63 protein-coding genes (2 of these 63 only partly in view) are annotated in these 52,986 nt (G+C 72.6%); 35 read left to right on the top strand and 28 right to left on the bottom strand.

Annotated features, from left to right (window positions below; genetic code table 11):
• Positions 1–275 carry the 5' portion of an acyl-CoA dehydrogenase family protein gene (locus AC3WRM_RS08710; protein WP_492247883.1) on the bottom strand. 868 nt of this gene lie to the left of the window's left edge, so only the first 275 of its 1,143 coding nucleotides appear in the window; its start codon is at positions 273–275; the stop codon falls past the left edge of the window.
• 11 nt (positions 276–286) lie between these two features.
• On the bottom strand, positions 287–1,432 hold the full coding sequence (locus AC3WRM_RS08705) for a CaiB/BaiF CoA transferase family protein (RefSeq protein ID WP_492247884.1): 1,146 nt from the start codon (positions 1,430–1,432) through the stop codon (positions 287–289).
• A gap of 97 nt (positions 1,433–1,529) precedes the next feature.
• Here AC3WRM_RS08705 and AC3WRM_RS08700 point away from each other — a divergent pair, with 97 nt between their 5' ends.
• Positions 1,530–2,318: an alpha/beta fold hydrolase gene (locus tag AC3WRM_RS08700; RefSeq protein ID WP_492247885.1), complete on the top strand. Its 789-nt coding sequence runs from the start codon at positions 1,530–1,532 to the stop codon at positions 2,316–2,318.
• Positions 2,319–2,396: 78 nt separating this feature from the next.
• On the opposite strand, the gene AC3WRM_RS08695 is transcribed toward AC3WRM_RS08700, so the two are convergent.
• Complete coding sequence (locus AC3WRM_RS08695; RefSeq protein WP_492270919.1) at positions 2,397–4,001, bottom strand: GMC oxidoreductase; 1,605 nt, start codon at positions 3,999–4,001, stop codon at positions 2,397–2,399.
• 78 nt (positions 4,002–4,079) lie between these two features.
• Here AC3WRM_RS08695 and AC3WRM_RS08690 point away from each other — a divergent pair, with 78 nt between their 5' ends.
• On the top strand, positions 4,080–4,625 hold the full coding sequence (locus AC3WRM_RS08690) for a TetR/AcrR family transcriptional regulator (RefSeq protein WP_492247887.1): 546 nt from the start codon (positions 4,080–4,082) through the stop codon (positions 4,623–4,625).
• 1 nt (position 4,626) lies between these two features.
• Here AC3WRM_RS08690 and AC3WRM_RS08685 read toward each other — a convergent pair whose 3' ends face one another.
• Positions 4,627–5,403, bottom strand: coding sequence for an AraC family transcriptional regulator (locus AC3WRM_RS08685; protein ID WP_492247888.1), 777 nt, complete (start codon positions 5,401–5,403; stop codon positions 4,627–4,629).
• Positions 5,404–5,453: 50 nt separating this feature from the next.
• Between AC3WRM_RS08685 and AC3WRM_RS08680 the strand changes: the two genes are divergently transcribed.
• Complete coding sequence (locus tag AC3WRM_RS08680; protein ID WP_492247889.1) at positions 5,454–5,870, top strand: DUF2000 family protein; 417 nt, start codon at positions 5,454–5,456, stop codon at positions 5,868–5,870.
• Positions 5,871–5,907: 37 nt separating this feature from the next.
• On the top strand, positions 5,908–6,966 hold the full coding sequence (locus AC3WRM_RS08675; RefSeq protein ID WP_492247890.1) for an FAD-dependent oxidoreductase: 1,059 nt from the start codon (positions 5,908–5,910) through the stop codon (positions 6,964–6,966).
• On the opposite strand, the gene AC3WRM_RS08670 is transcribed toward AC3WRM_RS08675, so the two are convergent.
• The gene (locus AC3WRM_RS08670) at positions 6,944–7,420 is read right to left on the bottom strand and encodes a MarR family winged helix-turn-helix transcriptional regulator (RefSeq protein WP_492247891.1); all 477 of its coding nucleotides are present in this window, start codon (positions 7,418–7,420) and stop codon (positions 6,944–6,946) included. The genes AC3WRM_RS08675 and AC3WRM_RS08670 overlap by 23 nt on opposite strands.
• 73 nt (positions 7,421–7,493) lie before the next feature.
• Here AC3WRM_RS08670 and AC3WRM_RS08665 point away from each other — a divergent pair, with 73 nt between their 5' ends.
• Positions 7,494–7,937, top strand: a complete 444-nt coding sequence (locus tag AC3WRM_RS08665) for a Rid family hydrolase (RefSeq protein WP_492247892.1) — start codon at positions 7,494–7,496, stop codon at positions 7,935–7,937.
• Here AC3WRM_RS08665 and AC3WRM_RS08660 read toward each other — a convergent pair.
• On the bottom strand, positions 7,915–8,904 hold the full coding sequence (locus tag AC3WRM_RS08660) for an adenylate/guanylate cyclase domain-containing protein (RefSeq protein WP_492247893.1): 990 nt from the start codon (positions 8,902–8,904) through the stop codon (positions 7,915–7,917). The genes AC3WRM_RS08665 and AC3WRM_RS08660 overlap by 23 nt on opposite strands.
• Positions 8,901–9,908: an alpha-hydroxy acid oxidase gene (locus tag AC3WRM_RS08655; RefSeq protein ID WP_492247894.1), complete on the bottom strand. Its 1,008-nt coding sequence runs from the start codon at positions 9,906–9,908 to the stop codon at positions 8,901–8,903. Before AC3WRM_RS08655 ends, AC3WRM_RS08660 begins: the two co-directional genes overlap by 4 nt.
• A 65-nt stretch (positions 9,909–9,973) precedes the next feature.
• Here AC3WRM_RS08655 and AC3WRM_RS08650 point away from each other — a divergent pair, with 65 nt between their 5' ends.
• Positions 9,974–10,216, top strand: coding sequence for a hypothetical protein (locus AC3WRM_RS08650; RefSeq protein ID WP_492247895.1), 243 nt, complete (start codon positions 9,974–9,976; stop codon positions 10,214–10,216).
• A 1-nt stretch (position 10,217) separates the two neighbouring features.
• Positions 10,218–10,637, top strand: a complete 420-nt coding sequence (locus AC3WRM_RS08645; protein WP_492247896.1) for a TA system VapC family ribonuclease toxin — start codon at positions 10,218–10,220, stop codon at positions 10,635–10,637.
• Position 10,638: 1 nt separating this feature from the next.
• Here AC3WRM_RS08645 and AC3WRM_RS08640 read toward each other — a convergent pair whose 3' ends face one another.
• Genes AC3WRM_RS08640 through AC3WRM_RS08625 form a run of 4 tightly spaced genes read right to left on the bottom strand, consistent with a single transcriptional unit; the run spans position 10,639 to position 13,399 of the window.
• Positions 10,639–11,379 carry an amino acid ABC transporter ATP-binding protein gene (locus AC3WRM_RS08640; RefSeq protein WP_492247897.1) on the bottom strand — a complete coding sequence of 247 codons (741 nt, stop codon included), beginning with the start codon at positions 11,377–11,379 and terminating at the stop codon, positions 10,639–10,641.
• Positions 11,379–12,266 carry an amino acid ABC transporter permease gene (locus AC3WRM_RS08635; protein WP_492247898.1) on the bottom strand — a complete coding sequence of 296 codons (888 nt, stop codon included), beginning with the start codon at positions 12,264–12,266 and terminating at the stop codon, positions 11,379–11,381. Before AC3WRM_RS08635 ends, AC3WRM_RS08640 begins: the two co-directional genes overlap by 1 nt.
• Positions 12,221–13,087 carry an ABC transporter substrate-binding protein gene (locus AC3WRM_RS08630; RefSeq protein WP_492247899.1) on the bottom strand — a complete coding sequence of 289 codons (867 nt, stop codon included), beginning with the start codon at positions 13,085–13,087 and terminating at the stop codon, positions 12,221–12,223. Before AC3WRM_RS08630 ends, AC3WRM_RS08635 begins: the two co-directional genes overlap by 46 nt.
• A gap of 27 nt (positions 13,088–13,114) precedes the next feature.
• On the bottom strand, positions 13,115–13,399 hold the full coding sequence (locus AC3WRM_RS08625; protein WP_492247900.1) for a YciI family protein: 285 nt from the start codon (positions 13,397–13,399) through the stop codon (positions 13,115–13,117).
• 59 nt (positions 13,400–13,458) lie between these two features.
• Between AC3WRM_RS08625 and AC3WRM_RS08620 the strand changes: the two genes are divergently transcribed.
• Positions 13,459–14,004 (top strand): PadR family transcriptional regulator, encoded by a 546-nt coding sequence (locus AC3WRM_RS08620; RefSeq protein ID WP_492247901.1) that lies wholly within the window; start codon positions 13,459–13,461, stop codon positions 14,002–14,004.
• Here AC3WRM_RS08620 and AC3WRM_RS08615 read toward each other — a convergent pair.
• Positions 13,952–14,203 carry an SCO4848 family membrane protein gene (locus AC3WRM_RS08615; protein ID WP_492247902.1) on the bottom strand — a complete coding sequence of 84 codons (252 nt, stop codon included), beginning with the start codon at positions 14,201–14,203 and terminating at the stop codon, positions 13,952–13,954. The genes AC3WRM_RS08620 and AC3WRM_RS08615 overlap by 53 nt on opposite strands.
• 9 nt (positions 14,204–14,212) lie before the next feature.
• Between AC3WRM_RS08615 and AC3WRM_RS08610 the strand changes: the two genes are divergently transcribed.
• Both AC3WRM_RS08610 and curA read left to right on the top strand, forming a co-directional pair.
• Positions 14,213–16,288, top strand: a complete 2,076-nt coding sequence (locus AC3WRM_RS08610) for an FAD-dependent oxidoreductase (protein WP_492247903.1) — start codon at positions 14,213–14,215, stop codon at positions 16,286–16,288.
• A gap of 29 nt (positions 16,289–16,317) precedes the next feature.
• Positions 16,318–17,370: an NADPH-dependent curcumin/dihydrocurcumin reductase gene (curA, locus tag AC3WRM_RS08605; protein WP_492247904.1), complete on the top strand. Its 1,053-nt coding sequence runs from the start codon at positions 16,318–16,320 to the stop codon at positions 17,368–17,370.
• A gap of 85 nt (positions 17,371–17,455) precedes the next feature.
• Here the strand turns inward: curA and AC3WRM_RS08600 are convergent, their stop codons facing one another.
• Positions 17,456–18,400: a lipid kinase gene (locus AC3WRM_RS08600; protein ID WP_492247905.1), complete on the bottom strand. Its 945-nt coding sequence runs from the start codon at positions 18,398–18,400 to the stop codon at positions 17,456–17,458.
• Positions 18,401–18,550: 150 nt separating this feature from the next.
• Here AC3WRM_RS08600 and AC3WRM_RS08595 point away from each other — a divergent pair, with 150 nt between their 5' ends.
• From AC3WRM_RS08595 to AC3WRM_RS08575, 5 genes are all read left to right on the top strand, one after another.
• Positions 18,551–18,805 carry a GlsB/YeaQ/YmgE family stress response membrane protein gene (locus AC3WRM_RS08595; RefSeq protein WP_067860972.1) on the top strand — a complete coding sequence of 85 codons (255 nt, stop codon included), beginning with the start codon at positions 18,551–18,553 and terminating at the stop codon, positions 18,803–18,805.
• Positions 18,806–18,893: 88 nt separating this feature from the next.
• Complete coding sequence (locus AC3WRM_RS08590; RefSeq protein ID WP_492247906.1) at positions 18,894–19,409, top strand: DUF1697 domain-containing protein; 516 nt, start codon at positions 18,894–18,896, stop codon at positions 19,407–19,409.
• 9 nt (positions 19,410–19,418) lie between these two features.
• Positions 19,419–20,264, top strand: a complete 846-nt coding sequence (locus tag AC3WRM_RS08585; RefSeq protein WP_492247907.1) for a PhzF family phenazine biosynthesis protein — start codon at positions 19,419–19,421, stop codon at positions 20,262–20,264.
• A 47-nt stretch (positions 20,265–20,311) separates the two neighbouring features.
• Positions 20,312–21,172 (top strand): nuclease-related domain-containing protein, encoded by an 861-nt coding sequence (locus tag AC3WRM_RS08580; RefSeq protein WP_492247908.1) that lies wholly within the window; start codon positions 20,312–20,314, stop codon positions 21,170–21,172.
• Between the two features lie 24 nt (positions 21,173–21,196).
• Entirely contained in the window at positions 21,197–21,808 is a 612-nt protein-coding gene (locus AC3WRM_RS08575; RefSeq protein WP_492247909.1) for a Pr6Pr family membrane protein, read from the top strand.
• 3 nt (positions 21,809–21,811) lie between these two features.
• Here AC3WRM_RS08575 and AC3WRM_RS08570 read toward each other — a convergent pair whose 3' ends face one another.
• Positions 21,812–22,408: a TetR/AcrR family transcriptional regulator gene (locus AC3WRM_RS08570; protein ID WP_492247910.1), complete on the bottom strand. Its 597-nt coding sequence runs from the start codon at positions 22,406–22,408 to the stop codon at positions 21,812–21,814.
• 107 nt (positions 22,409–22,515) lie between these two features.
• Between AC3WRM_RS08570 and AC3WRM_RS08565 the strand changes: the two genes are divergently transcribed.
• Positions 22,516–23,349 carry an NAD-dependent protein deacetylase gene (locus AC3WRM_RS08565; RefSeq protein WP_492247911.1) on the top strand — a complete coding sequence of 278 codons (834 nt, stop codon included), beginning with the start codon at positions 22,516–22,518 and terminating at the stop codon, positions 23,347–23,349.
• 20 nt (positions 23,350–23,369) lie between these two features.
• Positions 23,370–24,002, top strand: a complete 633-nt coding sequence (locus AC3WRM_RS08560; RefSeq protein ID WP_492247912.1) for a DUF4389 domain-containing protein — start codon at positions 23,370–23,372, stop codon at positions 24,000–24,002.
• Here the strand turns inward: AC3WRM_RS08560 and AC3WRM_RS08555 are convergent.
• The 8 genes from AC3WRM_RS08555 to AC3WRM_RS08520 all read right to left on the bottom strand — a co-directional run bounded on the left by AC3WRM_RS08555 (position 23,989) and on the right by AC3WRM_RS08520 (position 31,146).
• Positions 23,989–24,999: a class I mannose-6-phosphate isomerase gene (locus AC3WRM_RS08555; RefSeq protein ID WP_492247913.1), complete on the bottom strand. Its 1,011-nt coding sequence runs from the start codon at positions 24,997–24,999 to the stop codon at positions 23,989–23,991. The two genes, AC3WRM_RS08560 and AC3WRM_RS08555, sit on opposite strands and share 14 nt — an antisense overlap.
• A gap of 4 nt (positions 25,000–25,003) precedes the next feature.
• Positions 25,004–26,260 (bottom strand): phosphoglycerate dehydrogenase, encoded by a 1,257-nt coding sequence (gene serA / locus AC3WRM_RS08550; RefSeq protein ID WP_492247914.1) that lies wholly within the window; start codon positions 26,258–26,260, stop codon positions 25,004–25,006.
• Between the two features lie 140 nt (positions 26,261–26,400).
• Positions 26,401–26,829: a PaaI family thioesterase gene (locus AC3WRM_RS08545; RefSeq protein WP_492247915.1), complete on the bottom strand. Its 429-nt coding sequence runs from the start codon at positions 26,827–26,829 to the stop codon at positions 26,401–26,403.
• A 22-nt stretch (positions 26,830–26,851) separates the two neighbouring features.
• Entirely contained in the window at positions 26,852–27,700 is an 849-nt protein-coding gene (locus AC3WRM_RS08540) for a tetratricopeptide repeat protein (RefSeq protein WP_492247916.1), read from the bottom strand.
• Between the two features lies 1 nt (position 27,701).
• Complete coding sequence (locus AC3WRM_RS08535) at positions 27,702–28,940, bottom strand: AAA family ATPase (protein ID WP_492247917.1); 1,239 nt, start codon at positions 28,938–28,940, stop codon at positions 27,702–27,704.
• Positions 28,937–29,803, bottom strand: coding sequence for a tetratricopeptide repeat protein (locus AC3WRM_RS08530; protein ID WP_492247918.1), 867 nt, complete (start codon positions 29,801–29,803; stop codon positions 28,937–28,939). The genes AC3WRM_RS08535 and AC3WRM_RS08530 overlap by 4 nt, the downstream gene beginning before the upstream one ends.
• A complete protein-coding gene (locus AC3WRM_RS08525; RefSeq protein ID WP_492247919.1) occupies positions 29,803–30,249 on the bottom strand; it encodes a hypothetical protein in 447 nt (148 codons plus the stop codon). The genes AC3WRM_RS08530 and AC3WRM_RS08525 overlap by 1 nt, the downstream gene beginning before the upstream one ends.
• 90 nt (positions 30,250–30,339) lie before the next feature.
• On the bottom strand, positions 30,340–31,146 hold the full coding sequence (locus AC3WRM_RS08520) for an isocitrate lyase/PEP mutase family protein (protein WP_492247920.1): 807 nt from the start codon (positions 31,144–31,146) through the stop codon (positions 30,340–30,342).
• 123 nt (positions 31,147–31,269) lie between these two features.
• Between AC3WRM_RS08520 and AC3WRM_RS08515 the strand changes: the two genes are divergently transcribed.
• From AC3WRM_RS08515 to AC3WRM_RS08460, 12 genes are all read left to right on the top strand, one after another.
• A complete protein-coding gene (locus tag AC3WRM_RS08515; protein ID WP_492247921.1) occupies positions 31,270–31,830 on the top strand; it encodes a DUF305 domain-containing protein in 561 nt (186 codons plus the stop codon).
• Positions 31,827–32,135 (top strand): metal-sensitive transcriptional regulator, encoded by a 309-nt coding sequence (locus tag AC3WRM_RS08510; protein WP_067861021.1) that lies wholly within the window; start codon positions 31,827–31,829, stop codon positions 32,133–32,135. Before AC3WRM_RS08515 ends, AC3WRM_RS08510 begins: the two co-directional genes overlap by 4 nt.
• A 43-nt stretch (positions 32,136–32,178) precedes the next feature.
• On the top strand, positions 32,179–32,382 hold the full coding sequence (locus AC3WRM_RS08505) for a heavy-metal-associated domain-containing protein (RefSeq protein WP_492247922.1): 204 nt from the start codon (positions 32,179–32,181) through the stop codon (positions 32,380–32,382).
• A gap of 12 nt (positions 32,383–32,394) precedes the next feature.
• The gene (locus AC3WRM_RS08500; protein ID WP_492247923.1) at positions 32,395–34,584 is read left to right on the top strand and encodes a heavy metal translocating P-type ATPase; all 2,190 of its coding nucleotides are present in this window, start codon (positions 32,395–32,397) and stop codon (positions 34,582–34,584) included.
• Between the two features lie 145 nt (positions 34,585–34,729).
• Positions 34,730–35,413, top strand: a complete 684-nt coding sequence (locus tag AC3WRM_RS08495; protein WP_492247993.1) for a hypothetical protein — start codon at positions 34,730–34,732, stop codon at positions 35,411–35,413.
• A gap of 100 nt (positions 35,414–35,513) precedes the next feature.
• A complete protein-coding gene (locus tag AC3WRM_RS08490; RefSeq protein WP_492247924.1) occupies positions 35,514–36,032 on the top strand; it encodes a hypothetical protein in 519 nt (172 codons plus the stop codon).
• Positions 36,033–36,066: 34 nt separating this feature from the next.
• The gene (locus AC3WRM_RS08485) at positions 36,067–36,621 is read left to right on the top strand and encodes a copper resistance CopC family protein (RefSeq protein WP_492247925.1); all 555 of its coding nucleotides are present in this window, start codon (positions 36,067–36,069) and stop codon (positions 36,619–36,621) included.
• A complete protein-coding gene (locus tag AC3WRM_RS08480; RefSeq protein ID WP_492247926.1) occupies positions 36,618–37,160 on the top strand; it encodes a copper chaperone PCu(A)C in 543 nt (180 codons plus the stop codon). The genes AC3WRM_RS08485 and AC3WRM_RS08480 overlap by 4 nt, the downstream gene beginning before the upstream one ends.
• Complete coding sequence (locus AC3WRM_RS08475; RefSeq protein WP_492247927.1) at positions 37,153–38,349, top strand: Dyp-type peroxidase; 1,197 nt, start codon at positions 37,153–37,155, stop codon at positions 38,347–38,349. Before AC3WRM_RS08480 ends, AC3WRM_RS08475 begins: the two co-directional genes overlap by 8 nt.
• 24 nt (positions 38,350–38,373) lie before the next feature.
• Positions 38,374–39,807, top strand: coding sequence for a PepSY-associated TM helix domain-containing protein (locus AC3WRM_RS08470; RefSeq protein WP_492247928.1), 1,434 nt, complete (start codon positions 38,374–38,376; stop codon positions 39,805–39,807).
• 156 nt (positions 39,808–39,963) lie between these two features.
• Positions 39,964–40,458 carry a Dps family protein gene (locus AC3WRM_RS08465; protein WP_492247929.1) on the top strand — a complete coding sequence of 165 codons (495 nt, stop codon included), beginning with the start codon at positions 39,964–39,966 and terminating at the stop codon, positions 40,456–40,458.
• Positions 40,459–40,655: 197 nt separating this feature from the next.
• Positions 40,656–41,003, top strand: a complete 348-nt coding sequence (locus tag AC3WRM_RS08460) for a ferredoxin reductase domain-containing protein (RefSeq protein WP_492247930.1) — start codon at positions 40,656–40,658, stop codon at positions 41,001–41,003.
• Between the two features lie 23 nt (positions 41,004–41,026).
• On the opposite strand, the gene AC3WRM_RS08455 is transcribed toward AC3WRM_RS08460, so the two are convergent.
• A complete protein-coding gene (locus AC3WRM_RS08455) occupies positions 41,027–41,509 on the bottom strand; it encodes a GNAT family N-acetyltransferase (protein ID WP_492247931.1) in 483 nt (160 codons plus the stop codon).
• Between the two features lie 77 nt (positions 41,510–41,586).
• On the opposite strand from AC3WRM_RS08455, the gene AC3WRM_RS08450 reads away from it, so the two are divergent.
• The gene (locus AC3WRM_RS08450; RefSeq protein ID WP_492247932.1) at positions 41,587–42,273 is read left to right on the top strand and encodes a 4'-phosphopantetheinyl transferase family protein; all 687 of its coding nucleotides are present in this window, start codon (positions 41,587–41,589) and stop codon (positions 42,271–42,273) included.
• 64 nt (positions 42,274–42,337) lie between these two features.
• Positions 42,338–43,174 carry an SDR family oxidoreductase gene (locus AC3WRM_RS08445; protein WP_492247933.1) on the top strand — a complete coding sequence of 279 codons (837 nt, stop codon included), beginning with the start codon at positions 42,338–42,340 and terminating at the stop codon, positions 43,172–43,174.
• Positions 43,175–43,178: 4 nt separating this feature from the next.
• On the opposite strand, the gene AC3WRM_RS08440 is transcribed toward AC3WRM_RS08445, so the two are convergent.
• Positions 43,179–44,156 carry an NAD-dependent epimerase/dehydratase family protein gene (locus AC3WRM_RS08440; RefSeq protein WP_492247934.1) on the bottom strand — a complete coding sequence of 326 codons (978 nt, stop codon included), beginning with the start codon at positions 44,154–44,156 and terminating at the stop codon, positions 43,179–43,181.
• 73 nt (positions 44,157–44,229) lie between these two features.
• Between AC3WRM_RS08440 and AC3WRM_RS08435 the strand changes: the two genes are divergently transcribed.
• Complete coding sequence (locus AC3WRM_RS08435) at positions 44,230–44,532, top strand: YbaY family lipoprotein (protein ID WP_492247935.1); 303 nt, start codon at positions 44,230–44,232, stop codon at positions 44,530–44,532.
• Entirely contained in the window at positions 44,532–46,493 is a 1,962-nt protein-coding gene (locus tag AC3WRM_RS08430; protein WP_492247936.1) for an ABC transporter ATP-binding protein, read from the top strand. The genes AC3WRM_RS08435 and AC3WRM_RS08430 overlap by 1 nt, the downstream gene beginning before the upstream one ends.
• On the opposite strand, the gene AC3WRM_RS08425 is transcribed toward AC3WRM_RS08430, so the two are convergent.
• A complete protein-coding gene (locus AC3WRM_RS08425) occupies positions 46,490–47,323 on the bottom strand; it encodes an RCC1 domain-containing protein (RefSeq protein ID WP_492247937.1) in 834 nt (277 codons plus the stop codon). The two genes, AC3WRM_RS08430 and AC3WRM_RS08425, sit on opposite strands and share 4 nt — an antisense overlap.
• Before the next feature lie 5 nt (positions 47,324–47,328).
• Positions 47,329–48,783: an NAD-dependent succinate-semialdehyde dehydrogenase gene (locus tag AC3WRM_RS08420; protein WP_492247938.1), complete on the bottom strand. Its 1,455-nt coding sequence runs from the start codon at positions 48,781–48,783 to the stop codon at positions 47,329–47,331.
• Positions 48,784–48,893: 110 nt separating this feature from the next.
• Between AC3WRM_RS08420 and AC3WRM_RS08415 the strand changes: the two genes are divergently transcribed.
• Positions 48,894–49,988, top strand: a complete 1,095-nt coding sequence (locus tag AC3WRM_RS08415; RefSeq protein ID WP_492247939.1) for a DUF222 domain-containing protein — start codon at positions 48,894–48,896, stop codon at positions 49,986–49,988.
• 126 nt (positions 49,989–50,114) lie between these two features.
• On the opposite strand, the gene AC3WRM_RS08410 is transcribed toward AC3WRM_RS08415, so the two are convergent.
• Together AC3WRM_RS08410 and AC3WRM_RS08405 are read right to left on the bottom strand one after the other, a co-directional pair.
• The gene (locus AC3WRM_RS08410; RefSeq protein WP_492247940.1) at positions 50,115–51,002 is read right to left on the bottom strand and encodes an ABC transporter substrate-binding protein; all 888 of its coding nucleotides are present in this window, start codon (positions 51,000–51,002) and stop codon (positions 50,115–50,117) included.
• Positions 51,003–51,043: 41 nt separating this feature from the next.
• On the bottom strand, positions 51,044–51,736 hold the full coding sequence (locus AC3WRM_RS08405; protein WP_492247941.1) for a DedA family protein: 693 nt from the start codon (positions 51,734–51,736) through the stop codon (positions 51,044–51,046).
• A 64-nt stretch (positions 51,737–51,800) separates the two neighbouring features.
• Here AC3WRM_RS08405 and AC3WRM_RS08400 point away from each other — a divergent pair, with 64 nt between their 5' ends.
• Positions 51,801–52,986, top strand: the 5' portion of a protein-coding gene (locus tag AC3WRM_RS08400; RefSeq protein WP_492247942.1) for a hypothetical protein. 290 nt of this gene lie beyond the right edge of the window; only the first 1,186 of its 1,476 coding nucleotides appear in the window; the start codon lies at positions 51,801–51,803; its stop codon lies beyond the right edge, outside the window.

Genomic DNA, 52,986 nt, shown 5'->3' with positions numbered 1-52,986 from the left:
GTCTGGATGACGAAGCCGATGCCGCTCGCGCCGATCCGGGTGATCTCCTCGGACAGGATCGCGTTGTAGCGGAAGTCGGCGATGCCGCCTCCACCGTGCTCCTCGGGCATCATGAACCCGAGCAGACCGAGCTCGCCGGCCTTCTCCCACACCTCGCGGGGGACGATGCCGTCCTTCTCCCACTGGTCGTGGTGCGGCGCGATCTCCTTCTCGCAGAACGTGCGGACGGTGTCGCGGAACGCCTCGTGGTCGGCGTCGAAGATGGTGCGCTTCATGGTGTTCCTTCCTAGGCCTGGACGGCGACGCCGTCGGCGATGAGGGTCTCGGCGTCGTCGATGCCCCAGGCGGTCAGTGCCTCACGGGTGTTGGCGCCCGGCCCGACGGGCGGGGTCGTGAGCTGCGGTGCGGTGCGCGAGAAGCGCGGGGCCGGCGCGGGCTGCGTGGTGCCGTGGTGCTCCACGTAGGTGCCGCGGGCGACGTTGTGGGGGTGCTCGTACGCCTCGGTCAGCGGGAGCACGGGGTGCACGCAGGCGTCGGTGCCGTCGAAGACCTGGGTCCACTCGGCCTGCGTGCGCGACGCGAACCGGCGCTCCAGCTCGGCGCGTAGGGTGTCCCAGTCCTGCAGGTCGTACTGGCCGGGCAGCTCGCCACCGATCAGCTCGACGAACGCGCTGAAGAACTGCGGCTCGAGCGGGCCGACGGACATCCAGCGACCGTCCGACGTCGCGAAGACGTCGTAGAACGGGGCCGCGCCGCCGAGCAGGTTCGTGCCGCGGCGGCCGTCCCAGACGCCGGCCTGCTGCATGGTCACGGCCATGGTCAGGAGGTGGGCCGTGCCGTCGGTGATGGCGGCGTCGACGACCTGGCCCTCGCCCGACGTGCGGGCGTGCAGGAGCGCGGCGAGCACGCCGGCGACGAGGTACAGCGAGCCACCGCCGAAGTCGCCCAGCAGGTTCATCGGGAAGGCGGGGGCGTCGTCGGGTCGACGGCCGAGCGGGTCGAGCGCACCGGCGACGGCGATGTAGTTCATGTCGTGCCCGGCGGTCTGGCTCAGCGGTCCGTCCTGTCCCCAGCCGGTCATCCGTCCGTAGACGAGGACGGGGTTGCGGGCGAGGCAGTCGTCCGGCCCGATGCCGAGGCGCTCGGTGACGCCCGGGCGGAAGCCCTCGAGCAGCACGTCGGCCCGCTCGACCAGCCGCAGCACGGTCTCGACGCCGCGCGGGTCCTTCAGGTCGAGGGCGACCGACGGCCGTCCGCGGCCGAGCAGGTCCTGCTCGGGGCGCGTGACCTGCAGGCCGCCCCCGCCGGGCCGGTGGACGCGCACCACGTCGGCGCCGAGGTCGGCGAGCATCATGGCCGCGAACGGCCCGGGCCCGATGCCGACCATCTCGACGACGCGCACGCCGTTCAGGGGTCCAGGGTTGATCGTCACACCATCATTGTGACAGTCCTACTGTCACGATGTCGAGGGGGGACCGTGGGCGCGGTCACCCTGTTCGGATACCGCCGGTATGTGGCAGCATCTCCCCGTGCACCCCGATCTCGCCTACACCCGACGGGGCACCCCCGGTGCCCCTCCGCTCGTCCTCCTGCACGGCATCGGCCACCGACGCCAGGCCTGGGACCCCGTGATCGACGACCTCGCGCAGGACTACGACGTCATCGCACCCGACCTGTCCGGGTTCGGCGAGTCGCCCGCCTTCGCCGGCGGCGTCCGGTACTCGATGGACAACGCGTGCGACCACCTGCTGACCCAGTTCGAGCGCTGGGGCGTCACGAAGCCGCACGTCGCGGGCAACTCCCTCGGCGGGGCCATCGCGCTCGAGCTCGGCGCGCGCGGGCTGGTGTCCTCGGCCACCGCCCTCAGCCCGGCCGGCTTCTTCGGACCGGTCAACCGCTTCCAGGCGCTGCTGCCGCTGTTCCTCATGCGCCTCTCGGCGATGGTTACGCCGAAGCGTCTCCTGCAGCGCCTCGCCGCCGACCTGCGCGGACGACGCGCCATCGGCTGGATCCTCTACGCCCACCCCGAGCGTCATGACGCCGAGCACACCTACGGCGACTCCCTCGCGCTCAAGCACGCCACCGCCTTCGAGCGGACGGCGAAGGAGGGCGTGATCTACCGCTTCGACAGCCAGGTGCCGGTCCCCGCGACCATCGCCTGGGGCACGCGCGACCGCATCCTCCCCTACGCGCAGTCGAAGGTGGCGCGGCAGCGCCTCCCGCAGGCCCGCCACGAGCCCCTGCCCGGCAGCGGCCACGTGCCGATGGCCGACGACCCCGAGCGCGTCCTGCGGCTCATCCGCGAGACCGCCGTCTGACTCCCCGCGATTCGGAACACCATCGCCCGTTCCTCGCCCAGAAAGGGGCGATGACGTTCCGAATCGGGGGGACGTTCCTCAGATGATGCTGCCGACGTCGTCCCGGACGATGCGCGTCAGGGCGCGCTCGGCCACGGCCGCGATCGTCATCGAGGGGTTGCACGCCGCGGCCGAGCCGGGGAGCAGCGCGCCGTCGAGCACGTAGAGACCCTTCTGCCCCTTCACGCGCCCCTCGTGGTCGCAGGCGTCGCCCATGTTCATGCCGCCCATCGGGTGCCAGGTGGACGGGACGAGCGCGTTCGTGTCGACCAGCAGGGTGTCCAGGCCGGCGATCGCCGCCACCCTCGGGGCGATCGCCTTCGTCTGCAGGTCGCGGTCGCCCTCGTAGCGCCACGACAGCGCCACGTCGTCCGTGAGCGGGTTGTAGACGAAGCGGCCGCGCTCCCGGCTGACGCCGTAGGCGACCATCATCGTGCTGCGCAGGTCGAGGTCGAGGCCGGCGATGCCGACCGGCGGGATCGACGCCTGGATCACCGTGTTCGCGGTGGCCGGGTCCGACCAGTCCTTGCTGCCGAACACGACCGGGCCGCCCTGCGGCGTCGGGAAGCCGCCGAGGAGGCTGCTCCACACGTAGATGCGGTCGGCGTTCGTGCCGAAGCCCCGACCCGTCGCGTCGGGCAGGTCGGGGATGCGTCCGGTGGCTCCGGCGCGCACCAGCATGCGGCTGGTGCCGCCACTGCCCGCACCCATGACGAGCGTCGGGGTGGTGATGACCTGCTGCTCGAGAGGCGTGCCGCGCTCGTCGGTGCGGGTCAGCTCCACCTGCCAGGCACCGGTCGACGTGCGCGCCACGGCGTCGACGCGGTGCAGCAGCCGCACCTCCAGCAGACCCGTCGCCTCCGCGGCCCGGAGATAGGTGACGTCGAGCGACTGCTTGCCGCCGTTGTTGACGCCGAACCCGAGGTCGCCGTTCGTGTACGACGGCTTCATCTCCCCCTTCAGCTCGCGCAGCGCGAAGCTCCAGTCGATCGGCATCGGGATGCGCTCGACGTCGAAGCCGGCTGCCTCCGCCCGACGCTTGAACTCGCGCGCCGTCGCGTAGCTCGGGCTGTCGACGAGGGCGTCGGGAGCGGTCGCCAGGCTGAGCATGCGCGCGACGGTGTGGTAGTGCCCCGCCATCTCGTCGTAGTCGAGCGCGGCCGGGAACTCGTGCTCGAACACCGCTCGGGACGGCTGGAGCGACATGCCCTGGTAGGTGAGCGAGCCGCCGCCGTACCCGACGCCGCTCATGATCGACATGGTCGGGCCGAGGAGGGTGTTGAACAGCCCGGCGTAGGGGGCGAGGGTCACGGGGCGTCCGAACAGCCGTGGCGCGGACCCGTAGAACAGCGCGCGCTGGTCGATCGTCTTGACGGTCGGGAACGTGTCGCTGTTCGGGCCGGTCGGCCAGCGACGGCCCTGCTCCAGCAACGTGACGGGGACGCCGGCCTGCGTGAGCCGCAGGGCGGTGACGGCTCCACCGAAGCCGGAGCCGATGATCACGACCCGGCGCTGCTCGCGGGTCAGGCGGACCCGGGCCGACGCGGGGCGTGCGCTGGCCCCGATGGTCGCGGCGACGGCCGCGACCCCTCCTGCGGCGAGGACGGTGCGTCGGGAGGCGGCGGGCGACGTGCTCTGGCTCACAGAAGACATGCAACGAAGGTTTACACCTGTCTCGTTTGTGCGGTCAACCCCCGCCCCACGCCCGTCTAGCATGGTGGGATGACGCCCGGGACCGCGCAGCGCGCCGACGCCGTGCGCAACCGCCGGGCCATCCTGGACGCCGCCGGCCGCCTGCTCCTCGAGCACGGAGACCTGTCCATGAGCGAGCTCGCCCGTGCCGCGGGGGTCACGCGTCCCACGCTGTACCGGCACTTCCCCGACCGTGAGCACGTGCTCGACGCCCTGGCCCGCGATCTGGGGCCGCTCGTGGTGGCCCGCCTGCTGGAGACCTTCGAGGGGCTGCCGCTCGCCGAGGCGCTCGACCGGCTCGCGGCCGACGTCGTCGACGTCGCCCGGGAGCACCGGGAGCTGCTCGACGCCGGCCACCGCCACCTGCACGAGCTGGCCCGGCTCATCGTCCCGGGCGAGCCGATCGCGCGACTGCTCGAGGAACGGCGCGCGTCGGGCGAGCTGCCCTCCACGCTCGACGTCGACTGGGTCGCGCGCTGCGTCCGGGCGCTGTGCCTCACGGCCATCGACGACACCCGCGACGCGGACGTGGTGCGGGCCGACCTCGCCCGGTCCCTCCGAGCGCTGACGGCGTAGCTCAGGCCCGGGTGCCCGACGCGAACCGGGCCGGGGTGGTGCCCACCGTGCGCCGGAAGTGGCGGGTCAGGTGGGCCTGGTCCCAGAACCCCGCCTCGACGGCCGCCTGCGCCACGGGGGTCCCCCGCAGCAGGAGCCGCCGGGCCTCGTCGACCCGCCGACCGACGAGGTAGCGGTGCGGGGCGATGCCGTACGCCTGCGCGAAGGTCCGGGCGAGGTGGGCCGGCGAACGACCGAGCGCGAGCCCGGCCTGCTCGAGGCTCAGGCCGTCGGTGACGTGGGCGTCGAGCAGGTCCCGCAGCGCCCTCGCCGCCGGCACGTCGGTCGCGTCGGCACTCGCCTCGTGACGCAGGACGACGTCGCGCAGCCCCAGCAGCAGCGACTCGGACTGCCACGCGTCAGCCGGTCCGTCCAGCACCGCGTGCAGCTCCTCCACGAGCCCGCGCGCCCGCGGCACCACGGGCTCGTCCACGGCTCGGCCGGTCATGGCCGCGGGCAACCAGTCGGCCTCCAGGTAGAGCACCCGTTTGCGGAACCCCAGGCCCGCCCGCGCCGACCTGCCGTCGTGGGCGACGTGCGGCGGGAGCAGGCTGACCCGTCGCTGCGGCGACGTGCGGGGGTGACGGTCCAGGTCGTAGGTCACGCAGCCCTCGTCGACCAGCAGCACCGTCCACGTGTCGTGGGTGTGCGCCGGGTACGCATGCCCGGTCATGGTCGCGTGGAAGACCTCGCGCACGAGCGGCACGTCCGGTGCCCACGCCCGTACCCGCTCGACCATGCTCGGAACGTACAAGACGGACGGTCACCGCGGGGCGCATCGTTGCAGGCATGGAAGAGATCCGCTTCGACACCAAGATCGCCGTGGTCCTGCGGGACGACCTCCTGCCCTGGCAGGAGCTCAACGTGACCGCGTTCCTCATGAGCGGCATCGCCGCGAATCCCGAGCTCCTCGGCGAGCCGTACGAGGACGCCGACGGCCAGCGCTACCTCCCGCTGCTGCGCCAGCCGGTCGTCGTGCTCACCGCGGACGCCGCGACCCTGGCTCGCGTCCACGGGAAGATCGTGTCGCGCGGCATGCCCCTGGCCGTCTACACCCACGACATGTTCTCGACCGGTCACGACGCCGCCAACCGCGCGACGGTGGCTGCCGTCCCGACCGCCGAGCTCGACCTCGTCGGCATCGCGGTGCACGGTCCGAAGAACCCGGTCGACAAGTCGCTGAAGGGCACGCGGCTGCACGACTGACGGGCATAGTCGCGAGGCCCCCGACGTTGGCGACGACGTGGACGTCCTGCAGAGCGTGGTCATCGGTGCCGGGCAGGCGGGGCTGTCCGCCTCGTACCACCTCGCGCGACGAGGGGTCGAGCACGTCGTCCTCGACGCGGACGACGCGCCGGGCGGGGCCTGGCAGCACCGGTGGGACGCGCTCACCATGGCCGACGTGCACGGGGTGGCCGACCTGCCCGAGGCGCCGCGTCCGCCTGCCGAGGGACACGAGCGGGCCAACGTGTTCGTCCCCGCGTACTTCGCGGACTACGAGCGTGCGCACGACCTGCCCGTCGAGCGGCCGGTCGCCGTCGACCAGGTCACGTCCGACGGCGACCTGCTCGTCGTGACCGCCGGACAGCGGGAGTGGCGCAGCCGGACCCTGGTGAACGCGACCGGCACGTGGCGCCGGCCCTTCGTCCCCCGCTACCCCGGCCAGGAGCTGTTCCGCGGTGAGCAGCTGCACACCGTCGACTACCCCGGGCCCGAGCACTTCCGCGGGAAGCGGGTGCTGGTGGTCGGCGGCGGCGCGTCGGCCGTGCAGTTCCTGGGTGCGCTGCGTCCGGTCACGGACACCCTGTGGGCGACCCGACGCGAGCCGGTCTGGCGCACCGAGCCCTTCGACCCGGAGGCCGGACGCGAGGCGGTCGCCCTCGTCGAGGAGCGGGTGCGGGCCGGGCTCCCGCCGCGCAGCGTCGTGAGCGTCACGGGCCTGATGCTGCGCGAGCAGGAGCGCGAGGCCGAGCGGCTCGGCGCCTACGAGCGGCTGCCGATGTTCGACCGGCTCTCCGCCGAGGGTGCCTGGTGGGGCGACCACCTGGAACGGGTCGACGTCGTGCTGTGGGCGACCGGCTTCCGCCCCGACGTCGACCACCTCGCTCCGCTGCACCTGCGCTCCCCACGCGGCGGGATCCAGCTCGGCGCGACGCTCGCGACGTCGACGACCGCCGTCGCCGACCCGCGCGTGCAGTTGGTCGGCTACGGGCCGTCGGCGTCGACCATCGGCGCGAACCGTGCGGGGCGGGTCGCCGCGAACGCCGTGGTGCGGACGCTCAGGAGTGGTCCTCCGGCCTGACCCGCAGGCGCTCCGCGATCCGCGCCAACGTCGCCTGCTCATCCGCCGTCAACTGGTCCAGGGCCTCGCGGCGCACCGCGTCGACGTGCGTGGGCGCGGCCGACTCCACCACCTCGCGCCCCTCGTCGGTGAGCGCCACCAGCGTGTAGCGCCCGTCGTCGGGGTCGGGCGTGCGCTCGACCCAGCCGCGCGCCTCGAAGCGCTTGACGACGTTCGACAGCCGGGAGAGCGACCCGTGGGCGAGGTAGGCGAGCTCGCTCATCCGCAGCCGTCCGTCGTCGACCTCGGAGAGGTGGCTGAGGGTGAGGTAGTCGAACAGGCTGAGTCCGTGCTCGCGCTGCAGCGGCGCCTCCAGGCGGCCGGGCAGCAGCAGCACCAAGGAGGCGAGACCGGTCCAGCCCTCCTTCTCCGCCGGGCTGAGCCAGCGCACCGGGTCGTAGGGGTGGCGGGCCATGGGCGTCAGCGTAGTCGGCGGCGTCCTCGAGCTATGACTTCATGCATGAAGTGAACAGTGGTATGTTGACTTCATGCATGAAGTCAACTCGCCCGAGTCCCGCTTCTTCCTCACCCCCGGGGACAACCCCGTGTCCCGCTTCCAGGAGCAGCTGGGCTACAGCCAGGCCGTGCGGGTCGGCGACCGCGTCGAGATCTCCGGGCAGGGTGGATGGAACCTCGACCTGACGTTCCCCGACGACCTGGAGGCCGAGATCGTGCAGGCCTTCGACAACGTCGCGATGGTCCTCGGCGAGGCGGGCGTCGGCTGGGCCGACGTCGTGTCGGTGGACTCCTTCCACCTCCCCGACGCGGACGACCAGATCGGGGAACGGCCGACGCGGGTCATGGTCGAGCAGATGCGTGCGCGGACGGGCGGACACCGACCGATCTGGACGCAGGTCGGTGTCGCCGCCCTCGGCGCGCCGGGCATGCGCGTGGAGATCCGGGTGACGGCTACCGTTCCCGCTGACGCTTGAGCGACCACGGCTCGAGGTGCTCGTAGCCCTTGACCGACACCCGGCGCGTGCGACGCAGACGGAACTCCTCGTGGTCGAGCAGCTCGGCCAGCTCCGCGTCCACCAGCACGCGCGCAGGTCGCGCCACGGACGTCAGGCGGGCCGCGATGTTGACCGTCGAGCCGAACACGTCGCCCAGACGCGCGAGCACCGGACCGTACGCGAGCCCCACGCGGACGTCGGGGAACTGCTCGTCCGCCTCGACCCGCTCCACCAGCTCGAGCGCGAGGAGGGCAGCCTCCGTCGGGTCGTCGACGGTGAACAGCGCCTCGTCGCCGATCGTCTTGATCACCTGCCCGCCGTGCTGGACCACGAGCTCCGTGACGACCCGTTCGAACCACTCGACCATGGCGCCCAGCGCGCGCGGGCTCATCTGCCGGCTGCGCGACGTGTAGCCGACGATGTCGACGAACCCGACCACCAGCTGACGCTCCGTCTCCGAGCGCACGTCGCGCAGCGCGATCCGCGACGCGGTCGCGAGCAGGTGCCGACGCCAGACGTAGCCCTGCACCTCCTCGACCATCGGGATCACCTCGGCGAGCACGTCGAGCGGGGGCTGCTCCCCGTCCTCGGCGGTCTGCAGCACGCCGAGCAGCAGCCTCGTCTGCCAGTCGGCGAGCCGGGCGAACGTGCGGCCGAGGGATCGGACGAACTGCGGGAGCCGGTCCTCCTCGAGCACGCCGAGGTCGATCAGCCGCTTCGTCACCCGTAGTGCCTCGACGTCGGCCTCGGTGAACGCGACCCGGTCGTCCTCGACCTCGGGGAAGCCGAGGTAGCGCCACAGGCTGTTGGCGAGGTCGAGGTCCATGCCGGCCCGGTCGGCGACCTCGCGCTGGGTCAGCGTCGGGGCGCTGTCGAAGAGGTACTCGCCGGCGACGTCGATGAGCAGGCTCGGGTCGAACGCGGACTGTTCCGCGTGCTCGTTCATGCCAGGAAGGATAGGTCCAGATCGGCGGCCCTGGGGCAGCCGAGGAGGGCCAGGGTGGAGTCGAGCTCCGCGACCAGCTGCTCGAGCACCTCCTGCGCGCCCGCTCGACCGTCGCGCGCGAGACCCCAGAGGACGGGACGTCCGACGAGCGCGGCGTCGGCGCCGAGGCACAGGGCCTTCGCGACGTCCCACCCGCGCCGGATGCCGCCGTCCACAAGCACCGCGGCCCGTCCCGCCACCGCGTCGACGACCGGCGGCAGCGCCTCGGCCCCGGTGAGCACGGTGTCGAGTTGGCGGCCGCCGTGGTTCGACACGACGACGCCCGCCGCACCGACGTCGACGGCCCGCTCCGCGTCGTCGGCGCGCAGGATGCCCTTGAGCAGCAACGGCATGCCCGCCGCGTCGGCGAAGGCGTGCACGTCGTCCCAGGTGAGCGTCGGGTCGTGCATGGCGAAGATCTGCTCGGTCGTCAGCGGCGTCCCGCCCGGGTTGAGCGCGATCGGGTGGGTGACGCTGAACCCGGTCCGCTTGTCGCGCTCGCGCCAGCCGGCCACCGGGAAGTCGACCGTGAGCACGAGCGCCTCGTAGCCGGACTCCCGCGCCTCGGCGACGAGGTCGAGCGAGACCTGACGGTCCTTGAACACGTAGAGCTGGAACCAGCGGTCGGGACCGGCCACCTCGGCCACGTCACGCGGCGACGTCGTGGTCTGCGACGACAGCACGAACGTCGACCCCGTCGCGGCGGCGGCCTGCGCCGTGCCCCGCTCGGCGTCCTCGTGGGCGTGCCGCTGGTAGGCCATCGGGGCGACCACGAGCGGGTGGGCGCGACGTCGGCCGAGCAGCTCGACCGACAGGTCACGCTCGCCGACGTCGACCAGCACCCTCGGCGCGAGCCGCACCTCGCTCCAGCTGGTCTCGTTGGCCCGCAGCGTCAGCTCGTCACCCGCGCCGCCCGCGAAGTAGCCGTGCGCGCCGGCGCCGAGCAGGTCCTCGAGGTCGTTCATGGGGTGAGACTACGGCGTGGGGAGCGATGCTTGATGCGTGATGTGTCTTCGGGCATGCTGGAGGTATGCGCACCACTCTCAGCGTCGATCCCCGCGTGTTGGCCGTCGCGCGCGCTCGTGTCGCTGCGGGTCTGGACGCGAGCATCGGCGAGGCCGTCTCCACCCTCGCCCTGGCGGGGATCGAGTCCACCCAGGTCCGCTCCGATCCCGAGCCGGCGACGAGGAACGGCATCGTCCTGCTCCCCTCCGACCCCGGCGCCCCGGTCGTGACCGACGAGATGGTCGCCGACCTGCTCGACGAGGAGTGAGTTGGACCTCCCCGACGTCAACGTCCTGCTGGCCCTGACCCTGCGGGAGCACGTGCACCACGAGTCCGCCCAGGGCTGGCTCGAGACGGTCCAGACCTTCGCGACGACGCCCGTCACCGAGGCCGGACTCGTCCGGCTCTCGATGAACCGAGCAGTCACGGGTGCTGCGGCATCGATCGACCTGAGCCTGGCCGCGCTCCGCAGCATGAGGGCACATCCCCGCGCGGTCTTCCTTCCCGACGACACCTCCCTGGCGGAGCCGCACGTCGACCTGACCGGCCTCGTCGGTCACCGCCAGGTGACCGACCTGCACCTGCTCAACCTCGCGGCGCAGCACGGGGCACGGCTGGTCACGTTCGACACGAGGTTGGCGTCGACCCTTCAGCCCGCCGATCGCGCCCACGTCCTCACCCTGCGCTGAGTCAGGGGCGGAACCGCGCCAGGAACGCCGCGGTGCGCGGGTCCTGGGGTGCGTCGAACATCTGTTCCGGCGGGCCGATCTCGACGATCTCCCCGTCGGCGAGGAACGCGACCACGTCGCTCGCCTCGCGGGCGAAGGACATCTCGTGCGTCGCCATGACGACGGCGATGCCGTCGGCGCGCAGGCCCTTGACGACGTCGAGCACCTCGCCCACCAGGAGCGGGTCGAGGGCCGACGTGATCTCGTCGAGCAGCAGCACCTCCGGCTCCATGGCGAGCGCACGCGCCAGGGCGACGCGCTGCTGCTGGCCCCCGGACAGGGAGTCCGGCGACGCCGACGCCTTGTCGGGCAGTCCCACCCGCTCGAGCAGCGCACGACCACGGGCCCGGGCCGCGTTCTTCGACACGCCGGCGACCTTCGTCGGGCCCAGCACCAGGTTGTCGAGGACGCTCAGGTGAGGGAACAGGTTGTAGGCCTGGAACACGATGCCCACCCGACGGCGCACGGCGTCGACGTCGACCCGCGGGTCGGTGACGTCCTGCTCGGTGCCCTCGCCGTCGGTGAGCCAGACGGTGCCGTCGTCGACGGTCTCCAGGAGGTTGATGCAGCGCAGCAGTGTCGACTTGCCGCTGCCGGACGCACCGATCAGGCACACCACCTGCCCGGGCTCCACGGTCAGGTCGATGCCCTTCAGCACCTCCGTGCCACCGTACGACTTGCGGACCTGCTCGATCCTGAGCATCAGACCACCCCCGCCTGGCGCCGCATGCTGCGCAGTGTCAGCCAGTCCGCGAACCGCGCGATGACGATCGTCGCGGCGATGAACACGACGGCCGCGACCACGAGCGGCGTCGAGATGAAGTCGCGCTGGCCGATGATGTTGGCCTGCCGCAGCGCCTCGACCAGGCCGATCACCGACAGCAGCGCGGTGTCCTTCTGCAGCGAGACGAAGTCGTTGATGAGGGGCGGCACCTGGCGACGCAAGGCCTGCGGGAGCACCACGTGGCGCAGCGTCTGGCCGTACGTCAGGCCGAGGGCCCGCCCGCTCGCCCACTGCGTGGGGTGGACCGAGAGGATGCCCGCCCGGACCACCTCGGCCACGTACGCGCCGTAGCTGAGGCTGAGCGCGATGACGCCCAGCCAGAAGAGGCTGGTCGGTGCGCCCGCAAGCCGCAGGGCGGGGACGCCGAAGCCGACGAGCAGCACCACCAGCAGGGTGGGCGTACCGCGGAAGACGTCGGTGTAGATCGTCGCGAGCAGGCGCAGCGGTGCCATCGCCGGCGTCGGCACGACGCGGACCACGGCCACGACGAGCGCGATGACGAGGATGAACACCTCCGCCACGAGGAACAGCCGGACGTTCAGCCAGAACGCGCTGGTGACCGGTCCCCACGCGGCGCGGAAGTCGTCGGCGTCGAAGTACGTCTGCCGCACGCGGTCCCAGCCCGGTGAGCTGACGATGCCGAGCCAGAGCAGCCCGAGCACCACGACCGTCGAGACCGCCGCGACCGACCCGCGCCGCAGCGCCCGGGAGCGGCGGTACCGCTCCCGGGCCTGCTGGCGCTCGCTCGGCTGGTGGGTGCTCAGGACTGGCTCAGCTCGGGCACGTCGACGGCGTCCGACAGCCACTGCTGCTGCAGCTTCTCGAGCGTGCCGTCGTCCTGGAGCGCGTCGACGGCGGCACTGACGCACGGCGTCAGCGGGGAGTCCTTGTCGAGCAGCAAGCCGAACTCCTCGGACTCACCCGTGCGCGGCTCGAACTGGCCGACGAGCTTCGCCCCGTCGAGCTCGGCGGCGACGAGGTAGAACGCCGACGGCACGTCGGCGATGATCGCGTCGACCTGGCCGTTCTGCAGCGCCTGGGCGGCCTTGGTGGTGTCGTCGTAGACGAGCGGGTCGGTCGTGAGCCCGAGCTGCTGCGTGGCCTCGAGCGACGTGGTGCCGACCTGCGCGCCGACCTTGGCGTCCTTGAGGCCCGCGAGGCTCGTGACGTCGGCGTACTTCGAGTCCTTCAGGGTGATGACCCCCTGCTTGGCCTTGTAGTACGGGCTGGAGAAGTCGACGACCTTCTCGCGCTCGCTCGTGATCGAGAACTGGTTGATGTCGAAGTCGAACGACTTGGCGCCGGGCTTGATCGCCTCGTTGAAGCCCTGGGTGACCCACGTGACCTTCTCGGGCGCGAAGCCGAGCTTCTCGGCGACCGCGCGGGCGACCGCACCCTCGTAGCCCTTGCCGTTCGCGGGGTCGTCGTCGGCGAACCACGGCTCGTACGCCGGGGAGTCGGTCGCGATCGTCAGCGTGCCGGCCTTGTACAGATCGAGGTCGGCGGGCTTGCACTGGTCGAGGGAGACCGAGGCAGCGTCGTCGGACGAGGAGGACTCGTCGGCGGGGGCGCAGGCGGCGGCGAGGGCGAGCGTGGCAGCAGCGGCCGCGAGGGGGGTCAGGCGCATGCCGGAAATCGTACGGCGCGCCTCCTGTCAGGAGTCGAAGTGCCCGCTCAGTGGACCGAGGACCGGCTTCCAGTCGCGCACCACGTGCTCGGCGACGAAGCCGGCTGACACGAACGGGTCGGCTGCCACGAGGGACTCGACCTGCTCGCGCGTGTCGGCTCGGAAGACGAGCAGGGCCTCGCGGCTGCTCGACGCCGGCCCGCTCACGAGCAGCTCGGGCAGGTGGGCGAGGTAGTCCCGGTGCCCAGCGCGCAGCGTCGCGAGCTGGTCCTCGGGGGCTCCGTAGGTGTAGGTCACGGCGAAGATCGACATGGAGCCAGCGTAGGCGGCGCGGTTGCTGTGCAACTGGTTGCATATGTACTCTCGGACGCATGGCCCTGGAACACGCGATCCTCGTGTCCCTCGCGGAACGCTCGGGCACGGGCTACGAGCTCGCCCGCCGCTTCGACGCCTCGATCGGCAACTTCTGGAAGGCCAGCCACCAGCAGATCTACAAGGTGCTCGGTCGCATGGAGGCCGACGGCCTCGTGACGTCGGAGGTGGTCGCGCAGGACGGCCGCCCCGACAAGAAGGTGTACGCGATCACCGACGCCGGTCGCGCCGAGCTGGCCCGGTTCACGACGGAGCCCTCGGCGCCCGAGCCGTTGCGCTCCAGCTTCGCCGTGAAGCTCCGTGCGCTCGAGCACGGCGACCGCGACGCGATCCTCGCCGACGTGCACCGCATGCGGGCCCACCACACCGAGAAGCTCGCCTACTACGAGACGAGCGCCGAGCGCTTCTACCCCGACCCGGACGCGCTCGACCCCGCCGACGTCGGCCCGTACCTGGTGCTGCGGGGCGGGATCATCGGCGAGCAGACGGCGCTCAGCTGGTGCGACGAGATCCTCGAGCGCCTCGAAGGGCGCGCACCCCGATGACGAGCACGCAGATGCCCAGCGTCATCGCCGCAGTGATGAGCACGGCGTGCACCCACAGGAACGAGGTCGGCGCGCTGCTCCACGCCTCGCCGGACCACGCCCGGTCGTCGTCGACGATCGCCTTCGCGAACCGCGGCCAGATCACCACGTTGAACACGCCCGCCACGACCAGCGCCCACGCCGAGACTCTCGAGATCACAGGACCAGTATGAGCAGCCCGATCACCCAGCAGTTCTCCCAGCCTGACCACCCGGACTACCCGCACCTGCTGACGCCGCTCGACCTCGGCCACACGACGCTGCGCAACCGCGTGGTCATGGGCTCGATCCACAGCAAGCTCGAGGACCGCCGCAGGGACCTGCCGAAGCTCGCCGCCTACTTCGCCGAGCGCGCCAAGGGCGGCGTCGCCCTCTCCGTCACGGGCGGCTTCTCGCCCAACCGCACCGGCTGGCTGCTGCCGTTCGGCGGCACCATGAACAGCCGCTCGTTCGCCGACGCGCACCGCGTGGTCACCGACGCCGTCCACGAGCACGACGGCAAGATCGCGATGCAGATCCTGCACGCCGGGCGGTACGGCTACCACCCGTTCGTCAAGAGCGCGTCGCGCCGCAAGAGCCCGATCAGCCCGTTCCGCCCGCGCGCGTTCTCGGCGAGGGAGATCGACCGCACCGCCACCGACTTCGCGAAGGCCGCGGCCCTGGCGAAGCGCGGCGGCTACGACGGCGTGGAGATCATGGGCTCCGAGGGCTACCTCATCAACCAGATGATCACGGCCCGCACGAACACCCGCGACGACGCGTGGGGCGGGACCGCCGAGAAGCGGATGCGCTTCCCCGTCGAGATCGTGCGCCGCACCCGCGAGCTGGTCGGCGACGACTTCATCGTCATGTACCGCCAGAGCCTGCTCGACCTCGTCGACGACGCGCAGTCGTGGGACGAGACCGTCGAGCTCGCGCTCAAGCTGCAGGACGCGGGCGTCTCGATCATCAACACCGGCATCGGCTGGCACGAGGCCCGGGTGCCCACCATCGTCACGTCGGTGCCGCGCGCCGCGTTCGCACCGCTCACCGGGCGGCTGCGCGAGGCCCTCTCGGTGCCCGTGGTCGCGTCGAACCGCATCAACACGCCGGAGGTGGCCGAGCAGGTGCTCGCGTCCGGCCAGGCCGACCTCGTCTCGATGGCCCGACCGCTGCTCGCCGACCCGGACTTCGTCGCCAAGGCCGCCGAGCGGCGCAGCGACGAGATCATCACCTGCATCGCGTGCAACCAGGCCTGCCTCGACCACACGTTCAAGAACCAGCGCGCCACCTGCATGCTCAACCCGCGCGCCGGGCACGAGACCGAGCTGGTGCTCCTGCCCACGCAGCGCGTCAAGCGTGTCGCGGTCGTCGGTGCCGGGCCCGCCGGACTCGCAGCCGCCGTCGAACTCGCCGGCCGCGGCCACCGCGTCGAGCTGTTCGAGGCCGACGAGACGATCGGGGGCCAGTTCAGGCTCGCCGCCCGCATCCCCGGCAAGGAGGAGTTCGTCGAGACCCTGCGCTACTACACGCGCATGCTCGAGGTGCGCGGCGTCACCGTGCACCTCGGCCGTCGGGCCGACGTCGACGCCCTGCGCCTCTTCGACGAGGTCGTGCTCGCGACCGGAGTCGAGCCGCGGGTGCCGTCGATCCCCGGCCTCGACTCCGGCGTCGGCCCCACCGTGCTGCGCTACGACGAGGTGGTCGGCGGCGGGGCCGAGGTCGGGCACACCGTCGCCGTGCTCGGTGCCGGCGGCATCGGCTTCGACGTCGCCGAGTTCCTGCTCCACGACCCGCACGAGTCGCTCGAGCACTGGATGGAGCGCTGGGGCGTCACCGACCCCGCGCTCCAGCGCGGCGGCCTGACCACCAAGGTGCAGGCGCCCCCGCGTCGCCAGGTGTACCTGCTGCAGCGCAAGCACAGCGCGCACGGCAAGGGCCTGGGCAAGACCACCGGCTGGGTGCACCGCCAGACGCTCAAGGACTCCGGCGTCGACTTCGTCGGCGGCGTCACCTACGACCGCGTCGACCACGAGGGCCTGCACGTGACCGTCCGCTCGAGCGAGAAGGACGAGACCGGCGAGGAGCTCTTGCTCAAGGTCGACACCATCGTCCTGTGCACCGGACAGGAGTCGGTGCGCGACCTCGTCGAGCCGCTCGAGGCGGCCGGCGTGACCACCCACGTCATCGGCGGCGCCGACGTCGCCGCCGAGCTCGACGCGAAGCGCGCCATCAAGCAGGCCACCGAGCTGGCCGCGCGCCTCTGAACCCCGCACCACGAGAGAGGGAGAACACCATGTCCACCACCCCCGGACAGACCACCCAGGTCCGTCTCGCCGCCTACCCGGACGGCGAGCCCCAGGACTCCGACTTCGAGATCGTCACCGTCGACCTGCCCGAGCTGCAGGACGGCCAGGTGCTCCTGCGCTCGATCTACCTGTCGCTCGACCCGTACATGCGCGGTCGCATGAGCCAGGCGAAGTCGTACGCCGCCCACCTCGAGCTCGGCGACGTCGTGCTCGGCGGCACCGTGTGCGAGGTCGTCGAGTCGCGCGCCGACCACCGCAAGCCCGGCGACATCGTGCTCGCCTTCATCGGCTGGCAGACGCACGCCGTCGTCGACGCACGCCAGATGAAGCGCCTCGACCCGACGGCTCCTCCTTTCGACACCGCCCCTGTCTCGACCGCCCTCGGCGTGCTCGGCATGCCCGGCTTCACCGCCTACGCGGGACTGCTGGAGATCGGCAAGCCCGCCGCGGGCGAGACCGTCGTCGTGGCCGCGGCCGCCGGCCCGGTCGGGTCGGCCGTCGGGCAGGTCGCCCGGCTCAAGGGTGCGCGTGCCGTCGGCATCGCGGGCGGCGAGGAGAAGGTGCGGCTCCTGCGCGAGCACTTCGGCTTCGACGTCGCTCTCGACCACCGCTCGCCGACGTTCGTCGACGACCTGAAGGCGGCCACTCCCGACGGCGTCGACGTCTACTTCGAGAACGTCGCCGGACCCGTCGGGGAAGCCGTGCTGCGTCGGATGAACACCTACGGCCGCGTGCCGGTGTGCGGTCTGGTCGCCAACTACAACCGCCCGGCCGAGTCCTCGTTCGGCTTCCCGGCGTTCATGGGCGCGGTGCTGGCGAAGAGCCTGACGGTCCGCGGCTTCATCCAGGACGAGTTCGTGCCCACCCACACCGAGGCGTTCACCCGCGAGATGGGCCAGTGGGTGGCGAACGGCGACGTCGCCTACCTCGAGGACGTCGTCGAGGGGCTCGAGAACGCCGTCGACGCCTTCCGCGGCCTCCTCACCGGCCGCAACGTCGGCAAGCTCCTCGTGAAGGTCGCCGACGACCCCACGACCTGACACCCTCCACCTCACCCCGTTCTGTGGACTTCGCGACGGTCCCCGCGCGAGAAACCGTCGCGAAGTCCACAGAACGCGGAGGGGGTCAGGCGGCTGCGTCGAGGCGGGCGGCGCGGTTGCCGCGGGGGACGGCGACGCGCAGGACGTTGCGCTCGACCGTGACCTCGGCGGGGGTGGTGGCGGCGATCTCGCCGTCGAGGTTCACCGGCAGGGGTACGTCGGTGACCATCCGCACCCTGCGGGTCGTCAGGTGGTGCACCCGCTCGTGCTCGACGAACCGGCCGCTCTTGAGCAGGCGTGCGATCGACACGTGGTCGGCGAGCCGGCCGCGCTCGATGGCGTAGACGTCGAGCAGGTGGTCGTCGAGCGACGCGTTCGGGGCGACGGTGTTGCCGCCGCCGTAGTGCCGCCCGTTGCCGACCGCCAGCTGGAGGAGGTCGGTCAGCTCGACCGGGTCGTGGTCGCCGTCGGGGAACTCCAGACGCGCCGCGAAGCCGCGGTGCTGCCGGAAGGCGCCGAGCGTCGCCACCGGGTACGCGACGGGTCCCAGACGTCGCTTCAGGCCCGGGGTGAGCCGCTCCGTGACGGCGACCGACAGCCCGATGGACGCGACGTTGACGAACGCGCGACCGTCGACGCGACCGAGGTCGACGTCGACCACCTCGCCGTCGAGCACGGACGCGACCGCGGCACCGACGTCGGCAGGGATCTCGAGGGTGCGGGCGAAGTCGTTGGCCGTGCCGAGCGGGAGGACCGCGAGCACCGTCGACGTCCCCGCGACGCGTGCGGCGGCGGCCGAGACGGTGCCGTCGCCGCCGCCGACCACGAGGAGGTCGGGCTCGTCGGCCGCGACCCGGTCGAGCGTCTCGACCAGCTCTGCACCCGAGTGGACGGCGTGCGCGCGCACGACGGCGTGGTCGCCGACGAGCCGGGTCGCACGCTCCAGCGCGGTCGAGCCCTGCCGGGCTCCCGTGTTGACCACGAGGTCGACGACGGCGTCCGGGCGGGCGAGGAGGGTGCTGAGGTCCATGCACCCCACGCTACGAGCCGACGATGAGCGGACGATGAGGTCAGGATGTGGATCCTCTCAGGGTCGATCTCGACATGCGAAATTCCTGAGAATCCCTAGCGTGGACGTGCCGGACGCACTCGGTCCGGTACCCAACCGAAAGGAACTGTCATGGGACTCATCACGCTTCTCATCGTCGGCCTCATCGCAGGTCTCCTGGCCCGCGCGATCGTCCCCGGCAACGACTCGATGGGCATTCTCGCCACCATCGTGCTCGGTGTCGTCGGCTCGTTCGTCGGCGGCATGATCGGCGCCCTGTTCTCCTCGCGGAGCGTGCTGGACTTCACCACCAGCGGCCTGATCCTGTCGATCGTCGGTGCCATCGTGGCGCTGCTGATCTACCGCCAGGTCCGCGCGCGCGCCTGACCCGCGACCTCGGGACCCCGCACCGTCCGACGGTGCGGGGTCTCGTCACGTGTGCGCTCCTGTCCGCGGCCGCTGCCATCCTGGGCCCATGAGAGTCCACCTCCTCCGCGCGGTCAACGTCGGCGGCGCGACACTGCCGATGGCCGAGCTGCGCGACCTCGCCACCGAGCTCGGTGCGAGCGACGTCCGCACGCACATCGCGTCCGGCAACCTGCTGTGCACTCCGCCCACCGAGCCCGCCGTGTTCGACCGCGACCTGGAGCAGGCGATCGAGGCGCGGTTCGGCTTCTTCCGGGAGGTCGTGTCGCGCTCGCCCGACGAGCTGCGCACCGCCCTGGCCGACCACCCGTTCGAGGTGGTCGAGCCCAAGCTCTCGCACGTCTACTTCCTGCTCGACGAGCCGACGTCCGACGCGGTCCGCGAGTTCGAGGCGGAGGACTGGCGTGGCGACGAGGTCCGGGTGCTGGGTCGCGACCTGCACGTCCGCTACCGCGACGGCGTGGCCGGCTCGCGGCTCACACCGGCTCGCGTGCGACGCCTCCTCGGTCACCACGGCACCGGACGCAACCTCACCACGGTGCAGAGGCTGATCGACCTCGCCTAGGGTCGGGGCATGCTGCCGTTCCACCAGGTGGACGTCTTCTCCGACACCCTCGGCCTGGGCAACCCCGTGGCCGTCGTGCACACTGCCGACGACCTCGACGACGCCACCATGGCCGCGTTCGCCCGCTGGACGAACCTCAGCGAGACCACGTTCCTGCTCGCCCCGACGGACCCGTCGGCCGACTACCGCGTCCGCATCTTCACGCCCGGTCGGGAGCTGCCGTTCGCCGGCCACCCGACGCTGGGCACGGCGCGCGCCTGGCTCGAGGCCGGGGGTGCACCGCGCTCCGACGACGCCCTGGTCCAGGAGTGCGGCGTCGGGCTCGTTCGGGTCCGCCGCGACGGCGAGAGGTTGGCGTTCGCCGCCCCGGACCGGGCCCGGTCCGGCCCCGTCGACCCGGGCGAGGTGCCCGCCGTCGTCGCGACGCTCGGGCTGCAGGCGTCCGACGTGGTGAGCGCGCACTGGTGCGACAACGGCCCGGGCTGGATGGGCCTGCTGCTGCGCGACGCCGACCTCGTGCTCGGGGTCGACGGCGCGCGCGCCCACCTGCTCGGCGCGTCCGGCGCGCACGACAAGGTCGGGCTGGCCGGGCTGCACGCCGACGGCTCCGACGTCCAGCTCGAGGTGCGCGCGTTCTTCCCGGGTGGTGTCGGCGAGGATCCCGTGACCGGCAGCCTCAACGCTGCGCTCGCCCAGTGGCTGGTGGCCGACGGCGTCCTGCCCGAGCACTACGTGGCCGCGCAAGGCACGTCCCTCGGCCGCCGCGGCCGGGTGCACGTCGACGTCGTCGACGACACCGTGTGGGTCGGCGGACACACGGTCGTCGGCGTGAGTGGCACGGTCGCCCTGTCCTAGGCACGAGCCCCTCGACGCGACGGCCCTGTGCCTGGTACCGATGAAGGATGGCGGGAGACTCGGCGCGGGAGCGAGCGCGCAGGACGCGGGAGAAGGCCGAGCGGCTGCAACGGTCTGCCGAGAAGTGGGAGAAGGGCGCCGAGGGGGAGGCCCGGACCGCAGAGGTCCTGGCGGCGGGGCTCGGCCCAGGCTGGACGGTGCTGCACGACGTCCGCTGGCCCGGTCGCCAGCGCGCGAACGTCGACCACGTCGCCGTCGGGCCGACGGGCATCTTCGTCATCGACTCCAAGAACTGGTCCGGTCGCATCGCGCTCGCCGACGGGGTACTTCTGCAGAACGGACGGCGCCGTCAGTGGGCGGTCGACGGGTGCGCCGACGCCGCATCGGCCGTCGCGCTGCGGCTTCCCGACCTGACCGCGCAGGTCGAGCCCGTCCTGTGCTTCACGCGCGACGACCCGATGCACGAACGCAGTCGCGGCGTGCTGCTCTGCTCGACGGCGACGCTGATCGAGCTGCTCACCTCGCGACCGACGGTCTGGGACGCCCACGACGTGCGCCAGGTCGTCGACCGGGTCCGTTCGTTGGAGATCGTCGAGACGGAGGTCCCCGTCAAGGACTCGCGGCGACGACGAGCCGCCGCAGCCACCCAGGCTCCGCAGCGCCAGCGCGAGCCCCTGCCCCCCTCCCGGACCCAGCCGCAGCGGCGGCGTCGACGCGCCTGGGTGGCACGGGCCGTGGTGGGCCTCCTGGCCTGGCTCGTCCTCTGCTCCGTCGCGTTCCAGACCCTGAGCCCCTTCGCTCGAGAGGCCGACGCACCCGAGCTCCTGTTCGTCGTCTACCTGCTTCTGGCTCTGGCGATCGTCTCGGCGTTGGTACCCAGACGGCGTCGGCGACGGCGACCGCGCTGACCCTCGCGGGACTAGCGTGATCCCGTGACTCGCACCTGGCACGCCCTGACCGCCGCCGTCGCGCTCGTCGCTCTCGTCGGGCAGACGGTCGTGTCGGCCCGACGCGGCGACGACCTGGTCAACCTCTTCAGCTACTTCACGATCGAGTCGAACATCCTCGTCGTCGTCACGTGCACCATGCTCGCGCTGCGTCCGGACCGGGGTGGGCGGACCTTCGGGATGCTGCGACTCGCCAGCCTGACCGGCATCGCCGTGACCGGCATCGTCTACGCCACCGTGCTGGCGGGCGACGTCGACCTCTCCGGCGCCGAGTGGTGGTTCGACAAGGCGTTCCACTACGTCGTCCCGCTGCTGACCGTGGTCGGCTTCGTCCTCCTGCGCCCCCGCACGCACCTCGGGTGGTCGGCGCTCGGCGGTCTCGCGTTCCCGGTCCTGTGGCTCGCGTACACGCTCACCCGGGCCGAGGTGGTGCGCCCGACCTTCACGCTCACCCCGACGACCACCGGACCCGTGCCCTACGGGTTCCTCGACGCCGGCGAGCTCGGTGCCGGCACCGTCGCCGTCACGTGCGTCGTGCTCACCCTCGTGTTCGTCGCCCTCGGGTCGCTCGCCATCGGGTGGAGCCGTCGCGGCTGAGGCTCAGGGCCGGCGCGGCGGCGCGGCGAGCTCGCGCAACGCGTGCTTCCACGCCTCCACCACCGTCGAGGTGCCGGCGCGCGACCGCAGGATGCCGGCGAGGTGGGCACCGGTCAGGAGGTTGATCGTGAACTGCACCAGGATCGGCGCGCGCGGGTGGGACGGTCCCACCAGGCGCACGACGCTGCGGTGCACAGTGTCATGGATGCGCTCCTGCATCGGCAGCAGCGACTCCCTCAGGTCGTCGTCGGTGCGCGCGGCCACCCACAGCTCCAGCAGCACCGCGAAGGCGGGCGAGCGGAGCTCCGACCACACCAGGTCGACGACGTCGTTCCACCCGGCCGGCGCCGACGCGTCGTCGGCCGCGGCCGACAGCTTGAACCGTCGGTCCACGACGTCCTCGACCACGCCCGCCATCAGCAGGTCACGGGTCGGGAAGTGGTGCAGCAGCGTCCCTCGGGCGACGCCCGCGCGCTGCTGGACGTCGCCCACGGTCGCCGACCCGTAGCCGCCCTCGAGCAGGCTCTCGTAGGCCGCCTCGAGCAGTCGCTCGCGCGTGGCCACGGACCGCTGCTGCTGGGGTCTGCGAGCGGTCGACATGGCGGCGACCCTACCCGCGATGGGAGGACACGGCAGAGGGACTTGAGCATGGCGTCCGTACGTCCGCACGACCGGAAGGGTGCGCCACCGCGACCTACCCTGGACGGGTGAACAGCTCGAGGGCACCCAGCACCGCCGACGTGCACGGGCTCGCCGAGCTCCTCGACGGCCGACGGACGCTGGTGCTCACGGGCGCCGGGGTCTCCACCGACTCCGGCATCCCCGACTACCGGGGGCCCGACCGGCTCGTCGTGCCGACGCCCATGACCATCCAGCAGCTGCGCTCCGGCCCGGAGGCGGTGCAGCGCTACTGGGCGCGGGCCCACCTCGGCTGGTCGCGCATGGGCCACGCCGAGCCCAACGCGACACACCGTGCGCTCGTGCGGTGGGAGCGGGACGACCGGCTCGTCGGACTCATCACCCAGAACGTCGACGGGCTGCACGAGCGCGCCGGCCACCGCGACGTCGTCGACCTGCACGGGCGGGTCGACCGGGTGGTGTGCATGGACTGCGGCGACCGCACCCCCCGTGCGGCAGTGCAGGAGCGGCACGAGCGGCTGAACCCGGGCTGGAGCGCCCAGACGGTCGTGCACGGACCCGACGGTGACGTGCAGCTCGAGGACACCACCGCGTTCGTCGTGGCACCCTGCCTGGTCTGCGGCGGCCGCCTGCGTCCTGACGTCGTCTTCTTCGGCGACTCCGTGCCGAAGCCGCTCGTGGAGCACTGCTTCGCGCTGGTGGCCCGCGCCGACGCCCTGCTGGTGCTGGGCTCGAGCCTGCAGGTCATGAGCGGCCTGAGGTTCGTCCGCCGAGCCGCCTCCCTCGGCACACCGGTCGTGATCGTCAACCGCGGCCCGACCCGGGGCGATCACCTGGCCGACCTGAGGATCGATGCCGGATGTGCTGAGACGCTCGGCGCTCTCGCGGTACCGTTCGCCTGACCTCAGGAAAGGCCACACCCATGACCACCCTGCCCCCTCAGCCCGCCGCTGCGGCCGGGCCTCCGGCCCCCACGTACCCGGCCACCCTCACCTACGACCTGCCCGACCGCGTGGCGCGCTGGCGTCCGCTCCTGCACTGGCTGCTGCTCATCCCGCACCTCGTCGTGCTCGCCGTTCTCACCGTGCCCCTGGTCTTCGTGCTCATCGCCTCGTGGTTCTGCGGCGTGGTCCTGGGCAAGGTCCCGCGGCCGCTGCTCAACTACTCGGCCATGTACCTGCGCTACGACGCGAGCCTCAACGCCTTCCACTACTTCCTGCACGGCAGCTACCCGCCGTTCGCGTTCGCCGCGGACACGACGGACCCGGGCCGCGACCCGCGGGTGCGCTTCGACGTCGAGCCGCAGGTCGAGGGCCGGAGCCGGCTGACGATCTTCTTCCGCGCGATCATGGTGATCCCGCACTTCTTCGTGCTGTACTTCCTCGGCATCGCAGCGGCGGTGGTGACCTTCATCGGCTTCTTCGCCGTCCTCTTCACCGCCCACTGGCCGCGTGGACTACGCGAGTTCGTCGTCGGCTTTCTGCGGTGGAACCAGCGCGTGGGCGCGTACTACCTGCTGCTCACCGACGAGTACCCGCCGTTCAGCCTCGACTGACGCCCGGGCGGGCGACGAGCACGCGCACGTCGCCCGCCACGCGCCAGTCACCGAGTGCGGCGGGCACCGCGCACACCGCACCCCGCCGCACGTGGGTCGAGGAGGCGCCGCCGACGAGCGAGCCCGACCCGTCGAGCACCACGACGGCGGCGAACCCCGCATCGACCGTCGCACCGCTCGCGGCGAGGTCGAGCCGGAAGAACGGGTCCGCCTCGGCCGGAAGCAGCGAGGTGAGCCCGCTCGCCGACGCGTCGAGATCGGTCCAGGTGGAGAGCGCCGCGAGCCGCTCGGGGGTCGTCGCGTCGTGCCCCAGCGCCCGCATCGCGAGGTCGAACCCGAGTCCGAGGTGCGACTCGTCGCGCGTCGAGGTCGTGACCGACCACTCCAGGAGGATCGAGAAGTCGGTCGGTTCCTGCGCCTCGGCCACGAACACGCCCTCCCCGATCGCGTGCGGCGTGCCGGCGGGCACCAGGAACGCGTCGCCCCGACGGACCGGCAGCCGGTGCATGCGGTCGAGCATCCAGGCACCGTCCTGCTCGTCCCGCGCGCGGACGACGTCGGCGGGGTCGACCTGGTCGCGCCAGCCCAGGTGCACGGCCGCGCCGGGCGCGGCGTCGAGCACGAGCCAGGCCTCGGTCTTGCCGTACGGGCAGTCGAGGTGGGTCGCGGCGAACGCGCGGTCGGGATGCACGTGGACCGGCAGCCGTTGGCCCGCGTCGAGCAGCTTCAGCAGCAGGCCGGTGTCGCCCGGCCAGGCTCCGGAACCCCCGGTCCAGTACGCCGGGTCTCCCGCCACGAGGTCACGCAGCACGGACCCGTCCTCGGTCGAGGACAGCCCGAGCGTGGGGTGGCCGTCGCGCGAGACCGTCGCGGCGACCCACTCCTCGGGCTGACGCGGCGACGTCGTCGCGACGCCGCGCAGGTCCGCGATCCGCTGACCGCCTCGGTAGAAGTGGTCGATCAGGTTGGGTCGCAGGCGGACCGGCGCGGCGGGCACGGGATCAGCTCAGCTGCCTCAGCCTGACCGTCTCGGGCAGGCCGGCCAGCTCCGTGAGCACGGCGGACGGGACGGCGTCGGCGACGTCGGTGACGACGTAGCCCAGCGGGCCGCGCGTCGCGAGCGACTGCGCCTCGATGTTCACGTCGTGCTCGCCCAGGAGACCGTTGATCCGCGCGAGGACGCCCGGGGCGTTCTCGTGCACGAGCGCCAGGCGGCAGCGGGTGTCGTCGGCCGGGAGGTTCATCTCCGGGAAGTTGACGCTCAGCGACGTGCTGCCGAACGCCGCGTAGGAGCGCAGCTTGGAGGCGACGAAGCGACCGATGTCCTGCTGCGCCTCCTCGGTCGAGCCGCCCACGTGCGGGGTGAGGATGACGTTGGGGATGCCGCGCAGCTCGGACTCGAACGGGTCGCCCTGACGCTTCGGCTCCACGGGGAACACGTCGAGGGCGGCACCGGCGATGTGGCCCGACTCCAGGTGCGCGCGCAGGGCGCTCGTGTCGACCGCGATCCCGCGGCTGAGGTTGAGGAACAGGGCGCGCGGCTTCATGAGGCGCATCTGCTCGTCGCCGAAGAGTCCGGCGTTGCCGGGACGGCCGTCGACGTGCAGCGTGACGACGTCGGCCTCGGCCAGCAGCTCCTCCAGCGTCGAGCAGCGCTTGGCGTTGCCGAGGGCGAGCTTGTCGTCGATGTCGAAGAAGATCACCTTGAAGCCGAGCGCCTCGGCGACGACCGACAGCTGGCTGCCGATGTTGCCGTAGCCGACGATGCCGAGCGTGCGACCACGCACCTCGTGGCTGCCCGCGGCGGACTTGTTCCAGACGCCGCGGTGCATGTCGGTGGACTTCTCGTGCAGACGACGCGCGAGGGAGATGATCTCGGCGATCGCGAGCTCCACCACCGAGCGGGTGTTGGAGTAGGGGGCGTTGAAGACGGCGATGCCCCGCTGCGTCGTGGCCTCGAGGTCGATCTGGTTCGTGCCGATGCAGAACGCGCCGATGGCGATCAGGTCGGGGGCGGCGTCCAGCACGCGCGGCGTGATGTAGGTCGTGGAGCGGATGCCCAGCAGGTGCACGCCCTGGATGGCCTCGATCAGCTCGTCCTCGCCGAGCGCGCCGGCGTTGGTCTGCACGTCGTAGCCCTTGCCGCGCAGGAAGTCACGGCCGTCGGCGTGGATGTTCTCGAGCAGCAGCACCTTCACGTCGGCGTCGTCGAGCGTCGTGGGCGTCTGGGGAGCGAGTGCGTTCACGGTCATCATCATGGGGGATTCCTCCGGTCAGCGTGGTGGGGGCTGACGCGGGGCCCAGGCGAACGGTCCCTTGTCGGGTGGTGCAGTCGATGCGGTGCCGGGCTCCCTGGTGGATGTCCACCTCAACGCCAGTCGCGCCGACGTGGGCCAGTCTACCGGCTCGTCGTCCCCGTGAAGGCGGCGAGCGCCTCCGGCGGGACGGGCTGGTCGAGGTTCGCCAGGCGCACCTGGCCCTGGGCGACGAGCCTGCCGTCCTCGCCGACGGAGTCGAGGTGCCACAGCTGCTGGGTGCGACCGCGGTGGATCGGGGTGGCGGTGACCGTGATCGTGTCGCCGACCTTCGCCTGACGGATGAAGTCGGTCGAGTTGTTGGTCCCGACCACGACGCCCTTCTCCCCGAGCCAGATCTGCGCGGCGACGCTGGCCGTCGACTCGTGGACCGCGCAGTAGATGCCGCCGTGCGGGATGCCGAACGGCTGCAGGTGCCGCTCGGTGATCGTGAAGCGCACGACCACCTTGTCTGCCGTCAGCTCGACGTGCTCCACGCCGAGCACGCCGTCGAGTCCGGGAAGGTCGCTCATGGGCCGAGCCTAGACCTCGGCCTCAGTCGAGGACCCAGACGGCGACCGCGTGGGCCACGGCCAGCCACACGACCAGCACCAGCGACACCGCCAGCATCAGCCCGCCCACCACCGCGTCGCCGACGACGAAGACCCGCGCCGACACCCACAGCAGGACGAAGCAGCCGGCCGCGGCCCACCCCGGGTGCACGCGCAGCGCCGGGAGCAGGAGGCGTCCGGGGTAGCGGCTCAGCACGCCCGCCTGTCGAGCACGGGCGACGGTGCTTCGGGAACCGAAGTCGTCCAGCGCGGCGCGTCGGAGGTGGTCGACTCCTTGCGCGTCACCGGACCGAGCCGTCAGGTCGCCGAGCAGCGCGCGGGCCTGCGGGTCCGCAGGGTCGACCTCCAGCGCCTCCACGACGTGTCGCCGGGCGTCCTCGCGACGTCCGAACTCCAGGTGCCAGTGGGCGCGGAGGAGGGCGACCCGGCCCGAGCCCGGCGCGAGCGCGGCGAGGGCGTCGATCGCCCGGGCCGACTCGTCCTCGAACCGCCGGACGACGAGGTTCGCCGCCAGCTGGGCCCGGACCTCGACGTCCTCGGGTGCGTCGGCGGCGGCCGACGCGAGCACCTCGGCCGCCGCCCTCAGGCGACCGCGACCAGTGAGGACGTGGGCGAGCACGCGGCGCAGCTCGACCGACCCGGGGTCGCCCGCGAGGCCGGACCGGGCGACGGACTCCGCGTCGTCCCAGCGCTCGAGCCGTGAGAGCGCCCACGCCCGCAGCAGCAGCACCTGCGGGTCGGTCGGGTCCGCGCCGTCGAGGACCTCGAGGCAGCGGTCGGGCCGGTCGGTCTGCAGCCAGTGCCGCGCGAGGCTGACGGTGCGCTCGTCCACGTCAGCGACCCGTGAGCCGCCGCCGCACGGCACGCTGGCCGAGGTAGGACTCGACGTCCGCCCACTGACCACTCGCGTTGGAGAACTCGACGTAGTCGCGGGCCCGGGCCAGCCAGTCCAGCGCCGACGGGGTCACCTGGGCGAGCGCGGCGGTCAGGTGCTGCTGACCGACGGGGATCTCCTCGCCGGTGTCGAGCACCGTCTCGATCACCTCGTCGAGGGCACGCTCGACGGTGGCCCGCAGGTCGGCGCCGGTGAACAGCTCGGTCGCCCGCGCGAGCGCGCGCAGGTCCACGCCGGACGTCTCCACGCCCCGCAGCCTGACGTCGAGGATCGCCTGGCGAGCCGCCTCGTCGGGCGGCGGCACGAAGACGCGGCGGTCGAAGCGTCCGGGCCGCAGCAGCGCGCTGTCGACGTCCCAGGGAGCGTTGCTCGCCGCCAGCACCAGGAGGCCCTCGGTCGACCGGCCGACGCCGTCGAGCTCCTGCAGGAGGGCGTTGGTGAGCCGACGGCCCATCTCGCCCTGCGCCCGCTGACGCGCGTACCCGATCGCGTCGATCTCGTCGATGAACACGACAGCCGGCCGCAGGTCGCGCGCCTGCGCGAAGATCTCGGACACGTTCAGCTCGGCCTGGCCCTGGAACGGCGAGACCACGTCGTCGATGCCGACCGAGAAGAACGGGAGGCCGCACTCCCCCGCGATGGCCCGGGCGAGCAGCGTCTTCCCGCAGCCCGGGGGCCCGTAGAGGAGCACACCGCCGCCGGCGCTGCGGTTGTACTTCGCGTACAGCTCCGGTCGCACGAACGGCAGGATGATCATGCGGTGCAGCAGCTTCTTGACGTCGTCCATGCCGCCGACCTCGGCGAAGGTCAGGCCGACCTCCTCGGCCAGGCTCGGCGCCGTGTCGGGACCGGCGTCCAGCGCGACGCCCCGTCGCGCGATCGCCTGCTGCAGCGACGCCTCCAGCTCGGCCAGGCCCTCGACCAGACCGCCACCACGGGCCACCTCGAGAGCGCCGCGCGCCACGTCGAGCCGGTCGACGTCGAGGGCGCGCCGGGTCAGCACGAGGGCGTCCTCGGGTCCGAGGTCGCCGGCCGACAGGAGGCCGGCCTGCAGCATGACCGCCTCGTCGACGCGTCCCGCGTCGACGAGCAGGTCGGCGAGGAGCCCCACCAGCGCGACGTTGGTCGGGTCGGCCGCGACAGCGGCCTGCAGCGCGTCGATCCTCGGGTCGGTCATCGGTTCCTCCTGCTAGCAGCGCGACTGACGAGCACGGCGATCCAGAACCATGCGACGAAGACCAGGAAGGCCGCGAGGAGCACCGCACCGGCCGCCTGCGTGGGACGGTAGCCGAGCAGGAGGGCCGCGGCCAGGACGACACCGAGCTGGGCAGGCACGACGAGCGCGTCGGGCACGCGCCGGACGAGCCGCAACGGCCAGGCGAACCAGCGCGCCTCGCGGCCGACGTCCCGCGCTCCGGTCGCGAGCTCGCGGTCGTCCAGGTTGCTGAGCGCAGCACTGCGCAGACGGGGTGCCGCCTGCCTGCTGAGGCCCCGCTCGTGCTCCAGCGCGCCCAGCAGCCAGAGGGCGTCCGCACGCGTGGGGTCCTGGGCGAGCACCCCGCGGACCACCTCGACGGCGTCCGCGTCGCGCCGCCGGACCATCAGCAGGCGTGCCCGGACCATCTCGACCTCGGGCGAGCCGGGCGCCTCCGCCGCAGCACGCGTGAGCACCCGCTCGGCCTCGTCGGGATGTCCGTGGCGCAGCAGCAGCGACGCGTAGCCGGTCAGCAGGACGACGTGGCGAGGCTGCGCCTCGAGGCACGCGAGGAGGAGGCGCTCGGCCTGCGCGACGTCGCCCAGCTGCTCGACGGCGACGGCGCGCTGGAAGCGCAGCTCCAGGTCGTCGGGGGCGAGGGCCAGACCACGGGACGTCACGTCGACGCACTCCTGCCACCGCTCGAGCTGGCGCAGCGCCATGGCCTGGAGGGCGAGAGCGCGCGGGTCCGGTTCGGCACCCGCCTGCGCGAGCTCCTCGAGGCAGCGCTCGGGGCGGCCGACCTCGAGCCAGTGCTCGGCGCGCGTCAGCGCGGAGTCGCTCATCACAGGGTGTCCCGGATGCCCGGGACGGACAGACCGATCACCGCCGACGCCAGGAGGCCGGCGATCGTCACCGCGACGCCCACCCCCCAGAACGACGCCACGTCGTCGCCGCGGGCCTGCCAGGCGCGGAACGGTCGCAGCAGCAGCGGCAGCTGGCCGGCGAAGGCGGCCAGCCCGCCCACGCGGAACGACACGGCATTGCTGAGCGTCGTCCCCAGGGCGAGGGCAACGCCCAGCGCCACCCCGACGACCCCGATCCCGACGACGGCGGCCTGGACGGCAGGCGACACCCGCAGCCGGCGCGCGATCGCCAGCATGCCGAGCGTCGTGCCGACGCTGCCGCCGACGATGGCCGGGAACACCCCGGAGAACACGTTGTAGGAGGGCTCGACCGGCTGGTAGTCCTGCAGGACCGGGCGGAACGGACCATCGACGGCGTCGGGCATGGGGTCATTCCACCACGCCGGCACGGCCGGACAGGGTCGCTCGCCGCCCGAGCGCACGACGGTCCTCCCCCTGCTTCCTCTCGCTGGGCGCTAGAAGAGCGAGTTCAGCTCGCCGTAGTCGAGACCACGAGCCAGGGACTCGTACGTGCCAGCATCGAACAGCTCCGTGGCCGTTCGCCGGGCAACGGCGTAGGCGGCTTGCGCCACGCTCGAGCCGACGCTCACGCGCGCCGCTCCCAGCCGTGAGAGCTCCGCGACGGTCAGGTCACCGGGTCCGGACATCACGTTGAGCGGGCCGGCTACTGCCTCCGCCAACGCCGCGACGGTCTCGCGGTCGCCGACTCCTGGGACGAAGACGCCGTCCGCTCCCGCGTCGAGGTAGCGGTGCGCCCGTTCGAGCGTCTCGGCGAGGAGGTCGTCGGGGGCGGTGAGGCCCCGGAGGTAGACATCGGTGCGCGCATTGATGAACAGCGGCACCCCCGCCCGGAGCGCTGAGCGCCGGGCGGCGCTGATGCGGTCCGCGAGCTCGTCCGGGCGAAGGGCGCCGTCCTCGATGTTGATCCCGACGGCACCGGCTTCGAGCACGGCGTCGACCGTTCGCTCCACGCCGTCCGCATCGGCTGCGTACCCGGCTTCGACGTCCACGGTGACCGGCACCGAGACCGCGCCCGTGATCCGAGAGACTGCTGCGACGGCGTCCGCGCGCTCCAGGGCGTTGCCGTCCGGACAGCCGAGCGCCCACGCGACACCGGCGCTGGTCGTCGCGACAGCCGATGCGCCGGCCTCCTCGACCAGTCGGGCGCTGGCGACGTCCCAGACGTTGGCGAGGACAAGTGGTCGGCTCGGGTCGGCGTGGAGGGCGTGGAAGGCTGCGGCCTGCTCGATCGTGGTGTTCACCGCGCCAGTCAAGCGGGCTCGGCTGCCTCCTTCCGGCGAGTTTCGGACGAGACAGGCACCGTCCGATGGTGGAGGTCCACGGGTACATGGGTTACCTATACCCCCTAGGGGTACACTGATTCCATGAGTCCTCGTCGCCTCCTCCTGACCCTGGCCGCCTCGGCCCTCGTGCTGGCCGGCTGCGGCTCGCCCAACACCAGCGACGAGGGGCACGACGGCGCCGACGTCACGTTCGCGCAGCAGATGATCCCGCACCACGAGCAGGCCGTGGAGATGAGCGACCTCGCGCTCGACCCCGCGCGTGGCGCCTCCGCCGAGGTCACCGACCTCGCCACCCGCATCCGCGCGGCCCAGAAGCCGGAGATCGAGGAGCTGACCCGCTTCCTCGAGGGCTGGGGCGAGGACGTGCCCAGCGAGCACGGTGACCACAGCGACCACGGCGGCGCCGGGCACGCGATGACCGGGATGATGAGCGAGGACCAGCTGTCGAGGCTCGCCGACTCCGACGGCGCGACCTTCGACCGGCTCTGGCTCGAGCTGATGGTCGAGCACCACGAGGGCGCCGTCGAGATGGCCCGGACCGAGCTCGCCGACGGCCAGGACTCGCGCGCGAAGGCGCTGGCGCGCGCCATCATCGACGCCCAGACCGCCGAGATCACCCAGATGAAGGGACTCCTCGGATGAGCGCCACGCACGAGCACCCCGAGGCGCCCGGCTACTCCGACGACAAGAAGGCGGTCCTCGCCCGACTGCGGCGCATCGAGGGCCAGGTCCGCGGCCTCACCCGCATGGTCGAGGACGACACCTACTGCATCGACGTGCTCACCCAGGTGAGTGCGACCACCAAGGCGCTCGAGGCGGTGGCGCTCAAGCTGCTCGACGAGCACCTCGCCCACTGCGTCGTCAACGCGGCGCGTGCGGGCGGGCCCGAGGCCGACGCGAAGGTCAAGGAGGCCTCCGACGCCATCGCCCGGCTCGTCCGCTCCTGACCCGACCCGAACCCGCCCGACCCGATCCCGAGAGGGGACCACCATGACCACCACCTACGACGTCACCGGCATGACCTGCGCCCACTGCGTCGCCGCCGTCACCGAGGAGCTCAGCGCCCTCGACGGCGTCACCGACGTCACCGTCGACCTCGTCGCCGGCGGCACCTCCCACGTCACCGTCACCGGCGACCCCTCGTCCGACGCGGTCCGTGAGGCCGTCGCCGAGGCGGGGTACGCCCTGGTCTGAGGGGAGCACACCATGACCCTCCAGAACCCCGGCCAGAACGCCGGGCAGGAGACCGTCAGGCTCGACGTGCACGGCATGAGCTGCACGGCCTGCGCGGCGCGCATCGAGAAGAAGCTGAACCGGCTCGACGGCGTCGAGGCGAGCGTCAACTACGCCACCGAGAAGGCGACCGTGCGCGTGCCCGAGGGCACCGACCACCAGCTGCTGCTCGACACCGTCGCCGCCACCGGCTACTCCGCGACGCTGCCGCAGGAGCACCACGGCGGGGCGCACGACCACACGGACGGTCTCCATGGGGCCGCCTCCATGCGGCGACGTGCGCTCGTCTCCGGCGTGCTCAGCCTCCCGGTCCTGGTCCTGTCGATGGTGCCGGCCACCCAGCTCCCCGGCTGGCAGTGGCTGGCCCTCGCCCTGGCCACCCCCGTCGTCACCTGGGGCGCCTGGCCGTTCCACCGAGCAGCGGCCACCAACCTGCGCCACGGCGCCGCCACGATGGACACCCTCGTGTCGGTCGGCGTCGGCGCGGCGTACCTGTGGTCGCTGTGGGCCCTCCTCCTCGGCGGGGCGGGTCACGTCGGGATGCGGATGGAGTGGTCGCTCACCGGCGGCGGCGCCCACGAGATCTACCTCGAGGTCGCGGCCGTCGTCACCACGTTCGTGCTCCTCGGCCACTACCTCGAGGCGAACGCGAAGCGTCAGTCGAGCGCCGCCCTCCGGGCGCTCCTCGACCTCGGCGCCAAGGACGTCGCCGTGCTGCGCGACGGCCTGGAGACGCGCGTCCCCGTCGACGACGTGCGCGTCGGCGACCTCTTCGTCGTCCGGCCGGGCGAGACGATCGCCACCGACGGCGAGGTCGTGGAGGGTGCGTCAGCCGTCGACGAGTCGATGCTGACGGGCGAGTCCGTGCCCGTGGAGGTCGACGAGGGTCGTGCGGTCACCGGGGCGACGGTCAACGTCGGCGGTCGGCTCGTGGTCCGCGCCACGGCCGTCGGCGCCGACACCCGGCTCGCGCAGATGGCGCGGCTGGTCGAGGAGGCCCAGGAGGGCAAGGCCGAGGTGCAACGTCTCGCCGACCGCGTCGCCGCCTGGTTCGTGCCCGCCGTGATCGCCCTGGCGGTGGCCACGTTCGCGGGATGGCTGCTGCTCGGCGGCACCCTGACCCAGGCGTTCGTCGCGTCCGTGGCGGTCCTGATCATCGCCTGCCCCTGCGCCCTCGGCCTCGCGACGCCGACCGCCCTCATGGTCGGCACCGGTCGCGGTGCGCAGCTCGGCGTCCTCATCAAGGGGCCGCAGGTGCTCGAGTCGACCCGCCGCATCGACACCGTCGTCCTCGACAAGACCGGCACGGTCACCACGGGCGAGATGCGCGTCGTCGACGTGCGGCCCGTCCCCGGTGTCGACGTCGGGCGGCTCCGCGCCCTCGCAGCCGGTGTCGAGCACGCGTCGGAGCACCCCGTCGCCCGCGCCGTCGCGGCCCTCGTCGACCAGCCCCTCCCCGTCCAGGACTTCGCCAACCACCCCGGCCAGGGCGTCAGCGGCGTGGTCGACGGCAGCAGCGTGCGGGCGGGACGGGCGTCGTGGCTCGGCCACGACGTCGAGCCGGTCGACGTCGTCGGCACGACCATCGCCGTCGAGGCCGACGGCCGCCTCGTCGGCACCGTGACGGTGGCCGACACGGTCAGGCCGACGTCGCGCCAGGCGGTCGCCGACCTGCGCGACCTGGGCCTGGAGCCGGTGCTGCTGACCGGCGACGCGCGCCGCGTCGCCGACGCCGTGGCCGCCGAGGTCGGGATCGAGCGGGTCGAGGCCGAGGTGACGCCCGACGACAAGCTGCGCGCGGTCCAGCGCCTGCAGGCCGAGGGTCGCGTGGTGGCCATGGTCGGCGACGGCGTGAACGACGCCGCAGCGCTCGCCGCCGCCGATCTGGGCATCGCGATGGGCACCGGCACCGACGTCGCGATCGCCGCGTCGGACCTGACGCTCGTCTCCGGCGACCTCTCCGCCGCCGTCGTCGCCGTGCGGCTGTCGCGGGCGACGCTGCGGACCATCCGGTCCAACCTGGTGTGGGCGTTCGGCTACAACGTCGCCGCCCTGCCCCTCGCCGTCGCCGGTCTGCTGAACCCGATGATCGCCGGCGTCGCGATGGCGGCCAGCAGCGTGCTGGTGGTGACCAACAGCCTGCGCCTGCGGCGCTTCGCCTGACCTCGGCCCGGTGCACCCGACCCGTCCAGCCGGTGTGACCTACGTCTCTCCTGGATGTTATCGGCGCTCCCGACCCATCGGCCGGTGCCGCCGCCGCGAACCAGAGGTACACCAACAGATCAAGGACGTGGCTCTCGTGAGCACCATGAACCCCACCAAGAAGTTCTTCGCCAGCCTGGCCGTCGTGGCCGTCGCCGCACTGCCCCTCGCTGCCTGCAGCTCCGGCTCGGACTCCAGCTCCTCCTCCAGCAGCTCGTCGAGCTCGACGCCGCCGAAGCCCGTCGCCTCCATCACCGCGCTGACCGGCGAGGACACCGCCGTCGCGCTCGACTCAGGCTTCACCGACGCCCTCACCTCGCTCGGCCTCACCCCCGGCACCGTCGGTGACGGCGCGCTGACCGACGGGTCGCTCGTCTTCCCGATCACCGGCGGCAACGTCGAGGTCTTCAAACCGGGGCAGGTCTCGCCCTATGTGATCGGCCAGATCCAGCACGAGGGCTCCGGCTTCTCGCTGTCCGCCGGCGGCACGACCGTCGAGATCACCAACCTGAACGTCGACCCCGGTGTCTCGCGCGTCTACGGCGACGTGTCGGTGAACGGCAAGTCCGTCGTGACCAGCGCCTACATCTTCACCCTGAACGGCAGCACGCTGAAGCCGTTGCAGACCGAGGGCGACACGGCGATCCTCGAGGGCACGAAGGTCTTCGTGAGCCCGGTCGCCGCCGATCTGCTGAACCAGACGTTCAAGACCGACGCCGTCACGTCGGACCTCCTGGTCGGCGTCGCCAAGATCACCGTGAACACCACCTCGGGTGACGACGGCAACTGACCTCCCGGTTGGGGAGAGACCACTGCGGGCAGGACCTCCGGGTCCTGCCCGCAGTGCATGTGTCTCATCGGTCTACGACGCCGCGTAGTACCGTGTGCCGGTGAGCGCTGACCGCCGCCTGACCTCGGGCCACGCCCGCACGGTCCGGGCTGCGTTCGTCGGCGCGCTCACCACGGGGCTCGGCGTCGGGGCGCACGAGGCCGCCGGAGGCGCGGCCCCCTCCCTCCCCGCGCTGGGCGCGATCACCGTGGGCGTCGGGGCGCTCGCCTGGCTGCTCAGCGGTCAGCGCTGGACCCCCCGCACCCTGCTCGCGGCGTTCCTGCTCACGCAGGGCGCCGTCCACGGCGTGTCGATGGTGCAGCACCCCGACCTGGGCGGCGACGGTGCGCTCATGCTGCTCACCCACGGCCTGGCCGCGGCGCTCCTCGTGGCCGTGGTCCCCCGTGCCGAGCACACGCTGCTGTCGATCCTCGACCACCTCGCCCTGCGGGCGCTGCGGATCCTGCGCGTCCTCGCGCCCGCGCCGCGCACCGCTCTCCTCGTCTCCACGACGTCGTCCCTGCACGGCGTCGCGCGCATCGCGCTGCCTCTCGGAAGGGCACCCCCGGCATCGGTCTGACCACCGATCCACCCCCTTCCCGGAAGAGACACCCATGCACCCGACCCTCCGGGGTCGGTCCGTGCTGCTGTGCCTGCTCACCGGCCTGCTCGTGCTGCTGCCCGGGCTCGCCGCGTCGGCGCACAGCGCACTGATCGGCTCCAACCCCCAGACCGGCTCGACCATCGCGACCCTGCCGGAACAGCTCGAGCTGCGCTTCAACGAGCCCGTCAGCGACATCGGCCCCGCCATGGTGCTGCGCCGCGACGGCGACACCGTGGCCACGCTCACGCCCCGCGCGGACGGCACCCGGCTCGTGGCCGACGCCCCCGACACCACGCTGCCCGACGGGCGCTACACGCTCGTCTGGCGCGTGGTCTCCGCGGACGGCCACCCGGTGGACGGCGTCGTCGCCTTCACCCTCGGCGACGGGCGAGCCCCGGCGACCGCCGCACCCACCCAGCGCACGGCGACCGACGTCTCCTCGACGTCCCGCTACGGCGCGTACGCGCTCGGAGGCCTCGCAGCCCTCGTGCTGCTCGCCGCCGTCGGCGTCCTCGTGCGCCGCTCCCGCACCACCCAGACCTCGGACAAGGACCACACCGCATGAAGCGACTCACCACCCTCCTGCTCCTCGCCGCCACGACCGTCGGCCTCACCGCCTGCGGCTCCTCGAGCGACGCCGACCCCGCCACCGAGGCGTCGACCGTGTCGGTCCAGGACCCCTGGGTCAAGGCCGCCGACTCCGGCATGACCGCCGCCTTCGGCACCTTCCGCAACGCCGCCGACCACGACGTCACCATCGTCTCCGCCACCACGGACGGCGTCGCGGGCCGCGTGGAGCTGCACGAGATGGCCACCGACGAGGACGGCCAGATGGTCATGCGCCAGAAGAAGGGCGGCATCGTCGTGCCGGCCGGGAAGACCCACACCCTCGAGCCCGGTGGCGACCACATCATGCTCATGGACCTCACCCGTCCGGTCGAGCCCGGGCAGGACGTGCGCGTGACCGTCCGGTTCTCCGACGACTCCACGATGTCGTTCACGGCTCCCGCGCGCTCCTTCGCCGGCGCCGAGGAGGACTACGAGGGCGGCACGGACCACGGGGACATGGAGCACGGGGACATGGACCACGGGGACCATGGGTGAGCCGCGCCGCGGACTGTCGCGGCGGGCGCTCCTGACGACCGGCTCGGTGGGTGCGGCGGGCGCCGTCGTGGGTGCGGCGGGCGCCTCCGCCGTCGCCCGCGAGGCACCTGCCGCCGACCCCGGGACGCGCACCGTCGCGTTCCGGGGGGCGCACCAGGCCGGGGTCGTCACGCCCCCGCAGGACCACGGCGTGCTGGTGGCCTACGACCTGGTCGAGGGAGCCGACGCCGACGCGCTCCGCCGGCTGTTCGCGATCTGGACCGACGACGTGGCGCGCCTGACGGCCGGCCGCGCGGGTCTCGCCGACACCGAGCCCGAGCTGGCGCTGCGGCCGAGCGGGCTCACCGTCACGCTCGCCGTGGGCCCGGGGGCGGTGGAGGCTGCTGGGGTCGACGTGCCGTCCTGGCTCGGACCCCTGCCGGCCTTCAGCGTCGACCGGCTCGAGGACCGCTGGAGCGGGGGCGACCTGCTGCTGCAGATCTGCTCCGACGACGAGCTCGTCGTGTCGCACGCCCTCCGTCTGCTCACGAAGGAGGCGCGGACGTTCGCCACCGTCCGGTGGGTGCAGCGCGGCTTCCGGGGCCCGCTGGGTCGCGACCGCACGCCCCGCAACCTCATGGGTCAGGTCGACGGCACGGCGAACCCCCGACCGGCCGACCACGACGCGCTCGTGTGGCGCAGCCCCACGACCACGCCCGACGGGCCCCGCTGGCTCGACGGCGGGACGACCATGGTCGTGCGCCGCATCCGCATGGAGCTCGACACGTGGGACGAGATCGACCGGACCGCGCGGGAGCGCACGATCGGCCGTCGGCTGGACGACGGCCGGCCGCTCACGGGCGGCCGTCTCGAGGACGACCCCGACCTCGACGCGGTCGACGCCAACGGGCTGGAGGTCATCGACCCGTTCGCCCACGTCCGGCGGGCCAGGACGGACGACCGGCGCCAGCGCATCCTGCGTCGCCCCTACAACTACGACGACCCGCCGCCACCCGGTGAGCTGACCGACGCCGGCCTCGTCTTCGTGTCCTTCCAGGCCGACCTGGAGCGGCAGTTCGTGCCCCTCCAGCGCCGGCTCGCCGAGCTCGACCTGCTCAACCAGTGGACCACCCCGATCGGCTCGGCCGTGTTCGCGGTGCTGCCCGGCGCGCGCCGCGGCGAGCAGCTCGGCCAGTCCCTCCTCACCTGACCTCCTGACCTGCGAAGGACCCCCATGACCTCCACCTCCGACGCCCGACCGGGCGTCTGGGCCCAGCTCAAGCCGCTCGTGCTGCGCCTGCACTTCTACGCCGGCGTCCTCGTGGCCCCGTTCATCCTCGTCGCCGCCGTGACCGGGCTGGTCTACACCGCGGCACCGCAGATCGAGCGCGCCGTCTACGCCCACGAGCTCACCGTCGAGCCCCGAGGCGCCCAGCTACCGCTCTCGGAGCAGTTCGCCGTCGCCCGCGAGGCGCACCCCGACGGCACGCTCGTCGAGATCCGACCGCCGGCCACCCCGGACAGCAGCACGCGGGTCGTGTTCACCGACGCCGACGTGCCCGAGAACTCCTACCGTGCCGTCATGGTCGACCCCTACACCGGCGAGGTGCTCGGGCAGGAGCGACAGTACGGTCAGTGGCTGGGCGTGCGCGCCTGGCTGAACGAGCTGCACAGCAGCCTGCACCTCGGCACGGTCGGGCGCTACTACAGCGAGCTCGCCGCCAGCTGGCTGTGGGTCGTCGTGCTGGGCGGTCTCGCGCTCTGGTTCACGAAGCGACGCACCGACCGTCGGGCACGCCGACTGCTGCTCCCCGACACGGCGGCGACCGGACGGCGGCGCACGCTGTCGTGGCACGCGACGCTCGGCGTCTGGCTCGCCGTCGGCGCGCTCTTCCTGTCCGCCACCGGCCTCACCTGGTCGCGCTACGCCGGCGAGCACGTGGCCGAGGTGCGCACGGCGCTGTCGTGGACCGGCACGACGCTGGCGACGTCGCTCGACGGCGACGCCGAGGCAGCGTCGGGACACGGGGGCCACGGCGGTCACGGCGGGTCCGGCGCGGGCGTCTCCGACGACGTCGTGACCGGTGGCGTCGGCGTCGACGGCGTGCTCGCGGCGGCGCGCGCGGCCGGCCTGCAGGACCCGCTCCTCCTCACCGCGCCGATCGACGACGCGTCGGCGTGGACCGTCGCCGAGAAGAAGCGCAGCGCGCCCACCCGGCTCGACTCGGTGGCCGTGGACCCCCGTGACGGGTCGGTCGTCGACGAGATCCGCTTCGCCGACGAGCCGCTCGCGGCGAAGCTCACCCGCTGGACGATCGACGCCCACGTCGGCGTCCTGTTCGGCCTGCTCAACCAGCTGGTGCTGGCGGCCGTCGCGCTCGGGCTCATCGCCGTGACGCTGCTCGGCTACCGGTCGTGGTGGCAGCGTCGCCCCACCCGGGGCACCGCCCGGGTCGGGCGTGCGCCAGGACGCGGCACGTGGCGACGCCTCTCGCCGGGCGTGCTGGTCAGCGTCGTCCTGGTGACGCTGGCGGTCGGGTGGTTCGTGCCGCTCCTCGGCGTCTCGCTGGCGCTGTTCCTCCTCCTCGACCTGGTCCTCGCGGCCCGGTCCCGTCGGCGTGAGGTCGACGAGGAGGAGCGTCCGCGCGAGGACCTGCCGGTCGGCTGACCAGCCCCGGAGGGGACGCCTCGCCCGTCGTTCCAGGCGGGCGAGGCAAGCCTGGGCTCCGTGAGGAGAGCCTGATCTACGTTGCACGCGATGGAATTCTTGGGAACGATGTGCGTTGTAGAGATCAGAGACCCTGACTGAGAAGGACGTGCACCCATGACCTCGACCACCCACACCGACACCCCCTCGGCCCTCGCGACCACGTCGGAGATCGCGGCCGGCGTCGCCCAGTTCCTCACCCCCGTCGTCCACGACCTCGAGGCCCTCGTCGTCGACGGCAAGCAGGCCCACTGGCACGTGCGCGGCAGCGCCTTCGCCGGCGTCCACGAGACCCTCGACCAGCTCGTCGCCCACGCGCAGGACTACGCCGACACCGCCGCCGAGCGCATCGTCGCCCTGGGCCTGCCGCTGGACTCGCGCCTGGCCACCGTCGCCGCGAAGTCGACGCTCCCCGCGCTGTCCGACGGCTTCCAGCCCTGGCAGACCACGGTCGCGCAGACCGTCGCGCAGATCGACGCCGCGCTGGTCACGATCCGCACCGCGATCACCGGCCTCGACGACATCGACCTGTCGAGCCAGGACGTCGCCATCGAGATCGAGCGCGGTCTGACGAAGGACCGCTGGCTGCTCCAGGCGCACGTCGCCGCCTGATCGCCCAGCCGACCCCACGGGTCGTCGAGCCCGGTCCGCCTCCGCGCGGGCCGGGCTCGACGCGTCTCGTGGACCTTGCGACGGTCTCTCGACCACGGACCGTCGTCACGTCCACGGAACGCGGGGTGGGAGACGGGATCCGCTGTGAGATAGGCAACCCTTGCCTCAGGTGGGCCAGGTAAGCCTATACTCAGTCCATGAGGTCCCACCGTCGCCGCGTCCCGCTGCAGCACGTGCTGCTCGCCGGCTGCGCCGACGACCTCGTGGTGCTGCAGTCGGCGCTCGCGCTGCTGCCGGCCGACGTGTACGGCCAGGTGGTCGTCGAGATCGATCCCGACGTCGAGCTGCCCGTGCTCGACACGCCGGCCCGCGTCACCGTGCACCGCGTCTGGCCCGGCACCGCCGACCGCGCCGTGGCCGCGTGGATCGCGGAGTGGATCCCCGGCGAGCCCGACGCCGCCCGCACCGTGGGCCTGTGGATCAGCGCCGGGTCGAGCGCCCGCAGCGTGCCCGTCGAGCTCGACGTCGTCGCCCAGACCATCTGAGCGGCCCATCCGAGCCTCCCACCTCAGCGCAGGTGCAGTGCCATCCACGTGTCGTCGACGGGTGAGCCGTCGATGAGGAACTCCCCGACGAGGACGCCCTCGACGACGAAGCCGCAGCGCTCGTAGAGCCGCTGGGCGCCCGGGTTCGTGGCGAGCACGCGCAGCGTCACCTTCGCGGCGCCCTCGGCGCGCGCCCGCTCGACGGCGGCCCGCACGAGCGTCTCGCCGATCCCCCGACCCTGCGCCGACGGGTCGACGGCCAGGCCGTCGATGATCCGCACGTGCGCGTGCGTGGCCAGACCGCCCGCCCGGTGGAGCGCCACGTAGCCGACCACCGCGCCGTCCCGCTCCGCCACCAGGAAGCCTCCGGGCCCGCCGTTGCGCTCCCCGAAGAACGCGTCGCGTGCGGGCGGGGGCCCCGGCGACCACCGCGGGCTCCAGGTCGCGAGGTCGAGACCGAGCAGGACGGCGTCGTCGGCGAGCACCGCGGGACGGACGTGGGTCATGCCCCTGATCCTCGCACCGACGACCACTAGCCTGGCGTGGACCGTCCCTGCCGGCCTGCCGCCCCCGCGGTCGACCCGTGACCTCGCTCGTCGCGTCGTTGCTGCCGCCCGAGGTCGTGGTCCACGAGACCCGACGGACCGGTGCGGTCGGTCGCGCGTGGCGGCTCCTCGCCGAGGAGGAACGCCGTGAGGTGCCTGGTGCAGGTGAGCGTCGCCGGGACGACTGGGCCACCGGTCGGCTCCTCGCGCACGCTGCCCTGGCCGAGCTCGGCGAGGACGTGCCGGTCCTGCGGCGCGGGGAGCGGGGCGAGCCGCTGTGGCCGGACGGCGTGGTCGGCAGCATCACGCACTGCGACGACTACGCGGCGTGCGCCGCGGCGCACGCTGCGGACGTCAGCGCGCTCGGGATCGACGTCGAGCCCAGCCTGCCGCTGCCGCCGGGAGTGCTCCAGGTGGTCGCGACGCCGGAGGAGCGTCGTCACCTCGCCGACCTCGCCGACCAGGACGGCTCCGTGCCGTGGGACCGGCTGCTGTTCTGCGGCAAGGAGGCCTGCTACAAGGTCTGGTTCCCCGTGGAACGACGCTGGTTGGGCTTCGAGGACGCCGACGTGCGCCTCGACCCCGACGGGAGCGTCGAGGTCACCCTCGGACCCGTCCACCGAGCCTCCCTCCCTGCCCGTCTGCGGGGACGGTGGGGTGCACGCGACGGTGTCGTGGCGGCGGCGATGCACTGGGGTCCTGCCGCCGACGGGACGAGACCGTGACCCGCCGACGGCCCGCACACCCCGTCGCGGAACATCCGGCCCGCCCTCCGTCGTTGCACCCGGCATGACCACCATCGCCGTGACCGGCGCCACCGGGACCGTCGGCGGGCTCGTCGCCCGCCACCTCGCCGAGGCCGGCGCCGAGGCCCGCCTGCTCGTCCGCGACCCGAGTCGCGCACCCGACCTCGGGCTGCCGGTGTGGCAGTGCGCGTACGACGAGCGGCCCGCGCTCGGGGAGGCGCTGGCCGGCGTCGACGCGCTCTTCTTCGTCTCCGGGCACGAGAGCGCCGACCGGATGGCCGACCACCGCTCCGTCGTCGAGGCCGCCGTCGACGCAGGAGTCGGGCACGTCGTCTACACGTCGTTCGTGGGCGCGTCGGCCGACAGCACGTTCACGCTCGGCCGGGACCACGGCGCCACCGAGGACCTCATCCGCGACGCGGGGCTCGCCTGGACGTTCCTGCGCGACAGCTTCTACGCCGAGGTGTTCCCGCACTTCGCTGACGAGCAGGGCGTGATCCGGGGACCCGCCGGCGAGGGGCGCGTGGCGGCTGTCTCGCAGCGCGACGTCGCCGCCGTGGCCGCCGAGGTGCTGCTCCACCCCGGCGACCACGCGGAGCGGGCCTACGACCTCACCGGTCCCGAGGCGCTGACGCTCGCGGAAATCGCCACGATCCTGACGGAGGTCACCGGCCGCCCGCACCGCTTCCACGACGAGACGCTCGAGGAAGCCCGCGCCAGCCGCGCCCACTACGGCGCGCCCGACTGGCAGGTCGACGCCTGGGTCAGCACCTACACGGCGATCCGCGACGGCGAGCTCGCCACCGTGAGCGACGACGTCCCGCGCCTGCTCGGGCGTCCTGCGCTCTCGCTCGCCGAGGCGCTCTCCGCGGCTCGCTGACGCCTCACGCCGTCGCGTCGGCCAGGACCGCCCGCTCCTCCTCGCGCGTCAGCCTCGCGGCGCGTGGCCGGTCCAGACCCCGCGCACGCTCGTCGGCGAGGACGTCGGCGACCGTCTCCTCGAGCGGGCGGCGGACGAGGCCGGCGGCCTCGGCCCGGTCGGTGTCCATGCGCATCATGCCGCCGTACCCCTCGGGGAGCCAGAGCGGCAGCGAGCGCTCGCCCGACCACGGCCGCACGTCCAGCGCCTCGAGGCGCTCGGGGCCGAGAGGCACCAGGCGTCCAGCGAACCCGACCGTGTCCGCGACCCGGAGCAGCACCTCGCCGAGCGGGAACCCCTCGCCGGCGACGTTCAGGACGCCGGTGACGCCACGCTCGGTGGCGTCCACCACGAACATTGCGACGTCGCGGACGTCGACCACCTGGCACCACGCGGCCGGCGGGTCGGGCACGAGGACGTCGTCCGTGCCGGCGTGGGAGAACCGGGCGGGCCAGTACCCGAACCGGTCCGACGGGTCACCCGGGCCGGCCAGCAGACCGGACCGCAGCACGAGCGGGGCGGGGTGCGCGAGCACGGCCCGCTCGCACGCGACCTTGCCCTCCCCGTACAGCTCGGCGTCCACGACGTCGGTCGTCGCCGGCTCACGGAGCGCGTCGTCCTCGTGCAGCGGTCCCGACAGGTCCGCGTAGACGTTGCCGGTGGACACGAACGTCCAGCGACCCGTCGTCTCCCCGAGCGCGGCCAGGGCCGACCGCACGTGGCCGGGCTGGCGTGCGACGTCGACGACGGCGTCCCACGGCCCCACCACCTCGTCGTACGCGCCAGGACCGTCGCGGTCGGCCCGCACCCAGCGCACGCCGTCGACGACCCCACCGCTCTCGCCACGAGCCAGGCAGGTGACGTCGTGCCCCCGCTCCACCGCGGTCCGCGCGACCTCGCGGCCGAGCCATGCCGTCCCACCGAGCACCAGCCACCGTCCCATGCCCCCACCTGACCAGGCCGTGCGCCGACTCGCCAGAGATGTTCGCCGAGGGCTGACGGCCTAGGCTCAGGACATGGCCTCCATCAGCACCCTCACCGTCACCGGGACCGCCACGACCCGCGAGAAGATCGCGCTGCCCGGCGGCGGCGTGCTCACGGTCAAGCTCGTCTCGCCCGACGGCGAGGTCCTGGCCGCCGCCGCCAGCGTCGCCGGCGACGGGCCCACGCCGTTCGAGCTGTCCGTCGACACCGCCCTCGTCCCCGACGCCGACACCCTGCGTCTCTGGGCGATGCTGCGCACCGACGTCGGCGTGTGGGGCACCCCCGAGCTGGTCACCGTGCGCGAGGAGCTGCAGCTGTCGCGAGTCGACGCCTGATGCCACGGGGTGCCCAGGTCACGCACCTGTCGCGGGAGGAGGTGGCCGCCGCGGACAGTCCCGTGCTCGGACGCATCGCCTCCCTGCTGCGGCCGTACCGCAGGCAGCTGGTGCTCGTCTGCGCCGCCGTCGTGGCGGGCGCCGCGCTGACGTCGGTCATCCCGTTCCTCACCCGCGCCGTCTTCGACCACGCGCTCTTCCCCACCGACGGCGGTCCCGCCGACCTCGGCCTGCTCGGGCGCCTCGTCGGCCTCATGTGCCTCATTCCGCTCGTCACCGCGCTGATCTCCGTCGGGCAGAACTGGCTGACGGCCACGATCGGCAACTCCGCGATGGCCGACCTGCGCAGCCAGCTGTTCGCGCACCTGCAGACGATGGAGCTGGCCTTCTTCACGGCCACGAAGACCGGTGCCATCCAGTCGCGGCTCGCGAACGACGTGGCCGGTGTGCGGACCGTCCTCACCGACACCGCGACGACCATCCTGCAGAACACGGTGACGGTCGTCGCCGCGGTCATCTCGATGGTGCTGCTGTCGTGGCAGCTGACGGTCCTGACCCTGGTGCTCATGCCGGCGTTCATCGCCATCCAGCTGCGGGTCGGTCGACGACGCCAGAAGCTGGCCCGCCGCACGCAGGAGTCGCTGTCGGAGATGACGGCCATCACCGAGGAGTCGCTGAGCGTCTCCGGCATCCTGCTCTCGAAGGTGTTCGGCCGCGCGGAGTCCGAGACCGAGCGCTACCGCGAGGCCAACCGGGAGCAGGCGCGGCTGCAGGTCGCGCAGGCGATGACCGGGCGCACGTTCTTCGCGACGGTCCAGACGTTCTTCGCGATCACGCCCGCGCTCATCTACCTGCTGGCAGGACTGATGATCACGGGCAGCCTGCCCGGCGGGGCCGACACGCTCACCGCCGGGACGCTCGTCGCCTTCACGACCCTGCAGGCCCGGCTCCAGATGCCGCTGCTGCAGCTCATGCGCGTCACCCTCGACGTGCAGACGTCGCTCGCCCTGTTCCGCCGCATCTTCGAGTACCTCGACCTCCGGCCCGCCGTCGTCGAGAAGCCTGGCGCGGTCACCCTGCCCACCGTGCGGGGCGAGGTGGAGATGCGCGGCGTCTGGTTCCGCTACCCCGAGCCGCGCTCGCTCAGCGGTGGCCGCACCGGCGACCGCTTCGGCGACTCGACCGTGCGCATCGACCGGCCGGACGGCGTCGCCGCACCGGTGCCGACCGACGCGTGGGCGCTGCGCGACGTGTCGCTGCGCGTCGAGCCGGGTCAGCTGGCCGCCATCGTCGGGCCGTCGGGGTCGGGCAAGACGACCGCCACCTACCTGGTCCCGCGCTTCTACGACGTCACGCGCGGCGCCGTGCTGATCGACGGGCACGACGTGCGCGACCTGACCCTCGACACGGTCACCGGCGCGGTCGGCATGGTCACCCAGGAGCCGTACCTGTTCCACGGGACGATCCGCGACAACCTCGCCTACGCCCGACCCGACGCGAGCGCCGAGGAGATCGAGCAGGCTGCCCGCGACGCCAACATCCACGACCGGATCCTCAGCTTCGCCGACGGGTACGAGACCGTGACGGGCGAGCGCGGCTACCGGCTGTCGGGCGGTGAGAAGCAGCGTCTCGCGATCGCCCGCGTGCTGCTCGCCGACCCCCGCATCCTCATCCTCGACGAGGCCACGTCGGCCCTCGACACCGAGACCGAGCGGCTCGTCCAGCAGGCGCTGGAACGCGCCCGCGCGAACCGCACGACCATCGCCATCGCCCACCGCCTGTCGACCATCCACGATGCCGACGTGATCTTCGGCGTCGAGGACGGCCGTGTCGTCGAGCAGGGCACCCACGACGAGCTGCTCGCCGCCGGTGGCCTCTACGCCCGTCTGTACGTCGAGCAGTTCCAGTCCGGCCGGGGCCCGCGGCGAGCCGACGAGCGGCGGGCGGACGTCAGCGTCTAGAGCGTCCACGCGGTCGTCGCCCGCCGACCATCCGCCGCCGAGCCGGTCGACACGACGCGTCCGTCCTCGAGTAGACCGAGACTGTGCTCGGCGCCGGCGGCCACAGCGACGACATCACGCCATCGTTCGACGTCGGCATGGTCTGACCTCGCTGCGCCCGCGACGTGCACCCGGCCCCCGGCGTCGAGGCCGAGGACGTGCAGGCTTCCGGCGCTCACCTCGACGATGTCACGCCACGTGGCAACTTCGGTGACACCGCAGCGAACGTCGCCCGTGGCCAGCACTCGTCCCTGGTGGTCCACCGCCACCGTGTGCAGGTAGCCCGCTGACACCGAGCGGACGCCACGCCAGCCGGAGACGTCGCACTGGCCCCGTGTGTCGTTGCCGACCGCGACCACCGTCCCGTCGTACCGCAGCCCGACGGAGTGCCAGTCACCGGCCGCGACGGCGATGACGTCGCGCCACGCGTCGACCTCGCACGCCCTGTCCTCCCACCGACCGGCAGCGAGGACCCGACCGTCGGACGTGACACCGAGAGTGCGTCGCCACCCGGCCGCGACGCCGACCACGTCCTCCCATCCCGCGACGTCGCACTGGCCGTCGCCGTTCCAGCCGGTCGCCACGACCGTGCCGTCGGCGCACAGGCCCACCGTGTGCGACCGGCCCGTGTTGCGGGCTGCGTGGACGTTCCCAGCCGCGACGGCCACGATGCCGCTCCATCCCTCGACGGAGCATTCCTGCGACCCGGGGCGACCTGCGGCCACGACGGTGCCACCTCGTCGCAGACCCACCGAGTGACGACGACCGGCCGCCACCGCAGCGCCGTCCATCCGCGTCAGAGTCCGCCGAGGCCGACGTACTTCGTCTCCAGGTACTCCTCGATGCCCTCGGCGCCGCCCTCGCGGCCGAAGCCGGAGGCCTTGACGCCGCCGAACGGGGCGGCCGGGTTCGAGACGATGCCCTGGTTCAGGCCGACCATGCCGGTCTCGAGGCCCTCGTAGACCTTCACGGCGCGGGCGTAGTCGGTGGTGAAGGCGTAGGCGACGAGACCGTACTCGGTGTCGTTGGCCATGCGGATCGCGTCGTCGTCGTCGGTGAAGGTGAAGACGGGGGCGACCGGGCCGAAGATCTCCTCCGTGGCCACCTTCGCCGACAGCGGCACGTCGGTGAGGACGGTCGGCGGGTAGAACCAGCCGGGACCGTCGGGCACCTGGCCCCCGGTGACGACGGTGGCGCCCTGGTCGACGGCGTCGTCGACGAGCTCGGCGACCTTGTCGCGCTGCTTCTCCTCCACGAGCGGGCCGACCTTGACGTCGTCCTCGAGGCCGGGGCCGATCTTCAGGGCCCCCATCTTCTCGGCGAGCTTCGTCGAGAACTCCTCGGCGACGTCGGCGTGGACGATGAACCGGTTGGCCGCCGTGCACGCCTCGCCGATGTTGCGCATCTTCGCGAGCATCGCGCCCTCGACCGCCGCATCGACGTCGGCGTCGGCGAAGACGAGGAACGGGGCGTTGCCGCCGAGCTCCATCGACACCCGCAGCAGCCCCTCCGCGCTCTGCTCGACGAGGCTGCGGCCGACCTCCGTGGAGCCGGTGAACGTCAGCTTGCGCAGACGGGGGTCCCGGATGATCGGCTCCATCACCTCGCCGGTGCTCTTCGTCGTCACCACGTTGAGGACGCCCTCGGGGACGCCCGACTCCTCCAGCACCTTCGCCAGCCACAGCATGGTGAGCGGAGTGAGGCCGGCGGGCTTCACCACCATCGTGCAGCCGGCGGCGATCGCGGGCGCGATCTTGCGGGTGCCCATGGCGAGCGGGAAGTTCCAGGGGGTGATCATCAGGCACGGACCGACGGGCTGCTTGAGGGTGAGCAGACGGGTCGCGCCGTTCGGGGCCACCGAGTAGCGGCCCGAGACGCGCACGGCCTCCTCGGAGAACCAGCGCAGGAACTCCGCGCCGTAGGTGATCTCGGCCTGGCTCTCGCTGAGCGGCTTGCCCATCTCGAGCGTCATGATCGTGGCGAGCTCGTCGGCACGGTCGACGACGGTCTCGAAGGCGGAGCGCAGGATCTCGCCCCGGTCGCGAGGCGGGACCTTCGCCCAGTCGGGCTGCGCGGCGACGGCGGCGTCGATGGCGGCCTTGCCGTCGTCGACGGTGCCGTTCGCGACCTCCACGAGCGTCGAGCCGTCGGCAGGGTTCTCGACGGCGAAGGTCGCACCGCCGCTCGCGTCCCGCCAGGAGCCGCCGATGAAGAGCTGCGTGGGGACGTCGGGCAGTGCGGAGGAGGTCATGTCCCGAGGCTACGACGGTCGCGGTCGGTCGGCACCCGGTGACCTTGGCCTCGCTGAAAGCAGGGCCTTGGTCCGTGTTCTTTCGTATGTGTGTTCGGTATCATGGGGGCATGTCCAGCACCGCACTCGTCGACCGGCTCGAGGCCGTCGCTGCCGAGCTGCGCACCTACCCGACGACCACCGACGCGTTGCGGCTGCTGCAGGGACTCTCGAACGCGATCGACGCGGAGAAGGTCGCCCTGGTCGCGGAGATGGACGAGCACCGGGACTTCGAGGCCGAGGGCTGCTCGAGCCTGAAGAACTGGCTGCGCGACCAGCTGCACCTCGACGGCAAGCAGGCTTCTCAGCTGGTCCGCTCCGGTCGGACCCTGCGGGACATGCCCGACCTGGCTGACCTCGCTACCGCCGGTGCCGTCTCGCTCGACCATGTCGACGCGTTCGGCTACGCCGCGAAGCACATCGACCCGATGGTCGTGGAACGCTCGATGGACTGGATGCTGCGCCTTGCAGCAGACGCCGAGCCGGTCCAGGTCCGCAAGGCCGTCAAGAAGCTCCGCGAGGTCGCCCACCCCGACGACCTCGACGAGGCCTGGATCAAGGGCATGGACCGCCACGACATCACCCTCACCCCCGTCGGCGACGGCGTCCACCTCACCGGGTTCCTGCCCGCCGACACCGGCGCCAAGTTCCACACCGTCCTGCAGTCACTGTCCGCACCCACATGCGCCGAGGACGAGCGCCCCGTCAGCGTCCGCCGCGTGACAGCGCTGGACACCCTGCTGTCCTCCGTGCTGGCCTCGGGCCTGCCCCAGGACAAGGGCGTGCGCCCACACGTCACGCTCACCGCCGACCTCACCGACCTCGCCGACGACGCGAGCACCGCGACCGCCGAGCTCGCCGGGTTCGGGACCATCGGCCCCGCCCAGCTCCAGCAGATGCTCTGCGATGCCGACCTCACCCCCATCCTCACCGCCGGCAGACACGCCACCCTCGACGTCGGCCGCACCCACCGCACAGTGAGCCAACCGGGCGAAGCCCGGCAGCCGGTCCTCAGCGAGCGCCAGCGAGCTGTGCGCCGAGCGCGAGGAACGAGCGCGAGCCGGCTACCACCACATCGCCTACTGGTCCGAGGGCGCCGCCACCGACCTCGCCAACCTGATCGGTTTGTGTCCCAGACTGGGGGTCCCCCCACACAAGGCGCGTAGCGGTGGGGGAGCACGCGGCAGTCCATCAGGGGTTCTTCACCATCGACCCCCACACCCACCAGACCCACCGCACCCTGCGCACCCGCACCAAGTCCCACCCCCGGCACACCCGCGCCGGCTGACGCCCTACCGCACTCGACGGACCAGTGCGGACTGGTCGAAGACCTCCGGGTGCAGGACCGACGCGAACGCCTCGACACCGTCCACGAGTCGCGGACCGGGTCGCACGACGACCGCGTTGCCGTCGACCGCCCACACCTGGGGGTCCGGGAGCTCCCGCACGACGACCTCGGCCTGCTCGGCGGCGCCGTCGAGGCCGAAGCCGCACGGTGCCACCAGCACCACCTCGGGACGCTCCGCCCGCAGCGCGTCCCAGCCCGACGGACCCGACGGCGTCCCGGCGTGCATACCGACCGGATCGCCGCCGGCCGCCGCCACCTGGTCGGGGATCCAGTGACCTCCGGTGAACAACGGGTCCACCCACTCCACCACCGCCACGCGCGGGCGACGTCGGTCGGCCACCCGGGCCTCGACCTCCGCCAGACGCCCGCGCAGGCCCGCCACCACCGCACGGCCGCAGTCGACGACACCAGCCGCAGCCGCCACCCGCTCCACCGACACGAACACGTCATCCAGCGTGTGGGGATCGAGCGTCACCACGTCGGCACGGCAGCCGAGGTGCGCCAACGCCTCGTCGACCCGGTCGGTCGGCAGCGCGCACACCCGGCACAGGTCCTGGGTCAGCACCAGGTCGGGGTCGACGTCGGCGAGAGCACCCTCGTCGAGCGTGTACAGGTCGACACCGTCGGCCCGACGCGCGCGGACGTAGGAGTCGATCTCCGCCGGCGTCCACCCGCTGGTGTCCGCGCCCGTCACCACCACCCGGTGCTCCGACCGCGCCGCCACCGGCTCGTCGCACTCGAAGGTCACGGCCACCAGTCGGTCCTGCAGGCCCAGGGCGTAGACGATCTCCGTCGCCGACGGCAGCAGCGACGCGATCCGTCGCGCCGTCACGGGGCCGTCGCTCGCGGGCACGTCAGTCGCTGGACCGTCGTTCACTGGGGGCGACGCGGACGACGACGCGGGTACCGCGGCAGCTGGCGCACCCGCACCACCACGAACACGGCGATGACGAGCAGCACCGCCAGGATCACCAGCTTCTGGAACGTGTCGGCGTAGGGCTCGACCTGCTCCCAGTTCTCGCCCAGCCGGTAGCCGGCGACCACGAAGATGCTGTTCCAGATCAGGCTGCCCGCCGTGGTCAGGGTCAGGAACAGGCCGAACGACATCCGCTCCACGCCGGCGGGCAGGGAGATCAGGCTGCGGAAGATCGGCACCATCCGACCGAAGAAGATCGCCTTCGTGCCGTGCTTCGCGAACCACGCCTCCGTCCGCTCGAGGTCGCTGACCTTCAGCAGCGGCACCTTCTCGAACACCCACACCGTCCGCTCACGGCCGTACGCGCGGCCCAGCCAGTACAGGATCGCCGCGCCGATGACCGAGCCCGCCGTGGTCGCGAACAGGGCGCCCGCGAGGCTGAACGTGCCCTGCGCGGCAGCGAAGCCCGCCAGCGGCAGGATGATCTCGCTCGGGATCGGGGGAAAGATGTTGTCGGCGCCGACCGCGAGGGCGACACCGAACAGGCCCAGCTTCTCCATCAGGTCGACCGTCAGACCAGCCAGACCGCTGTCCGGACCCGTCGAGCTGGCGGACTGCACGAGAGCGGACGTCACGGCTGCGCTGATCACCAGGCGAGGGTACCTGCGCGCACCCGAGCCGGGGCCGACGTGGCGCCGGGGCTACCGTCGCAGTATGCGATCTCGGGTCACACGCAGCGCCACCGTGCTCGCCGCGTCGCTCCTCCTGCTCACCGCCTGCACCGGCGGTCACGACGGGGACGGCGACGCGACGGCGACGTTCCGCACGCCGTCGCGCGCGATCGACGTCGTGGCCGGCCACACGCCCGCGCAGAACGCCGTGGGCACCTCGCGGCGGTTGTTCGAGCGGTCGGCGGTGGCGGTCGTGTCGGCCCGCAGCGCCCGGTCGCAGCAACGGTCCGTGAAGGTCGCCGAACGACTCGGCGTCCCGATGCTGCTGGTCGGACCCACCACGCGCGGTGAGCTCGACCGTCTCGGCGTGCGTACGACGCTCGCCGTCGGGCCGAAGGACGCCGACTGGCCCGACCTGCCCGGACGTCGTCTCGTCGGCGACGACCAGGCCGACGTCGACCGCGCCGTGGCCCGCGTGCCCCGCACCTCGTCTGACGGGCGAGACGTGGTCGTGCTCGTCCACGCCCCGCGCACCGACCTCGCCTCCGTCGGCACCGCCCGGGCTGCGGGCGCGACCGTCGTCGGCGTGAAGGGCGGCGACCCGCGCGCGGACCGTCGGGCGATCCGTGCCCTGCGTGAGCAGCCCGAGGCACCCGTGGTCGGCGTCGGGAGGATGTTCCGGCGCGGGCTGGGCTACGAGGTCACCGCGGTGCGCCGCGACCTGACCCAGCCCGGGGGCGGTCTGCTGGTGTTCCCCGGGCGCCACGTGGTCGCCCTGTACGGCCACCCCGGAACCCCCTCGCTCGGGCTGCTCGGCGAGCAGGACACCACGGCCACGGTGCGCCGCGCCGCCCGACTGGCGCAGCAGTACCAGAAGCTGTCGGACCAGCCCGTGGTGCCGGCGCTGGAGATCATCGCGACCGTCGCCTCCTCCTCGGCGGGCGACGACGGCGACTACTCGGCAGAGAGCAGCGTCGCCGACCTGGAGCCGCTCGTGGAGGCCGCCGAGAAGGCCGGCCAGTACGTGGTCATCGACCTGCAACCGGGTCGGACCGACTTCCTCACGCAGGCCAAGCGCTACCGCTCGCTGCTGGAGCACCCGCACGTCGGGCTCGCGCTCGACCCCGAGTGGCGACTTGCGCGTGACCAGAAGCACCTCGCACAGATCGGGTCGGTCCGGGCCTCCGAGGTCAACGCCGTCGCCGACTGGCTGGCCGAGCTGACCCGCG

The organism is Aeromicrobium sp. EU05-FHT14F07, assembly GCF_058790455.1.
The sequence above is the reverse complement of the archived record's forward strand: the minus strand, read 5'-3'. Positions and strand labels throughout refer to the sequence as shown.

Excerpts from the sequence above, each read along its gene's own strand:
- AC3WRM_RS08640 (WP_492247897.1), bottom strand. The coding sequence starts at position 11,379 with ATGCTCAGGATCGAGCAGGTCCGCAAGTCGTACGGTGGCACGGAGGTG.
- AC3WRM_RS08590 (WP_492247906.1), top strand. The coding sequence starts at position 18,894 with ATGAGAGTCCACCTCCTCCGCGCGGTCAACGTCGGCGGCGCGACACTG.
- AC3WRM_RS08500 (WP_492247923.1), top strand. The coding sequence starts at position 32,395 with ATGACCCTCCAGAACCCCGGCCAGAACGCCGGGCAGGAGACCGTCAGG.
- AC3WRM_RS08460 (WP_492247930.1), top strand. The coding sequence starts at position 40,656 with ATGAGGTCCCACCGTCGCCGCGTCCCGCTGCAGCACGTGCTGCTCGCC.
- serA (WP_492247914.1), bottom strand. The coding sequence starts at position 26,260 with ATGATGATGACCGTGAACGCACTCGCTCCCCAGACGCCCACGACGCTC.
- AC3WRM_RS08545 (WP_492247915.1), bottom strand. The coding sequence starts at position 26,829 with ATGAGCGACCTTCCCGGACTCGACGGCGTGCTCGGCGTGGAGCACGTC.
- AC3WRM_RS08475 (WP_492247927.1), top strand. The coding sequence starts at position 37,153 with ATGGGTGAGCCGCGCCGCGGACTGTCGCGGCGGGCGCTCCTGACGACC.
- AC3WRM_RS08455 (WP_492247931.1), bottom strand. The coding sequence starts at position 41,509 with ATGACCCACGTCCGTCCCGCGGTGCTCGCCGACGACGCCGTCCTGCTC.
- AC3WRM_RS08480 (WP_492247926.1), top strand. The coding sequence starts at position 36,618 with ATGAAGCGACTCACCACCCTCCTGCTCCTCGCCGCCACGACCGTCGGC.
- AC3WRM_RS08630 (WP_492247899.1), bottom strand. The coding sequence starts at position 13,087 with ATGCGCCTGACCCCCCTCGCGGCCGCTGCTGCCACGCTCGCCCTCGCC.
- AC3WRM_RS08485 (WP_492247925.1), top strand. The coding sequence starts at position 36,067 with ATGCACCCGACCCTCCGGGGTCGGTCCGTGCTGCTGTGCCTGCTCACC.
- AC3WRM_RS08595 (WP_067860972.1), top strand. The coding sequence starts at position 18,551 with ATGGGACTCATCACGCTTCTCATCGTCGGCCTCATCGCAGGTCTCCTG.
- AC3WRM_RS08430 (WP_492247936.1), top strand. The coding sequence starts at position 44,532 with ATGCCACGGGGTGCCCAGGTCACGCACCTGTCGCGGGAGGAGGTGGCC.
- AC3WRM_RS08530 (WP_492247918.1), bottom strand. The coding sequence starts at position 29,803 with ATGAGCGACTCCGCGCTGACGCGCGCCGAGCACTGGCTCGAGGTCGGC.
- AC3WRM_RS08585 (WP_492247907.1), top strand. The coding sequence starts at position 19,419 with ATGCTGCCGTTCCACCAGGTGGACGTCTTCTCCGACACCCTCGGCCTG.
- AC3WRM_RS08655 (WP_492247894.1), bottom strand. The coding sequence starts at position 9,908 with ATGAACGACCTCGAGGACCTGCTCGGCGCCGGCGCGCACGGCTACTTC.
- AC3WRM_RS08650 (WP_492247895.1), top strand. The coding sequence starts at position 9,974 with ATGCGCACCACTCTCAGCGTCGATCCCCGCGTGTTGGCCGTCGCGCGC.
- AC3WRM_RS08510 (WP_067861021.1), top strand. The coding sequence starts at position 31,827 with ATGAGCGCCACGCACGAGCACCCCGAGGCGCCCGGCTACTCCGACGAC.
- AC3WRM_RS08690 (WP_492247887.1), top strand. The coding sequence starts at position 4,080 with ATGACGCCCGGGACCGCGCAGCGCGCCGACGCCGTGCGCAACCGCCGG.
- AC3WRM_RS08670 (WP_492247891.1), bottom strand. The coding sequence starts at position 7,420 with ATGGCCCGCCACCCCTACGACCCGGTGCGCTGGCTCAGCCCGGCGGAG.
- AC3WRM_RS08660 (WP_492247893.1), bottom strand. The coding sequence starts at position 8,904 with ATGAACGAGCACGCGGAACAGTCCGCGTTCGACCCGAGCCTGCTCATC.
- AC3WRM_RS08435 (WP_492247935.1), top strand. The coding sequence starts at position 44,230 with ATGGCCTCCATCAGCACCCTCACCGTCACCGGGACCGCCACGACCCGC.
- AC3WRM_RS08600 (WP_492247905.1), bottom strand. The coding sequence starts at position 18,400 with ATGGACCTCAGCACCCTCCTCGCCCGCCCGGACGCCGTCGTCGACCTC.
- curA (WP_492247904.1), top strand. The coding sequence starts at position 16,318 with ATGTCCACCACCCCCGGACAGACCACCCAGGTCCGTCTCGCCGCCTAC.
- AC3WRM_RS08470 (WP_492247928.1), top strand. The coding sequence starts at position 38,374 with ATGACCTCCACCTCCGACGCCCGACCGGGCGTCTGGGCCCAGCTCAAG.
- AC3WRM_RS08570 (WP_492247910.1), bottom strand. The coding sequence starts at position 22,408 with ATGTCGACCGCTCGCAGACCCCAGCAGCAGCGGTCCGTGGCCACGCGC.
- AC3WRM_RS08420 (WP_492247938.1), bottom strand. The coding sequence starts at position 48,783 with ATGACCTCCTCCGCACTGCCCGACGTCCCCACGCAGCTCTTCATCGGC.
- AC3WRM_RS08440 (WP_492247934.1), bottom strand. The coding sequence starts at position 44,156 with ATGGGACGGTGGCTGGTGCTCGGTGGGACGGCATGGCTCGGCCGCGAG.
- AC3WRM_RS08445 (WP_492247933.1), top strand. The coding sequence starts at position 42,338 with ATGACCACCATCGCCGTGACCGGCGCCACCGGGACCGTCGGCGGGCTC.
- AC3WRM_RS08685 (WP_492247888.1), bottom strand. The coding sequence starts at position 5,403 with ATGGTCGAGCGGGTACGGGCGTGGGCACCGGACGTGCCGCTCGTGCGC.
- AC3WRM_RS08535 (WP_492247917.1), bottom strand. The coding sequence starts at position 28,940 with ATGACCGACCCGAGGATCGACGCGCTGCAGGCCGCTGTCGCGGCCGAC.
- AC3WRM_RS08560 (WP_492247912.1), top strand. The coding sequence starts at position 23,370 with ATGACCACCCTGCCCCCTCAGCCCGCCGCTGCGGCCGGGCCTCCGGCC.
- AC3WRM_RS08495 (WP_492247993.1), top strand. The coding sequence starts at position 34,730 with ATGAACCCCACCAAGAAGTTCTTCGCCAGCCTGGCCGTCGTGGCCGTC.
- AC3WRM_RS08580 (WP_492247908.1), top strand. The coding sequence starts at position 20,312 with ATGGCGGGAGACTCGGCGCGGGAGCGAGCGCGCAGGACGCGGGAGAAG.
- AC3WRM_RS08505 (WP_492247922.1), top strand. The coding sequence starts at position 32,179 with ATGACCACCACCTACGACGTCACCGGCATGACCTGCGCCCACTGCGTC.
- AC3WRM_RS08680 (WP_492247889.1), top strand. The coding sequence starts at position 5,454 with ATGGAAGAGATCCGCTTCGACACCAAGATCGCCGTGGTCCTGCGGGAC.
- AC3WRM_RS08465 (WP_492247929.1), top strand. The coding sequence starts at position 39,964 with ATGACCTCGACCACCCACACCGACACCCCCTCGGCCCTCGCGACCACG.
- AC3WRM_RS08415 (WP_492247939.1), top strand. The coding sequence starts at position 48,894 with ATGTCCAGCACCGCACTCGTCGACCGGCTCGAGGCCGTCGCTGCCGAG.
- AC3WRM_RS08620 (WP_492247901.1), top strand. The coding sequence starts at position 13,459 with ATGGCCCTGGAACACGCGATCCTCGTGTCCCTCGCGGAACGCTCGGGC.
- AC3WRM_RS08665 (WP_492247892.1), top strand. The coding sequence starts at position 7,494 with ATGCATGAAGTCAACTCGCCCGAGTCCCGCTTCTTCCTCACCCCCGGG.
- AC3WRM_RS08425 (WP_492247937.1), bottom strand. The coding sequence starts at position 47,323 with ATGGACGGCGCTGCGGTGGCGGCCGGTCGTCGTCACTCGGTGGGTCTG.
- AC3WRM_RS08515 (WP_492247921.1), top strand. The coding sequence starts at position 31,270 with ATGAGTCCTCGTCGCCTCCTCCTGACCCTGGCCGCCTCGGCCCTCGTG.
- AC3WRM_RS08610 (WP_492247903.1), top strand. The coding sequence starts at position 14,213 with ATGAGCAGCCCGATCACCCAGCAGTTCTCCCAGCCTGACCACCCGGAC.
- AC3WRM_RS08625 (WP_492247900.1), bottom strand. The coding sequence starts at position 13,399 with ATGTCGATCTTCGCCGTGACCTACACCTACGGAGCCCCCGAGGACCAG.
- AC3WRM_RS08525 (WP_492247919.1), bottom strand. The coding sequence starts at position 30,249 with ATGCCCGACGCCGTCGATGGTCCGTTCCGCCCGGTCCTGCAGGACTAC.